Genomic DNA, 56,610 nt, shown 5'->3' with positions numbered 1-56,610 from the left:
TGAGGCCGGGGTGCTGGATGAGGTGCAGATCCATCAGATCCCGGTGCTGCTCGGTAATGGCCGTCGCCTGTTCGACGTCCTGCCGTCGCAGATCGAGTTGGAGATCATCCGGGTGATCGACACGCCGGAGGCCACTCACATCCGTTACCGCGTCCGTCGCTGAGCCGGCCGTACTCCTTGCGGTGAACAACAGGTGCGGGCCGTTCGCCGTGCCCAAATTCACCCGACCCTCGTGTGGTGTTTTCGTGAGCGGTCAGCCGTCTATCCGCCCTGATGGGTCTGGCGGAAAGCGCCCGGGGGCACAGCGAGGTGGCGGGTGAAGAACTTGCCGAAGTTCGTGGCTTCGGCGAATCCCAGACGCCGGGCGATGGTAGCCACGGGTTCGTCGGTGTGGGCGAGCAGCCGCTGTGCCTCCAGCGCGACTCGGGCGTCGATGACGTGCTTCACGGGTTGCCCGGTGGCCGCGACACAGGCACGTGTGAGGGTCTTGACGGTGTACCCGAGCCGGTGCGCGTAGTCGGCGGCGCGGCGGGTGGTGGCGTACGAGCGTTCCAGCTCGGCGCGGAAGCGGGCGTACACCTCCCCGCCCGCGTGCGGGTCTCCTGCGCTGTCGGGGTGCGGCAGCCGGTCGATCTGCAACAGGACGGTGGCCAAGAGGAGTTGGAGGATTTCCGCCGACACGCTCTCCTCCTGCCGGTCGTACTCGGCCCGCATCTGACCGAGCAGGGTCGACAGTACGGCGTACTCGGGGCGCGCCCCGAGCTGCCGGCAGGCGGGCCCGTACCACTCCTTGACCAGGCGGTCGGCGCTGCTGGTGTGCGGCGGGAAGGCCGGTGTGAACAGGAGGTGGGTGCCGTTGGCCGTGCCGGGCCGGACGAAACGCTGCACCTGCCCCGGCCGTACCCACAACAGGGTGCCGGGGCGGCAGGGGTACGTCACGAAGTCGACGGCGTGGTCCCCGCTGCCCTCCGTGATCAGCGTGAGGGTGTGGAAGTCCACGCGGTGCACCAGATCGGGCCGCCGACCTCGCTGCCGACGCCGCTCGTGCAGGGTGGCGAGATCGATGATCTCGAAGCCGGGCACCCGCTCCTCGGGCGGACGGAAGCCGAGCCGCAGGATCGCCCCGCCGCGGGAGGGATCGCCGTCACCAAGATCCGCGGAAAGCACACCGAGCTCCAGATGTCCTCGAATTACCATGCCGCGTCTTCAGCGTATCTCGTCTGCCTGCGGTGATGCGACAAGAGTGGAGGTCGTCAAGGCGGCACGAGGCCGCCCCAGCACAAGGAGCAGCACCATGAACGGCACGGTCACAGTTCTCGACAGGGGCTCGGTCCGCATCCACAGCTACATGTCGCCGGCCGACACCTTTCACACCACCACCCAGCTGATCGAGACCTCGGCACGGATCATCGCGATCGACGCCCAGCTGCTGCCCGCCTACGCCGAGGAGGCCGTCGCGTACGCCAAGGGCCTCGGCAAGCCGATCGACCGGCTGATCGTCACCCACGCCCACCCGGACCACTACACCGGACCACTACAACGGCGCCGCGCGCTTCGGCGCCCCTGTGCACGCCCTGACCCAGGTGACGGAGCAGATCATCGCCCGCGGCGACAGCCACCTGCCGACCGGTCAGGTCATCCCCCTCACCGAGTTCACACCGGACACGGCCCTCGTCCCAGGCACCGAGGTCATCGACGGCGTCACCTTCGTCTTCGAGGCCGTCTCCGGCGGCGAGGCCGCGGACGAGCTCCTCATCAAGCTGCCCGAGCAGGGTGTGCTGATCGCCCAGGACCTCGTCTACAACGACGTCCACCTCTACCTGGGCAACAACGACATCACCGGCTGGCAGCAGCTCGTGGACGCGCTGGCGTCGGAGTCCGGCTACGACACGATCCTGGCCGGCCACGGCGCCCCCACCGGGCCGGAGGTCTACCAGGACGTCCGCCGCTACCTCGACGACGCCCGCGAGCTGCTCGGCGCGGACGGCGACGCGTACAAGAAGGCGATCGTCGACAAGTACCCGTCCCACGTGGGCCCGTTCATCATCGACATCGCCAACCGGTCCCTCTTCCCGGCCGCCGGCTGATCCCCACTCCTCTTCCCACCTTCTTCGACACGCGCGCATCAAGAGAGATCCGTCATGTCCTCAGTACGTCCTCGCGGCCCCCGTGCCGCGGCCGTCGCCACGGCCGCCCTCCTCGTCCTGGGCAGCGCCGCCCCGGCCCTCGCGACCCCCGTCGGCGACATCCACCACCACCCCGTTATGACCGACAAGCCCTCTCTGCCCACCAGTTACACGATCCCCGGCGACAAGACCTACCCCGAGGGCATCGCCCGCCAGCAGGGCACGCCGTACTTCTACGTCGGCAGCACCAGCGACGGCACCCTCTACCGCGGCGACATCCACCACAGCGCGACCCAGGTGTTTCTGCCCGGCGGCAAGGACGGACGGACCTCCGTCGGCGGAATGAAGGCCGACCGCGCCGACCGGCTCATCGTCGCCGGAGGCGCCACCGGCAAGGTCTTCGTCTACGACACCCGCACCCGGGCCCTGCTGCACATCTTCGACACCGGCCGCACCGACGTCTTCCTCAACGACGTCGCCATCGCACCGAACGGCGACGTCTACATCTCCGACTCCCTGCATCCGGCCCTGTGGCACATCACGGCCACGGAACTGAACAGCCGCACCATCGACCAGCCCCTTCACGTGGGTGTCGACCTGACCGACTCGCCGATGGTCTACAACGCCGGCTTCAACGGCAACGGCCTGGTGGTCACCGGTGACGGACGGTACGTCCTGCTCGCCGACTACAACGACTACGCCTTCTACCGCGTCGACCTGCGTACCCACCAGGTCGTCCCGATCGACCTCGGCGGCGCCAGGGGCATCTCCGGCGACGGCCTGCTCCTCAAGGGGCACACGCTGACCGCGGTCACCGAACTGGACAACCCCGACGGCCAGATCGCCGTACTGAAACTGAACGGCGACTACGCCAAGGCCCACGTCGTGAGCGTGGTGCACGGGCACGGCATGCACAGCCCCTCCACGGCCGCCTTCGACGGCCACGACCTGCTGATCGTCAACTTCCAGTTCCAGATCGCCGACCCGAAGCTGCCGTTCAACGTCGTGCGGGTTCACACCGAGTCGAAGTAGCAGTGCGGCGTCCCACCGGTGAGATTCGCCGTGCAGGAGCAGCCCGGTCGAGAGAACGGACGACCCCCATGAAGATCACCATCGTCGGTGCCGGGACCATGGCCCGAGGCATCGCCACCCGCGCCCTCGTCGGCGGCCACGACGTCACCATCACCGCCACGGACCCCGGCAAGGCGGTACAACTCGCCGACGAACTAGGCGAGCAGGAGCACGGCGGCCGGGTGGGCGCCGCGGGCGAATCGGCCGTCGACCAGGCCGACATCGTGGTCCTCGCGGTGCCTTTCGCCGCGGCCGAGCAGCTCGCCGCCTCCTACGGTCCGAGGCTCGGCGGCAAGGTGCTGATAGACATCAGCAACCCCGTCGACGCCTCGCTCGACGCGCTGGTCGTCGCCCCCGGCACCTCGGCCGCCGAGCGGATCGCCGAGGCCGCGGGACCGCAGGTGCGGGTGGTCAAGGCGTTCAACACGACGTTCGCCGCGACCCTGGTCTCCGGTCAGGCGGGCGGCACCCCGCTGGACGTCTTCCTCGCCGGCGACGACGAGGCCGCTCGCAAGGAGGTCGCCGACCTCGTCGCCTCCGGCGGGCTCAACCCGGTCGACGTCGGCGAGCTCAAGCACGCACGCGAACTGGAGGGCTTCCAGCTGCTCCACATGGCGCTGCAGATCCGCGAAGGCGGCCACGGCTGGGCGAGCACGATCAAGATCGTCGCCCCCTGACCAGCCATCGCTCTTCCCCCCCAAGCCCACTGCCGGCCCCCTTCTCCCTCACAGGCCGGCAGCGACCCCAACCCCCAGGAGAACCACAACATGCACGCCCGCACCACCATCCCCACACTCGCAGCTGCCGCGGCCCTGCTGACCTCCGCGGCGACCGCCACGGCCGCCACCGAGCCGCTCTCCGAGCCCCGCATCGCGGCCCACTTCAGCCTGGCAACCGAGCAGCAGCCCGAGAACATCACCGTCGACCGCACCGGATCCGCCTACCTGACCTTCTCCTTCGCCCGCCAGATCGTCCGCATCGCCCCCGACGGACACGCGCAGGTGCTGGCCACGCTCCCCGCGCCCGCCGAGGCGAGCACCCCCAACCTGGGCAAGGCGTTCGTCGGCGGCATCGCCCGCGCCGACGACGGCACCCTCTACGTCACCTACGCCACCGGCACCGCCGACCTGACCGGAGTCTGGGCGGTCAGCCCCGGTGGCCGCCCGCACCGGATCGCCGCCCTGCCCGCCGACGGACTGCCCAACGGCCTCGCCCTCGACCGGCACACCCGCAAGCTCTACGTCACCGACTCCGTCCACGGCGTCGTCTACCGCCTGCCCGCACGCGGCGGCAAGGCCACCGTCTGGGCCAGCGGTGAGGCCCTCGAACCCAGCACCTTCGCCGGCGCCAACGGACTGAAACTGCACGCCGGGGCCGTCTGGGCCACCAACCTCGACAAGGGCACCGTGCTGCGCATCCCGGTCACCGCGCACGGCACGGCGGGCCCGATCGAGGTCCGCGCCACCGGCATGCCCTCCATCGACGACTTCGCCTTCACCGGGCACGGAGACACCCTCCTCGCCGCCCGCGACGACAACGAGGTCGACCTGGTCCGCCCCGACGGCACCCACACCGCGGTGCTGACGGCCGCCGACGGTCTCCAGACCCCGACCTCCGTCGCGGTCCACGGCCGCAAGGTGTACGTCCCCAGCGCCGCGTACCTCACCAACGAGGACCCCAACCTCCTCGTCGCCCACCTCGCCAGCTGATGCCGGGAAGTTCACCAATGGAGGACTCCTCCCCATGAGCATTCCCCAGCCACACGAGGCGGCGTCCGAGGAGACACACAGTCTCGACGCCCTCTACCAAGCAAGCTCCAGTTGCTCTCCGGCGACGCGGCTCGCCCGCTGACCCGGGCCCACCGCACCGCCGCGGACGCCTGGGCGCTCGGCTCCTGTGCTTCGACAAGGCCCAGTACTGCCGCCGCTACGCAGGGCTGTTGGACGGGCCCGAGCGCGTCACGCCATGGTCGGGGTGGGCCGGGAAAACGTATAGGGCCTGTCCGTCTGTGCGGACAGGCCCCTAGTTGGAGCGCCGGGCAGGCCTTGCACCTGCATTTCCCCACAGGAAGTGGGGCGTCTTTCCTTGGACCACCAACGCGCGAACAACCACCCTCAGTTGCGGCGGCCAGCTCGTGATCAATATTACCGCACCCGGCGAGTAGCGGTGACCGGGCGAGGGCGTGGCACCAGCCCGCTCGAAGCCGACCCTGCCACCATGGCCGCATGGAACGTGTACTTGGAATCGGCGGCTACTTCAGGCGCGCCGCCGACCCGGCCGCGCTGAGCGCGTGGTACCGCGACTGTCTGGGCCTGGACACCGACGAGCACGGGCTGTGGCATCCGGAAGCCGGCCCGACGGTGTTCGCGGCGTTCGACTCCGAGACCGACTACTTCGGGTCCCGCGCCCAGCAGTCCATGCTCAACTTCCGGGTCCGCGACCTGGATGCGATGCTCGCGCAGCTGCGCGCCAAGGGAGCGGATGTGGCTGCGGAGACTCAGGAGATGGACGGTGTCGGACGGTTCGGCTGGGTCAACGATCCCGAGGGCCATCGGATCGAACTGTGGCAGCCCGCCGCCGAGCCAGGGGAGGGGGAGGGGGAGGGGGAGGGAGCGTAGGGGAATTCGAGTCGGGATGGGTGTTGCCCATCGCGGTAGGTCGTAGGGCTGTGGGCGGCCCCGTGAGAGCGGCGCATGCAGTCCGTGTAGGGGCCGAAGTGTTCGGCGGAAAGGCGGTGCAGGGCGTAGCCGCCGCCTTTGCTGCACCATCTCGAGTTCGTGCTCAGGCGACAACCAAGGTCCTGCTGTTGGAGTCAGCCGGCGTTGGTTGATGCACAGGCTGTGTGTCCTAGGACAGCCGGGCCCATCGGCGAGCAGGGCCCTGGGGGCGAGGTCGTACTGGTCTCGCACGTCGTCGGGCCCGACCGTGTTCTGCCGGGTCTGCTTCGTAGCGGTCAACTGGTCCGTGATCCGCTGGGCCCGCTTCTGGGTGACCCACGGGAGCTGGTCCTGGACGCCATGGTCTATGGCGTTCGTAGGCACGCATGATGGCGTGCTCGCGGCGCTGTGTTGTTGCCGGGGGGCGACTCTGAGACGCACGCCGTTGCTGGCGCGTGCCAACAGCCCCTGACAAAACGCGTTATGCCTCGTCCTGGTCTGTGCCGTGCAACCTGACGGGGGTGACGCGAGTGTGGATCAGTGACCGCTTCCTGCGGTGCTGGATCCCGACAAACAACAGGAGGAGAGCGAGTGCGTAATGCCTTGCTGGGCTTGTTCATGGCGGTGGCGGTTGCCCTCGCACTAGCGCCGCTGGCTGACGCCGGTCAGACGCAGACGGTGGCCTGTTGCGGCGGCACACCGGGCTTCCCGTAAAGGGGGCTTACCAGCTGAGGGTCCGTCGGCTTGCTGGCGGACCCTCTCCCTTCGGCGATGGTGGCGTCGGCCAACGTCCACGACAACACCACCGTCATCGCCCGCCTGCACAAACTCGCCCTCACCGGGCAACGGAGAGGTAGGCAGGTACTGCTGGAGGCGGTCACGGGCCGCGCCTGCCAGGCACTCTGCCCGAGGTGTGGAACGTACGGGCCCGCAACGTCTCCTCCACGGGTTGGCGATTGCGTACGCGCGCCGGTTCGGCGGCGCCTACGACCTGGTCGGGTGGATTGCGGCCGACGACCTGGCCCTCATCCCGGACCAACTCGCCCAGATCCCGACGCTCTTGCTGCGTTTCTACCGGGCGGGCCGGATCATGTGCTGATCACTTCTCGCAGCTCCCGCTGGGATGCTTGCACGCTCCCTGTCGGCGTCGACACTCTCGTCTGGAGCTCGTACGGGGGGCGCACCGGCTCCGCGGGGCCCGGTCTCGACAGGACGAGCCCGTCAGTGCCGCCGCTGATGGAGGCCGGCAGGACGTGGTCGCCGACGTGCTCGCGGACCCAGGGGCCGCGGCGGACATGCCGCGTGAGCGTCGTGGGCTCCTGCGCGACCTCGTCGGCCCCGCGGCGGCCCGCGATACCGAGGCCGCGTGGACCGGACGGGTCCACGCCATCACCGCCCGCACGAGCCGGGCTGACATCGACGCGTTGCTCATTCGGCCCGACGGCGTCGTCGCCCGGGCCTTGCGCACCGGGCGGGACCTCGGTGCCACCGCGCCGCTGAACACATGGTTCGGCCAACCGGTCTGAGCAGCGCATTAACAGTCGTCTCAGGTTCGCTCACTAGGAATTCGGCATCCAGACAAGCGATGCAACCCGTATGTAGGAGGCTAGTGATGGCAGTCAACTCAGCGCCGTCCGGGGAAGCGCCGGCCGGTCGGTTGGCGGGCCGGTGGGTGCCCTGGTTGGTGATCGGCTTATGGCTGGTGCTGGCGGCGGGCATGGTGCCGCTGAGCGGAAAGTTGAGCTCGGTCACCACCGACAGCGCCGTGGACACCCTGCCGGCCGGTGCCGAGTCCACCAAGGTGGCGGTCCTGGACGACCGTCTCCCCGGTGGTGACAGCAACACGTTCGTCTTCGTGTACCACCGCACGGGCGGCATGACCGACGCCGACCGCGCTACGGTCGAGCGCCACTACAACACCCTTGCCAAGCGGTACCCGCCGAAGACGACGGCGGCGACCGGTGAGGACGACGAGGGCTCACCGCTGAGCCTCTCCACCGACCGCGAGGCGATGATGTTCACCCTCGAGGTGGGCACGGCCTACGGCGCACCGGAGGACATCGTCGGCCCGTTGCGTGACGCCGCGAAGAACCGCCCCTTGGGCCTGGAACTCGACGTGACAGGCCCGGGCGCGATCGACGGCGACATGGACGCCGTCTTCGACGGCATCGACGTGCAGGTCCTGCTCACCACCATCGTCGTCGTCACGCTCCTGCTCATCCTCACCTACCGCAGCCCGGTGTTGTGGATCATCCCGCTGCTGGCCGTGGGCGCGGCCGCACTGACCGCGATGGCGACCGTCTACCTGCTCGTCAAGGGCTTCGGCATCGTGGTCAACGACCAGAACTCGGCGCTGCTGACGATCCTGGTGTTCGGCGTCGGCACGGACTACGCGCTGTTGCTCATCGCTCGATATCGCGAGGCTCTGCACCACCATGAGAACGTCCGGGTCGCGATGGTCCACGCGCTACGCGGCGCGGCGCCGGCCATCGTCGCGTCCGCGGCCACCGTGGTCGCCGGCCTGCTCTGCCTGCTCGTCGCGGACCTGAACAGCACCAGCGGGCTGGGTCCGATCGGTGCGGCCGGCATCCTGTGCGCGCTGGTGGCCATGCTGACGCTGTTCCCGGCGGTGCTCGTGGTGCTCGGCAGGCGGATCTTCTGGCCGGCCATCCCGCGGTTCAGCACGGCCGTGGAGGAGAAGCCGGGGCTGTGGGGACGGCTCGGCGCCGCCATCAGCCGCCGCCGGTGGGTGGCCACGCTCGGCTCGCTCGGAGTCCTCGGCGTGCTCGCCCTCGGGCTTGCGGGCAACACCGGCGCCCTGCGAGAGCAGGACCAGTTCCTGTCCGCGCCGGAGTCGGTCACCGGCTTCACCGTGCTGCGCCAGCACTTCCCGGAGCTCGGGGGCCAGCCGATGACGGTCTTCACGCGGCCCGCGCACCAGGAGCGGGTGCTCGACATCGTCAAGGACACTCCCGGTGTGGCCCTGGCCGTCCCGGAGCAGACCAGCGGTGGCTGGGCCAACATCTCCGTGTTCCCGAAGGACGCGCCGGACACCGCCGCCGAGTACGACACGATTCTGCGGGTGCGCACCGCCGTGCACGCGGTGAGCGGGGCGGAGGCGATCGTCGGCGGGCCGAGCGCGGAGAACCTCGACACCGAGGGGACCACCGAGCGCGACGAGAAGCTGGTGATCCCACTGGTGCTCGCCGTCGTCCTGATCATCCTCGGGCTGCTGCTGCGCGCGATCCTGGCCCCGCTGGTCCTGATGGCCACCGTGATCGTCTCGTTCGCCGCGGCCTTCGGCGGCAGCGTGTTCGTCTTCGACACGATCCTCGGGTTCAAGGGCATCGACTATTCGGTGCCGCTGCTGGCATTCCTGTTCCTCGTGGCGCTCGGCGTCGACTACAACATCTTCCTGGCCAGCCGGGCCCGGGAGGAGACCGTGCGTCTGGGCACCAGAAAGGGCATGCTCAAAGCCCTCTCGGCCACCGGTGGCGTCATCACCTCGGCAGGCCTGGTCCTGGCGGCCACGTTCGCGGTGCTCGCCACACTTCCGCTGGTGATGCTGGTCGAGGTCGGGTTCCTGGTCGCCTTCGGCGTGCTGCTCGACGCCCTGCTGGTGCGGTCGGTCCTGGTGCCCGCCCTCACCTTGCTGATCGGCCGGCGGATCTGGTGGCCGAGCCGACTGTCCCGGCCAGCGGTGGAGCTGCCGGACGGCCCACAGCCGCTCGCCGACGACGAGGAGCCCGCGCTGCAACGGTGAGCGCGGCGGCACGGACGAGATCCGGGACGGGCCAGGCCCGTCCCGGATCTTTTTCATGGGTCCGACGGCGGCGGCCCGTTGGCCCTGCGCCGTGCGGCCGGAGCCGGGGCCGTCGCATCGCGGTGTCCTGCCCCGACGGGGGCCGCGTGGGGCCATGCCCGAGGGCCGCTGTCCCTCGTCATGCGCCGCGCCGCCGGGCGGGTCAGTACGCCGCGGTGTCCTCGCCGGCGGTGAGCGGGGCGGTCGGGGCGGGCGGGGCCGCGGCCGGAAGGTCGACCCGAAGCAGCGCGCCGCCGCGTGCGGAGCGGGCGACGGTGACCCGGCCGCCGTGGGCGTCGACGACCCGCTGCACGATCGAAAGTCCCAGACCGGATCCCGGCAACGCCCGGGCGCTGTCGGCACGGTAGAACCGGTCGAACACCCGCGGTACGTCGGCGGCGTCGATGCCCGGACCGGCGTCGTCGACCTCGAGCACCACCGAGGCGTCCTCGGCACGGAGGCGGACCTGGACCGGCTGGTCCGCGGGGGACCACTTGCCGGCGTTGTCGATGAGGTTGAGCACAGCCCGCTCGAGCGCGGCGGGACGCCCGCTCACCCACACAGAGGTCACGTCGAGCGCGACCTCGACATCGGGCGCGCGGGAACGTGCCCGGGTCGCGGCGGCCGCCACCACGTCGGCGAGGTCGAGCACCTCGGTGCTCTCGTCGCTGACGTCACCGCGCGCCAGGTCGGAAAGCTCGGCGACAAGGGTGCTCAACTCGGCCACCTGGGCGCCGAGATCCTTGAGCAGCCGGGTCCGGCTCTCCGCCGGCAGTGCGCTGTCCAAGGTGCCGCGCCGATCGAGCCGGATCAGCAGCTCGGCGTTGAGGCGCAGGCTGGTGAGCGGGGTCTTGAGCTCGTGGGCGGCGTCCTCGGCGAGCAGCCGCTGGGCCCGGCGGGAGTCCCGGAGCGCGGCGAGCATGTCGTTGATCGACTGGACCAGCCGTCGGATCTCCCCACCGCCCTCGTCCGGGATGTCGGCGTCGAGATCCCGGGTGTGCGCGACACGTACCGCGGCGGCGGTCAGCCGGTCGATCGGTGCCAGCCCGGTCCGTGCCACGGCCCGCCCTACAAGGGTGCCGCCGACCACGCAGAGCAGCCCGATCAGCAGCATGCCGAACCCGAACTGGTTGATCGGGCTGTCGTCGGCGACCTGGGCCACCTGGACCGCGCCGCCGCCTGCCCGCAGCGTGTAGATGAGGTAGCCGTCCTCGTCGCTGTCGTTCGACTCCATCAGGTCGGCCGACGCGCCCTGCGCCACGCGCCCGGCGTGCTCGCTGACGGCGGGCAGCGCGGGTTGGCCGGCCGGGGTCCGGGTCGAGCCGTCGGGCAGGATGACCCGCACCAGCCGACCGGATCCGGGATACGGCGGTAGCTGGACCTGCGCCAGACCGGCGCGCTGCGCACTCGTCGCCAGGACGCGGGAGTCGGCGCGCAGCTGTTTCTCGGCGGTGTCCCGCAGCTCCCAGGCCATTAGTTCGCTGGCCACCTGGAAGGCGACGAACACGCTGACCGCGATGGCCGTCGCCGCGATCACCGTCAGCCTGCTCCGCAGGGACCGCCGGCGCCACCATCGGGTCAGCCGGCGCGGTTCCCGGTCGGCGGGCCTGCTCACGGAGGAGTCTCCCGCAGCACGTAACCCAGGCCGCGCAGCGTGTAGATCAACCGCGGCTCACCCTCGGCCTCCATCTTGCGGCGCAGGTAACTCACGTATACCTGGAGGTTGTTGGCGGTGGCGCTCATGTCGAAGCCCCAGATCGCCTCGAACAGGGCGTCGCGGGTCAAGACCCGGGTCGCGTTGCTCATAAGGACCTGCAGGAGGGAGAACTCGGTCCGGGTCAGGCGCAGCGGCCGTCCGCCTCGCCACGCCTCGAACCTGTCGGGGTCGAGCCGGACGTCGGCGAACGACAGGATCTGCGACTCCTCGTCGGTCGGCGTGCGTCGGCGCAGCAGGGCCCGTACCCGGGCCAGCAACTCCTCGGTGGCGAACGGCTTGGGCAGGTAGTCGTCGGCGCCCGCGTCCAGCCCCGTGACCCGGTCGGAGACCTGGTCACGGGCGGTCAGCATCAGCACCGGCAGATCCCGGCCCGCGGCCCGCAACCGCCGACAGGTCTCCAACCCGCCGAGACGGGGCATCATCACGTCGAGGATCAGCAGATCCAGCGTGTCGCCGTCGGCCCCACCGAACCCGTCGAGCACGGCGAGACCGTTGGCGACGGTGCTGGTGTCATAACCCTCGACCTGGAGCACCCGCTCCAGCGACTCGCGGATGGCCGCTTCATCATCCGCGATCATGATCCGCACGCCGGCCCGCCCCATTCCAGTCGATGCTTTTTGCCGCTCATTGTCTCCGATCAACCTGAGGCCAGGATTAGAGCGTTGTTGGGGACCGCGCTCGCACGGATACCTAAGAGCGATCGGCAGCAAGCGTGTTGAGTGGTCCATCGGGCGCCCTGGAGACCGGGTAAGCACGAGCGCAGGCGATCATGGAGCTGTCTGCGCTCATTGATTACCAGCGTGCTCGTGCCTGTCCTGCCGTCATACGAGCTCGAAGAGCTGTGAGACCAGTTCGCGGCGCTGCTGACCAAGCACGTCGACACGCGCCCACTCGGCTGCCATAGCCCGGGCATCCCCGGCCGGGTCGTCTTGGTTCACGTCATCGCCGCCCTGGTGCACGGGTTCGGTTACGAACGCATCGCTGGCCCTGGCTGCGAGTAACGGACCGAGGTGGTTGGTTCGCCAGGACGCAGTAACCAGCAGAACCCGATCCTTCAGCGGCAGACTCCACGGTCGGCCTTTGCCGGACGGGGTCTCCACTCTCACACCTCAATGCGGTGATCACCTTGCGGAACTGTCGTGGGCTCAGCCCGTTTTAGCAGGGCTATTCAAGGCGGCAAAGACGCCGGAATCACACCAGCCATGGCAAGGAGCATCCCTCGTCAAGTCGCCGGTGGCGGACGTCAGTCGATCAGCAGCTCGTCAAGGCGCTGGCCGGAACGCGGCGTGTTCATCTCATCGGCCATAGCTATCAGGGCCGCGTGAAACTGCCGGGTGACGGGGAGAGCATCCTCGTAGATCCACGAGCACATGGTGTCGAACGCCAACTCCTCCTCACCGTGTGACAGCAGATGGCGCACATCCGTGATGACCGCCTCTGAGACGAGTGGCGAGTCCGCAAGCAGCGCCGCCACCCGGGCTCGCCACGACAGGCTCACGGGCTGTCCCCACTCCCTGGACGAAGGCATCGACGACCCCACATCCTCGTTGCTCGGCGGAAGGCTGTCGACTCGCCTGATCAGTTACGGGACTTCTCAACACTGATGCCAAGCCGCTACCTCGACGAGCTGTGAGAGCCATGCTCACCCGGGAGCGGCACGCTGAAGAAGCTCGTTGCGAAGCGGTTCACGGCGCCTTCGATGCCGTCGGAACTCCAATCGAGGGTGAGGCCGGCGGCCGTCACTGCATCGAGGTCTCGGAGACGTGGAGGGCGAAGCCGGAGGAGCCGGGCAGTTGGTTGCCGTCGACGGCGTTGATCACGATGAGGAGCATGGCGTCTTTGCGTCAGGGAGGTGGGGGCGGTGATTGGTCGCGTTGCCGTGGATGACCCGTCTGGTGACCGCGCAGCTGAGCATCGTGCGCATGCTCTTGCGACACGGCGATGTCCTGCTTGTCCGCCGCTGACCGGGTCGGACGCCCCAGTACGGCCAGCCACGTCCTGATCGGCGACCATCAGAGACCATCAGAGCCCTGAATGCCCGCCTGTGTCTCGCTCTGGCGTTCGGCAGTATCGGGCGAGGGGAGTGGCGAGGGTGGTGGCTGCGGCGCTGGCGAGCGCGATGACAGTGGTGAACGCGGTGGCAGCACGGCTGACGGCTGTTGGGTAGGTGGCTCCGTCGATGGGGCCAGGGTGCCGGCACCGGCGGCGGCCAGAAGCGCGATGACCGTGATGGCGGTCTGACCCTCATGACCAGGTGACTCGCCTGGAAAGGCGCCCCCCAGCTGGCCGAGGAAAACCGGCGACTGTGAAGGGCTGACTGCCTTCTCAGTCGACAGGCACGTACAGACCGAGGAAGACCGCATAGGCGGTCAGGCTCTCCTCAGGGCCATTCTGGAACCGCTTGACCACACGCTGGACCGGCCAGATCACTGATCCGCCGGCGAGCCGGAGCCTGACATTCAGCTCGCCTGCCGGGTCGGCGTCGTCCGCCTCCCAGACACCGCCGAGACCGAGCCGGATCGTTTCGCCGAGATAGCAGCCCAGGCCGAACAGGCGGGCTCCGAGACCGGCGGCCAAGAGGCCGCCCTCCACTGCCGCGCCCGAGCTGCTGTGCTCTGTCATGAACCGTTCGACATCGCGGAGGCTGCCCGGGGAGAAATCCGCCTGGTATCCCGAAGAGTCGAGAGCGGAAGCGATCCAATCCGCACTCATGCGCACGTCATCCAGCAGTGAAGTCACTAACGGATCATCCCTCCTGCCACTGACAGCACGCTCGATCGTCCACTCACGCCAGACCTCATGCTCTCGGGCATCCACCGTCGTGGGTACGGCAAAAGGTCGGCAGCACACGCACTCAGACGGACAACTGACAACCCGCAAACACTGTCAGAGCCACCCGTGTGAAAACCATTGGTGCCCGACCTGCTCCGTTGATGGACTGACGTCCTGCCGTGAGTCTGCCGCGTGACGGAGGTAGTGGTTGTGACGGGTTATGGCGAGCTTGCCGAGGTGTACGAATGGCTCATCTCGGATGCAAAGTTGGATCCAGCCGAGTTCGCTGCGTCGTTCGACGACGTCCTCAATCTCCTGCCGTCGAACGCTCACGTCCTCGACTGTTCTTGCGGAACCGGACAGTTGGCGGTTGGCCTCGCCGGTCGTGGCCTGCGGGTTGTCGCAACTGACGCCAGCGAGGCGATGGTTCGCCGGACAGCAGCGTTGTCTGAGGAGTTCGGCGCATCCGTGCGGGCCGTACGGGCGAACTGGGAAGAGTTGCCCAACCATTTCCAGGACAACACGTTCGACATGGTGTTCTGCGTCGGCAACTCGCTGCACCATGCCACGGGCGCGAAAGGCAGGGGTGCTGCCCTGGAGTCGATGGCACGGCTTCTGCGCCCCGGCGGGCGTCTGGTACTCACATCCCGCACCTGGGAACGCGTGAGGGCCAGAGGTTCCCGGCTGGAGATCAGTGACCGACTCGTCCGCCGGAACGGTCGCGATGCCGTCGTGGTCTACCGCTGGGAGATCGCGCCGCATTGGGAGGAGGAGCACCACATCGAGATTGCGATCGCGCAAGTTGATGCGACCGGGTTGGTTCTTGTCCGCTCGGAACTGCTGTCCTGCTGGCCCTACCGGTACGAGGAACTCGAAGTCGAACTGCGGCGGGTCGGACTCCAGACGGAACTGAGCACGTTCGATCGTGAGGCCGAGAACTACATGGTGGTCGCGAGCAAGGCATAAACGCCGGACACTCAGTCCCTGGCCGGGGCGCGCGGTTGCTCGCAGGACGCTTGCGCCCTCTCATCGGGGAGGGTTCAAGTGGTCAACGCAACGCAACGCAACGCAACGCCTCGGACGAGGAGTGCTCGTCGATCAGTGAGAGTCGGTCAGGCTTTCCAGCCGACGTCCAGGCACGACTGCGAGAACGTATAGGCTGCCAGTTCCCAGGCATTTTCGCCGCCATCGGAACCGCGAGCGAGGATGGTGGCACCCTCGGCGATGCCGTTGGTTTTGCTGGACTGGGCCCACTCGTTGACCTTGTCGGCGAGGTCGACGCGGGCGTCGGTGGTCTGGGCGGCCTTGTAGCTGTTCGCGAAAACGTCGCAGGCGCGCAATGCCGCGTCGTCGAGTTTGTTCGAGTTGGCTCGCACGCCGTCGCTTCTGCTGCCGCAGGCGGTGAGGGCGAGCGCGGCGAAGGCTAGGGCCGCAAGGTGTTTGGAGCGCATGTTCCCCCTGGAACTGGTGTTGAGAGGGCATCATGCCTGACCCGGGTGATTGTTTCCGGGCACACCGGAACTGGCGTCAGGATTCGGCCTGATTGCGGCGATGGCTGGGTCAGGGTCCCACCCCCGCAAGGTGTTCATTTCGTCGAAGGCCTGCGAGCCTGCGGTGGGATGGGCTCCATATTCCCGCCCCGGGTTCCAACCTCACCACGAGGAGGCGATGTTGACGACGCTGGTTCATCGGTCATGCGGGTGCTGATCGTGCGTGGGCGGAGTGGATTGCCGGGCAGCTTCTCGACTCCGGCGTGAGGTGGAGCTGGACGCCTGGGACTGGGGTGCGGGTGAAGAAGATCCTCGGCCCGGCATCCGGCTCACGTTGCGGGGAGGATACGGCGCGTCTCGTAGGCCCACATCGCGATCTCGACCCGGTTACGGGCACCGAGTTTGGCCATCAGGCTGGCCAGATGCGTCTTGACCGTGCTGAGGCTGATGTGCAGTGCGTCGGCGATCTCGGTGTTGGTCAGCCCGCGAGCGACGGCGAGGAGCACCTGCTCCTCGCGGGCGGTGACGGGGGCGACCGGCTGGGCCGCCGGCCGGCCGGCGGGGAGGTCCGCGAATGCCTGGAGCAGACGGACGGTGACGCTGGGCGCGATGAGCGCCTCCCCGTCGGACGCCGATCGCACGGCCTGGGCCAGAAGGTCGGGTCCCGTGTCCTTGAGGAGGAATCCGCGGGCGCCGGCACGTAGTGAGCCGTAGACGTACTCGTCGAGGTCGAACGTGGTGATGACGACCACGACCAGTGGGTCGGTGACGCCCGGGCCGGCGACCAGCCGGGTGGCCTCGAGCCCGTCGATGACGGGCATGCGGATGTCGAACAGGCAGACGTCGGGGCGCAGTTCGCGGGCCAGGCGTACCGCTTCGCGCCCGTCGGCGGCCTCGCCGACCACCTCGATGCCGGGCTGGGCGTTGAGCATGATCCGCAATCCGGTGCGGATGATGGTCTGGTCGTCAGCGACGAGGACGCGAATGGACACCGCTCTCGCTCCTCGCTCTCGGCAGTTGGGCTTCGACACACCAGCCCTGGTCGGCGCCGGGGCCGGCTTGCAGTGTGCCGCCGAGCAGGGTGGCGCGCTCGCGCAGTCCGGTAAGTCCGTATCCGTCGCGACCCCGGCCGGTGCGGCGGCCGTTGTCGTGCACGCTCACTCGTACCGTGTGCCGTTCGGCGGCGACCCGGACGACGAGGTCGGTCGCGTCGACCGCATGACGCAGGGCGTTGGTCACCGACTCCTGCACGATCCGGTAGACGGCCGCGTCAACGGCCGGGGGCAGCGCGTCCAGTTCGCCGTCGAGCCCCAGGTCGACCCTGAGGCGACCACCCGGGGTGCGCACCAGGCGCTCCAGATCCGCGACTCCGGCAGGGGGCGCCAGCTCGGCGCCGACCCCGCGGTCGCGCAGCGCGGCGACCATGGCGCGCATTTCCTCCAGCGTGCGCGCTCCTTCCTCCTCGACCCCCTCCAGCGCCTTGACGGCGGCAGAGGGGTCTGTGTCCGCGAGTACCCCGCCCGCTTGGGCGATGATCACCATGGCCGACACGTGGTGGGCCACCGTGTCGTGCAGTTCCCGGGCGAGTTGCTCGCGCTCGCGGGCGCGCACCTGGTCCAACTGCCGCTCCCGAGCGGTCACCCAGAACCGCGCGGCAGCCCCGAACACGCCGGGCATCAGCAGGAAGACGAAGCCCACGACGTTCTCGACGACCGGCGTCTCGTCCGTGACGGAACACAGCGCGCCGGTCGTGAGGATCACCGCGCCGCCCAGCACGATCTCGCGTCCCGATCCCCACCGGGGCAGCGCGTACACCAGCACGAGCACAACCATGCCGGTGTACAGGCCGACGGGCTCGCGCGAGGCGGCGACCAGTGAGGCCACCTGAAGCAGGGCCATCGAGCCGAACGCCAGCGTGACCATCGCCAGGGGGCGGGTGCGGCGCCACAGGGGCAGCAGGCACAGCCATACGGCGAACACCACCGCCACCGGCCGCCACACGACGTTCTCGCGCAGGGTGGCCTCCAGCACCACACCGGCAAGCCCCGCGGCGAGCAGCGCCCAGTCCCGCCACACCCGGAAGGGCGCGTCGGGCGGCCGGGGTTCGGTCCACAGGGATCGCAGGTCTTCTCGCAGCACGGTTCTCAGCCTAGGGACCGTGGCATGCCGCGCATCGGCCGAAAGGACGGTTCGTCACTCCGCCCGGGGGCCGACGGATCCGCGGCCCGCGGGCCGATGCCGCGGAACGCCGTAGCGGCGAGCCTCGGCATCGGCGGCCGTACAAGGACGGCCGACGAGGTGGTTGGAGGACCCCGATGCTCTCAACTGGCCTGTTGCGCCTGGGCACTAGTGCCGCCCGCCATCCCTGGCGGGTGATCGCGGCATGGCTGATCGCCGCCACGCTCGCCGTGGTCGCCGCGATCGCCATCGGCGGGCGGACCGCGGACTCGATGACCGCTCCGGGACTGGACTCCGGGCGGGCCGCGGAGCTGATCGAGCGAGCCGGCACCGGCCAGGAGGGGATGACCGCCCAAGTGGTCGTCACCCCCCTCGACGACGGGGCGACGTTCTTCGACCACGGCAGCGCGCGGACCGCTCTGGCGCGGCTGCAGTCCGAGGTGAAGCGGCTGCCGCACGTGCTCGGCACGAGCGACCCGGTGGGGGCACTCGACGCGCGCGGGGACACCGCCGTGCGCGGCGGCCTTGTCTCGGCCGACGGGCGGATCGCGGTCGTCCGGGTGCAGTATCCCGACCAGAGCCGACTCTCGGCCGAAGACCTCGACGCCCTCGTCGGTCTCGGCGACCGGCTGCGTGCCGAGCTGCCCCTGCGCATCGAGATGGGCGGGAACCTCTTCTACGCCTTCTCCGACGCTGACGGCGGCGTGAGCGAGCTGATCGGCCTCCTCGCCGCGGCCGCGGTCCTGTTCCTGGCGTTCGGTTCGCTCGTCGCCGCCGCGCTGCCGATCGGTATGGCGGTCTTCGGGCTGACCATCGGAGTTGCCACGATGACGGTGCTGGCGGGGGTCACGGACGTTCCCACCTTCGCGCCGGTCCTGGGCAGCATGGTCGGGCTCGGAGTGGGCATCGACTATGCGCTGTTCGTGCTCGCCAGGCACCGGGAGTACCTCGTGCGCGGGCTCGATCCCCACGAGGCGGCGGGGCGAGCGGTGGCCACGGCGGGGCGGCCGGTGGTCTTCGCCGGCGGCACCGTCGTCGTGTCGATCCTCGGCCTGGCGGTCGCGAACGTGCCGTTCATGACGGTGGGCGGGCTCGCCGTCTCGATCGTCGTTCTGATCATGGTGCTCGCGTCGGTGACGCTGCTGCCGGCCTTCCTCGGTGCCGCCGGCCCACGCCTGGCCCGGGCCGGACGGATCGGCCGGGCTCTGCAGACCGGGAAGCTGGGGCGACTCGTACGGCCAAGGGACAGGGTGGCGGGCGCCGCTCCCGCCGCTGGTTGGCGGCGCTGGATCGGGCACGTCAGCCGGCACCCGGTGCCGTACGCGGTCGGCGCGGCGGGGCTGCTGCTGACCGCGACGCTGCCCGTGCTCGGCCTGCGCGTCGGCCTGCCCGACGACGGCTCACTGCCCCACAGCCGTACCGAACGCCGCGCCTACGACCTGGTCGCCGAGGGGTTCGGCCCGGGCACCAACGGTCCCCTCGTCATTGCTGCGGACCCCACGGGTGATCCGGGAGTGCTGGACCGACTCGTCGGGGCCCTCGCGGCGGATCCGGGCATCGCGTTCGTCGCACCGACGCACGTCGATCGGGCCACGGGCATCGCGACCCTCGTGGTGTTCCCGACCACCAGCCCTCAGGACAAGGCCACGGCCGACACCATCGCCCGGCTGCGCACCGACGTGCTGCCCACGGCGATCGGGCACGGCCCGGCGAGGGCCCACGTCGGCGGCGCCGCCGCGAGCCTGTCCGATGTGGGCCAACGCACCAGCGAGCGCCTGCCGTTGTTCGTCGCCGCAGTGCTGGCGATGTCGTTCCTGCTGCTGATGCTGGTCTTCCGCTCGGTACTCGTACCGCTCAAGGCGGTACTGCTGAATCTGCTGAGCATCGGCGCGGCCTACGGCGTCATGGTCGCGGTCTTCCAGTGGGGCTGGGGAGGCGCACTCATCGGGCTGGAAGCGACCGTTCCGATCGTGTCGTTCATCCCGATGTTCCTCTTCGCCATCCTGTTCGGCCTGTCGATGGACTACGAGGTCTTCCTCCTCTCCCGTGTACGCGAGGAGTACCTGCGCACCGGCGACAATGGCACGGCGATCGTCGAGGGCGTCTCGCGCACCGCCCGGATCATCACCTCGGCCGCCCTCATCATGGTGGCGGTCTTCCTGTCCTTCGCCGTCGCCGAGGACCCCTCCACCAAGATGTTCGGGCTCGGCCTGGCCACCGCGATCTTCATCGACGCCACGGTCGTACGCATGGTGCTGGTACCGGCGACCATGACACTCCTCGGCCGGACCAACTGGTGGCTGCCGAAGTGGCTGGACCGGACGCTTCCCCGCGGCCCGGTCGGCACCGACGCGGAATCCACGGGTGCGGCCCCGCCAGTGGGAACCAAGGTGCCGTCAGCGATCAACACAGCATCTTGCGAATCCGCCGACGCTGACGCAGAGATAGGGCGGGCCCGACACGGTCGATGACGCGGTCGGCAGCCGACTTCGAGATCCCGACGAGCGGGGCGAGCTGTCGCAGAGTCAGGTTGGCTGGCCGGTACGCGATGACGGGTACCGAACGGGGACATCCACCGGGTTCATTTGCCGTGATCACGGCGCGATCATCTCCCGACCTTGAAAAGCCGTACAGGTAGTCAGGGCGACGAGCCACCGGTTCCTCGCCGCGGTCCCGCAGCTGGGCGACAGCCGCCCGCTCCAGATTCTGATCACCGCTCCGAAGAGCCAGAAGGATGGCCTTCGCAAGTCGTCCTGGCTCATTGCTGGCCGGCACGAACGACCAGACCCCGTCCCGGTGAACGTGGGTGTCCGCCAGGAGCTCTCGTTCGGATCACTTGGCGGGGGTTCGATCTACGGGCCCGCCGGCGCAGGCGGGACCACTGCCCGCGACGATGCGCTTGTGAGTGATGACCTTGCGGTGTGGTACGGCGACCGTCCACTCGACGACCGCCAAGCGGGCTTGACCTACGACGAGCTCTACGAGCGCTACCTGGAGTCGGACGATGTCGTCGTGCCTCCGGCGCCGCGCACCGTGACGTATGTGGAAGCGCTCGTCGCGCGATATCCGGACGACGTGGATCGCAGTGTCGTATGGGCGTCCCCGCCGGTCATCGAGGAGGCATCGGGCCCGATCGTGTACCTGCTCATGTCCTATGGCAAGGCAGAGGAAGTGTCCGAGTACGCCGCTTCGCTGGCTCGCGAGCACGGACTCATCTGCTTCGATCCGCAGGAAGAATGCCTCCGGCCCTGATCGGCTTGCTGGTTCAGCGGGCAGACCAGAGGAACGTCGGCGTCACCTTCGTCTCCGTTGCAGGATTGCTGAGTCTGATCGTCCAGTAGGCGGGCCAGGGTTAGGAACTAGCACTCAGGCCCTGGTTGGGCCTGTGATGGGGCCTGCTGCTATTGGCTGGCGCACTGTTGGCTGGATGCTCGGTTTCCTCTGGTCGTAGCTGTGTGGCGGTGTGGACCAGGCTGGCGAGGGTGGGGGAGTGGCTGTGTGCGGGCCAGACGATGTGGGTGACGACGGTGGGTGCGTCGGTCAGGGGGATGGCCGTGTGTTCGGTCCATAGCCAGGAGCGGGCGGAGTCGGGGACGACCGCCACGGTGCGTCCGAGCGCGATGAGTTGGGCCAGTTGCGTGGTGTTGTGGATCTCGGGTCCGGGGCCGGGCGCGTAGACGCCGCGGGTGGGCCAGCGGGCGAGCGGCAGATCGGGGATGTCCCTGACGTCGGCCAGAGTGAGGGTTTCGCGGGTGGCGAGGGGGTGCCCGGCGGGGAGAACGGCGACCTGCCCCTCGGCCGTGAGTGCCTCGCTGTCGAAGCCGGCGAGGGAGTTCCATGGCGTGTGCATGAGGGCGACGTCGGCGCGTCCGTCGCGCAGCAGTTCCTCCTGCTCGCACAGGCCGCACGGCAGGACTTCGATCTCGGCGCTGTCGGGCTGGGCCGCATAGGCGTCGAGGAGTTGGCGCAGCAGTTCGTGGGAGGCGGCGGCCTTGACCGCGAGGACCAGTTGGTTGCGGGGACCACCGGGGCTGTCTGCGCCGCCGGCGCGGCGGGTTCGGCGGGCGGCGGCGAGGGTGGCGTCGAGGGCGGCCCGGCCCTCGACGAGCAGTACCTCTCCGGCACCGGTCAGGCGCACTCCACGGCGGTTGCGCTGCAACAGGCAGGTCCCCAGACGCCGTTCGAGCTGCTGGATCGCCCGCGACAGTGGCGGCTGGGCCATGCCCAGGCGCTCGGCAGCGCGTCCGAAGTGCAGTTCCTCGGCGACAGCGACGAAGTACCTCAACTCGCGGGTTTCGAGGGTGTCCACGGCCGCAGCATACGCGGTGATACCCGACGGGTATGACAGGGCACCGGATCGGTGTTGGCCGCGCAACTCGCCCCAGGGCCACCATCATCGGCATGAGCGAAACGAAGATCGCGCTGGTGACCGGCGCGAACAAGGGCATCGGATACGAGATCGCGGCCGGGCTGGGCAGCCTTGGCTACCGCGTGGCCGTTGGAGCCCGCGACGAGACCCGACGCGAAACGGCCGTCGGGAAACTGCGCGCCCTCGGCGTGGACACGTTCGGGGTACCGCTGGACGTGACCGATGACCGGAGCGCCACAGATGCGGCGGAACTGGTCGAACGGCTGGCCGGCCGCCTGGATGCCCTGGTCAACAACGCCGGCATCTCGGGCGAGATGGGCCCGGGGTGGGAGCAGGACCCGACCGCGCTCGACCTGGACGTACTGCGCGCGGTCGTGGACACCAACGTCCTGGGAGTCGTCCGGGTCACCAACGCCATGCTGCCGCTGCTGCGCCGCTCGGCCTCGCCACGCATCGTCAACGTCTCCAGCAGCGTCGGCTCCCTGGGCCGGCAGGCGGACCCCGACACCGACATCGGCCCCATCATGGCGGCCTACGCGCCGTCGAAGACGTTCCTCAACGCCCTCACCGTCCAGTACGCCCGGCAGTTCACCGGTACGAACATCTTGATCAATGCCGCCTGCCCGGGCCTGGTCGCCACCGATTTCACCGGCTTCCACGGACCCCGCACACCCGAACAGGGCGCGGCCACAGCGATCCGGCTCGCCACACTGCCCGACGGCGGCCCGAGCGGTTCCTTCTTCGAGGACGACGGCGTCGTCCCCTGGTGATCACGACCTGTCCCGGGCCGACGAAGCCCCGGCGCGTCCACGTTCTCCGGTGCACCCCTGCTGAGCCCTCTGGCCAACGGAACCCTTCTGCCGTTCCATGGAGTTGTCGTGGGACGGGGGCCTGCCATGAGACTGCACCTGCGGCGGCGGAAGCTCACCGGATTGTCGCCGGTCCCGGGGCGAGACGTGTTCATCTCGTACGCACGTGAAGACAGCCCCTTCGTCGAGGACACCCTGTCGCCATGGCTGCGAGAGCAAGGAAGCTCGTACTGGGTCGATCTGCACGAGCTGCCGGGCGGAGTCGACTTCCCCACCCGCATCACCACCGGCATCGTGGGCAGTAAGACCTTCCTCTTCGTACTCAGCCCGGACTCGCTCGCCTCGGAGCACTGCCAAGAGGAGCTCACTGTCGCGGTGCGGGACCACAAACGCCTGGTCCCCGTGGTCCGCCGAGAGCCGGGCGACGACGACATCCCGTTGAGTCTGCGCACCATCCAATGGGTGTGGTGGCGCGGCCCGTCGGACGACGCACGCGCAAAGCGTCAGCTGGCCGCCGCGCTCGCCGGGGACGTCGAATGGCGCGAGCGCCAGGCCGGAATCGCCCTGAGGACCAGGGAGTGGATCAGCCACGGGCGCAACCGGACCTATCTGTTGCGCGGGGCCACGCTTGCAGCCGCGGAGGCATGGCTGGCGGACGGCACGGACCGGCTGGAACGGCCCACCCCGCAGGAGATCGAGTTCATCACCCGTAGCCGTACCACGCGGACGACGAGACTGCGCGTGGCCGTCGCCGTGATGCTTGTGCTGACGGTCCTGATGAGCCTGCTCGCGGTGGTGTCCTGGACCGAACGGGGCCGCGCCGTGCGCCAGGAGCGGGAGGCCAGGCGCCAGACCGCCACGGCGTATGCACGCGAGCTCGCGCAGCGGGCGGACTCCACGCGCACGACCGATCCGCAGCTGGCGCTCCATCTGGCGCTGCGCGGCGTGCTGAAGTCCCGGACACCGGAGGGCGAGACGATGTTGCGCAAAGTGCTCACCGCGGCCCGGACCCGCGAAGGAACACCCGTGCCAGGCCCCCCGACAGGCAAGCTCACCGCCCTCGGCCTCGGCGCGAACTACGGTGTGGCAACTTCCCCCGACGGCCGGCTCACGGTCTGGCGCCTGCGAGACCGGAGCCAGATACTGCGCGACGCACCGCTCGAGGGATCCGCCGTCTTCAGCCTCGACGAACGGCTGCTCGCGGTCCGGACGAGCCAGGGGGCGCTGTCCGTGTGGGACCTCGTAACGGGGCAGCGCGTCGCCTCGCAGACGGGCGTGCGAACCGTCGACCCTGCAGGCCCTGACGGGATCTCCTACGTCCACGAACTCGGCGGCGGCCTCGGGACCGTGGATAGCGTCAGCACGAGCGAAACGGACTACGCACCGAGCCTGCCGGACCCGTTGCCTACTGCGGGGCTCCTTGCGGCACTACCGGAGGACCCCACGAACACTTTTCTCGGCATGAGCTCATACGTCACCACAGTCGATCGAAACCACGTGGACACTTGGCAGCTCGTAGTGACCGGCGCACCCCAACGAGGGCGCCCCACACACCGGTACACCCAGCCCGGGGGCATCGACCACGCCTGGGTGGACCCCGTCGGGCAGCGCGTCGTGACGACGAACGAGCGGGGCTCGACCGTCGTGTCCGCAAACGGGACACTGGTGAGCCGAGTGCCTCTCGCCTCCCTCGCGTCCGTGGCCTTCAGCAGCGACGGCGAACTCATGATCGCCATGCCGCAGACGGGAGCTCCCGCCGTGGCCCAGACCGACACAGGCGAGATCCTGGCCACCTTGCCCGGCGGCACGGGACGCACCGCGGCCTTCACGCAGGACGGTCGAGCCGTCGTCGTCGCCAGGACCGACGGCACGCTACGGCGTCATGAGTGCGTGCCCTGTCTCCCGTACAAGGATCTCCTCGACCTGGCGAAGAAGTCACTGACCCGTCCGATGACTTGGGAAGAGCGGCGCGTCCACCTGCATGAGGAGCCGTCGCAGGGATGCCCGTTGCTGACCGGCGACCTGCGTCGGACGTGCATCGACATCGATCCGGACTCCGGCCCGCCGGGCACCGTGGTCGAAGTCGGCTTCGTCAACTTCCCAGCCGGCACACAGCGGCTGCGCTTTACCGATGCGCGCGATCGGGAGTGGGATCTGGGACAGGTCGAGCTGCCCGGACCGCACGCCACGGTGAGGGTGACCGTCCCCGGCGGCGCGCCGCCGGGAGTCGGCCGTTTCTCCACGGAGTTCCTGCCGTCGGTCTGGCACGAGGAGTACGTGGACTTCGAGGTGACCTGCCTGTGGTGCTGCCCGGCGTCGGCTCAGCCCGTTGCACCTCCCTCAGTTCGGGGTGCACGCAGCTCCGGGGATCGCAGGTGGGGGAGCCAGGGGCTTTGCGACGAGGGCACCAACACGAACTCGGAGCGCCGATGCACGCCTTTCGGGCTTCTCCTCTTGCCTACGCGGCAGCGAGCAGCAGGAGCTCGGGTACGCCCTGGGCCTGCTGAGGAATTTTCACCCCCCCTGGGCGCGACGTCATCAACGACGGCGCCGAGGCCCTATTAGAATGTAAGGCTCGACATGGCGGACGCACTTCCCAACCCGGCAAGCGACGACACGAACCGATTCGAATCTGCGCCCGACCCTGACGGCACTTTGATCCCCATACCTTCAGAGGCGCCGCAAGGGAAAATCATTCGAGATGATGCCCGGATCACGGTCACTGCACGTCAGGCGAACGGCTATTACGTGGAGATCTACAACGGTCCCCCCGATCCGCCGAGTGAAGTCAGCGAATTCGTCAATGACGTCCTTACCGAAGCCGGCCAGAAAGCGATCGAAGACGCGCTCCTCGATGGAGCGCCTGCGGTCCTGGGTTTCCTCGCTTCGGCTGCCGGCGTCCTGGCATCGGTACTCACAACCTCACCCTTGCTGAATGAACAGTATTTCAGAGGGGCTATGGATGATGGGACACAAGTCACGTATGTGGTGCTTACTCCGCACGACTAAGGGCCGTCCGTAAGTGATCTTCGAACCGGTTGGGATCAGAGCCCCCCGCACGCGGGCGGCCCAAGTCTGATGGCAGGATGGTCGCCCCGACGATCCTGAGGGGCCATGTCCGTGCACACGCCCGCCGACTACCTCGAACTGGCGCGTGCCGAGAACGACAGCGCCGCCCTGCATCGACTCGCGCGTTGTCCGTACCCCTTCGTCTGGCAGGCGGTGGCCGCCAATCCCTCCACGGCGCCCGGCACTCTGCTGGAACTGAGCACGGCCCAAGACAGCGCCTGGAACGACAACAGGCTCCTTCGCCTGCTGTCGGAACATCCGAGCGCTGACCATGCAGTGCTGCGAGCCGTCCGTGACGCCGTGGCGGCCAAACTCGCCGCCGGCGAACGACCCTATGGCGCTGTGCTCGCACTGGCAGGACGGACGGAACTAACGGCGGCAGAAGTGCGACAACTCGGGACTCTCCGTGGGGCTTCTGCGCGTCTGCGCAGTCAGCTGGACCAACGCCTCGGGCTCCGTACTTGACCCGTGCCCATCTCTGGTCGGCCCCAGGTGCAACGATCTTGAAGTGGCTGCAGTGATCACGGCGTCAGTGCCGTCCTGGACAGGCCCCTTCAGCGGGCTGAGCCCGCGCTGCTTCGGCAAGCTGGTGACCGCCGTGCGGCGCGAGACCGCTACCGAACTCCAGCGTGGGCGTCCCTGGGGGCTCCCACCCGGGGATCGCATTCTGCTTGTCACGGCGTACTGGAGGCGACCGTTGGGTTCACGGCCGTCGCCCCCCGACACGGAGCCGCCTGAGCGCTCCCGGCCGTCGGCGCGCGGAGGCGCGGCGCGACCATGCGGAGCGGGCGCACACGTGCTCACGACGCAGAGGTGCAGGCCCGTCGCCGACAGTACGCCGTCGGCGAGGCCGGCCGGACGAGCGCACCAGGCCGCCGTTGCCCGCGCCGGGAAGGCTGAGGCGCACCTGGCCGAACTGGAGGAACAGCTGAGCCGAGCCCGAGCGGAACTGCGCGAGGGCCACCGAGGAGGTCGGCCGGGTGGACACCGCGGTGAAGGACGCCGTCCCGACCGCCCTCACCGACGACGCCGCGGGCGAGGCTCAGCCGGTCCCTGTGGGACGCCGTCGGACCCGTCGATGCCGGGGATGCGGCCGGATCCGCCGGGCCGACCGATGGACAGAGAGCGAGCGGTGGGTTCGGCCAGTTGGCGTGATCAGGCTGTTTCGGGGCATTCGGGAGCTACAGCAGGTCACATCAGGAGGTAGATCATGATCGCGCTCGGCATCATTCTGCTTATCGTCGGTTTCCTCACCGGCATATCGATCCTGTGGACCCTCGGCATCATTCTTGCCGTGGTCGGCGCCGTCTTCTGGGTCATGGGTTCCATGGGGCACGCGGTCGCCGGTCGACGCCACTATTGGTGACCGTGATGTCACCGTTCGGCGCCCTCGTGCTGAGCGGGCGTCGCCTGCAAAGCCCGGGCCTTGCGGGGCAGGGGTCCGTGAGACAGCGAAGGATCCTTGTCCCCGCGGGGCGAGAGCGGCCGTAGGTCTCAGAACGCGTAACGCACCCGCAGCCACGGCACATGGGTATTGAGGAGTCCGCGCAGGGTGTGCACGGCTTCAGCTTTGACGGGGTTGCGGTAGCGGACGTTGGCGGCGCCGTTCTGGGAGCGCTTGCCCTGTTGCAGCTCGGGCTGCCACAGCAGGTCCTCGGCGCGGGGATGCCAGCCGAGGTTGACCTGGTGCAGGTCCGCGTTGTGGGTCAGCATGATGACCTCCGCCGCGGCCTGTTGCTTGACTCGTTGCGGTACGACGTCGTCGACCTGCCGCAGGAGGTCGGTCCAATCGTCTTGCCATCCGGGTCGCAGGACGACGGGGGACAGGTTGAAGTGGACTTCGTACCCGGCGTCCGCGAAGTCTGCCGCGGCGGCGATACGGTCGGCCACCGCCGAGGTCCGCAGGTCCAGCAGCCGGGCGTCGGCCGGGGGCATGATCGAGAAGCGGATCCGGGTGCGGCCGCGGGGGTCCAGTGCCAGCAGATCCGGGTTGACGAACTTTGTGGCGAAGGACGCCTTGGCGTGCGGCCAGCGGCCGAAGGCGGTGACAAGATCCGCGGTGTTGTCACAGATCAGCGCGTCCACCGAGCAGTCGCCGTTCTCGCCGATGTCGTACACCCAGGCCGTCTCGTCGCACTGGTTGGGCTCCCGTTTACGGCCTTGGCGGGCGATGTGCCGTGCCAGGTGCGCGATGATCTGGTCGATGTTGGTGAAGACGGTGATCGGATTGGCGTACCCCTTGCGACGGGGCACGTAGCAGTAGGCGCAGGCCATTGCGCAGCCGTTGGAGGGGCCGGGAGCGATGAAGTCGGCGGAGCGTCCGTTGGGCCGGGTGGTGAGGGTCTTGCGCTCGCCCAGGACCAGCGTCTCGCCCTTGACGCGGACCCATCGCTCGACGTTGTCCTCGTTGCCGTGCAGTCCCGGGATGCGCCAGTGGGAGTCCACCTCGACGACCTCTGCGGCGGGGAAGCGCGCGAGGATCTCGCGGCCGCGAGGTGACATGGCGGCCGACGGCTCGGCGTAGATGGTGCGGACAGGGAGCAGATGCCGGGCGGTGGAGGACTCGTGGAAGTGCGGGCCTGCGGCGGGCGTCTTGCGGGCGGTGGCACCGGGTGCCGCCGTGCTCGTCAGCGCTTCGAGGTCGAAGAGGGTGTCGGCACTGTCGTCGGGCTCGGCGGAGGGGTGTGTCATACGTGCATCTCTCGACGTTGGTGCACCATTAGGCCTCTATCGTACTTATTGTCATGCCCTGCTTGACGCGGTGAACGGTCGTCGCCTGGCTCTCTCTGGGGCGTGCGCGGTTGTCGGTCGACCGGCATGCCTCGGCGGGCCGGCTCATCACCGTGATGTCGGAGTGGCAGAGGCCTGGTAGCTGCGGGCGATCATTTGGGCATCAGTCGAGGTGAGACATACGTCCCAAGGGGACGGAAGGCAGGCAATAGCGGGTGCTCTCGCGCTCTGCCGGCCCAGGGGGTGATCGGGGGCTCGGCGAGCCGCTGTCGGGCCGCCACTAGGGTGGGCGCATGTCTGTGAACATCCATCTCTATCTCGACATCGAGAACCTTGCCTCCGCCGAAGAAGCCGACACGGTGGGGGTGACATTGGAAGAGCTCTTCAAGGAGCACGGGATCGAGTCGTGGATGTGGGTGGGTGTCTTCCACGACCCGCCCAAGGTTCTGACGAGCAGTGAGCACGGGCCGATCATCATCACCGGGTTCGGGAGATGGTCCGAGCAGTTCGAGTCCGACGTCACCAACGCGATCGGCGCCGTCGCGCCGAAGGCCCGCATCGACCTGAAGTGGGACTACCCGGACGAGGCGTGACAGGGCGTGGGCGTCCACCGGTGCGCGGAGTGCTGTACCAGCCGGGGGCGGCGGGATAGGGGAGACGCCCCGCCTCGGCGGCGCGGCGGCGAGGAGCGGTTGGCCGGAAGTGAGCCCAGGGATGCGTGCCGATCGGTCTGGACCATTGACCCGGACCCGTCATGACGGCACCCTGAAGCCCGCCGCCGGACGTGTGACTGAACGACCGTCACATACCTGAACCGACTGGGTAGGTGACCCTCCCGCGTCCCCGAGCACCGCCACCCTCCCCGGCTCACGACGAGGTGAACGCTCATGAGCACCACGCGAAGGAAGCTCCTCGGATACGCACTCGGCGGCGCGGCCGCCACGACGGTCGGCCTCCCCGCCGCCCCCGCACACGCCGCCTCCTGGCAGCTGAAGTGGTCCCCCTCGGCGAGCGGCGACGGACTCGGCGCCTTCGAGACCGTCGAGGACGACCGCGCCGGCTCCCACCCCTCCGGTGCCCCGCACATCTACACCACGGGCAACAACTGGCGCTTCACCATGCACACCGTCGACCGCGACACCTCCACCGACCGGCAGCGCCACGAGGTCACCGGCCTGCGCCTCGGCAGCGGCAGCAACTACCTCCGGTGGACCGAAGGCCAGTCGTGGCGCCTCACGTACTCGATGTACATCCCCAGTTCCCTGAAAGCGACTACGAGCTTCACCCACATCATGCAGATGAAACAGCCCGGCACCGGCTCCTCGCCCATCGTCGTGCAGTCGCTGCGCCGCGTGAACGGCGTGCAGACCATCGAACTCAAGCAGTTCACCGACGACATCCTCGTCGGCCGCACCGAACTGGAACCTCTCCAGGACCGCTGGATCGACGTGGACTTCCAGATCAAGATCGGCAACGGCTCGGCGGGCTCCCTGCGCTGGATCCTCAAGAGCGGCTCGACCACCGTCATCGACAAGTCCCGCAACGGCATCGACACCTTCCTCGCCGACCGTGTGCGCCCCAAGTGGGGCATCTACCGCTCCTTGGGCGACACTTCGGGCTCCCTGCAGAACTGCTATCTGCAGCTCAGCAACCTGCGCGGCTATCAACTCGTATGACGGTCGGCGCAATTGGGTGGCGAACAGATGGGGAAAGGGATGGCGGACCGTCCCGATCCTGCTGTCCGCGATGCTCGCGCCAACTTCGTCCGTGACTGGGTCGACCGCGAAGTGCCGATCAGCGTCGACCTCCTGGAGGAGGCCTACGCCCCCACCTCACGTCGGCGCTGGTGGCACAGAACCCCGCGCCCCGGCGGGCCAGACCGTCTCCATCACCTCGCGGCCGGCGGCGTACCTCCCGTCGGCCGCGAGGACGAGCCGCGCGAAGCGCACGGCGGCTTCTGGCCGCCCACCGCGCCGGGTCAGCCTCTACACGCGACGAGTCACCACGAAGTCAGAGTGCACGCGGCGGGGCCCCAACTGGCCTATGAACGTTGGGAGTCGTCGAGTGCAGCGGCGTACCCCGCACGGCTGTGGCTCAATGGGATCCGGCGGTTCCGCCGTGAGGCGGGCCGAGGTGGACACGCTCGCCGCGGACGGCACATGCTGCCCGCGAACGTGAGGAGCCGTTCGACGGCTGCTTGTTCGGGGTCGGTGCGCTCCAGCGGAATTGAGGAGGCCGCGCTCGCTGAGGTGGCGGGCGGCACCCTCTATTGCTGACCGGTCGGGCGCGAGACCGATCAGGTGGCCATCTGTTCGAGGTGGTGGTGGGGGCGGGCGCGCCGCCCCCACCGTTGATCGAGGCCGGTTCAGCGGGTCAGGAGGGCGCCGCTCATGAAGGAGTCACCGTCGTCGCCGGACAGGTAGTGCCAGCCGCCGACGGTCAGGTGCGCGCCGGAGGACACCACGGAGCTGACGCCGAGGCGGAGTTGCGGATCGTTCTCGGGCAGGTCGAGCGACCGCCAGCCCCCGGTGGGCGTCCAGGCCAGACCGACCGCCGCGTCGTCGTTGCCGCCCACGACGGCGATCCCACCGTGCGGGCGCAGGGTGATGGCCTGGAGGGAGAAGGTGCCTGCGGGCAGCGGCACCTCGCTCCACGAGGTCCCGTCCCAGTGCAGGGCCAGCCCCGCAGGGCGCTGCCGGTCGGTGTCCCGGGACCATCCCACCGCCCAGACGTCCGTCGGTGTGCGGGCGGCGATGTCGAAGAGGACGGACGATTCGGGGAACACGGGCGTGGCCGTCCGCGTCCACCGCAGACCGTCCCAGTGCACAGCGAGGGACTGACCCGTGTCGTAGTCCATGCCGACGACCCAGACGTCGTCCGGTGCCACCTGCTCGACCTGGTTCAGGCCCCAGTTCCCGGCCCCCGGGATCCGCACGGAGGTCCACCGGTGGCCGTCCCAGTGCTGTACGACCGGGACGTGGTCGAAGGTGTCCTGTGTGTAGCCCTGGCCCACCGCCCAGGCGTCCCGACCGGAGGACGAACTCACCGACAGCAGACTCGCTTCGACCGTCCCCTGCGGCAGACCCGTGTCGGAGGTCAGTTGCCAGGCGCCCGCCGCATAGCGCCCGACGAGGACTCCACCGTCCTCGCCCTGCCCCTGGTCACCGACGAAGAACGCCGAACCGTCGGGCGCGGTGGAGATGTCGTTGACTCTGCTGTTCCACTCCTCGGCGCCCGGCAGCGGTGTTCGCTGCCACGTCCCGCCCCGCGCGCGGTCCCGCTCGTACAGGGCGGGCGTGAACCGGATCGTGCCGTTCTCAGGGTTCTCGACGACCTCCGCACCGCCGGCCCACGTCTTCGACGGGCTCGGCTGGGCCACACTCATGACCGAGACGTTCCCCGTCGACATCTCCGTCCATGTCCCGCCACCCGCCGGTGCGGCTACGGCGGTCCCGCCGACTATCAGGGTGATGGCCCCCACCCCCGCCAGTTGCGCGGCGATCCTGCGCTTGACCGTCACGTCGTTTCCTCCGTCCCGGAGGGAACCGCTTCCCCCTATGTATCAATGCGCTGAGGGGTGTGTCTTGTTGCACTTCTGTCCCGCGGAGAGTGTCGCGGCGGATCAGCTCTGCGAGCGCCATTCACCGTCCCCCGCCGCACTGGCCTCGTCCGAGCCGCCTTTCCCGCGGCCGACCGGAGCGGCTGAGTGGCCAGCCCCCCAAGCGCGGAACTGTCCTGCCCTCAAGGACAGTTGTGGTCCTAACGTCGCCGTTGACCTGCTGGACGACGACGGGAGCCGGCCTTGAAGGAAGCCGCCGTGACCACGGGCTGGTTGTGGGCCCGGTGTCGTCAGGGGAGGAAAACTCGTACGGGTACGGGTACGGGGCGAAGGACGGCGAAGACCGGGCCCGGTGGCCGGGCCCGCTGGCCGACCCGCCGCCGGTGACGGCGGGTCGTCGACCTCTCCATCGGGGCGGTCAACTCGTCCGCCGCACACCTTCCGGTACGACGCGTCCGGTACGTCCGTCCGCCACTGCGCCCGCGCCCGGCCGTCGCCTCCCACCCATGCGCACACCGACGCGGCCGCCCGAGATGGATCGACCGTGTAGTGCTGGAGCGGCACGTGCGCGCTGCCCGCGTGCAGCGTGCCTCCGTCGGCGCTGAAGGCCAGGGTGTGTCGGTCTTCTCGTCGGACGTCGTCAGCTCGGAGCCCAGCGGCTGCTGCGTGGCGATGGCCCACAGCTGCAGACCTCGCCTCTCCACCCACGGCGAGCGTCCAGCCGTCGGGACTGACGGCGAGGGTGGTGACAGCCTCCGAGGTGTCGCCGAAGGTGGCCTCACCGATGTCGTCTGGGAGGGTCGGGAAGACGTTGCGCAGGAGGCCGGTGCGCTGCCGTAGCCGCCCGTCCCACAGCCGCGACGCGGCCCGTCTGGTCCCCCGCCACCAGTAGTGAGCCGTCGAGGAGTTCTCAGCCAGCTTGGCCGATGGTCACGATGCGGGATCCGGGAGCGAACTCGGCGAAGGACTGTTCCCAGGACTCGCCAGGCCAGTAGTAGGTCACACGGCCCTCAGAGGGCCTGTAATGGGCGGTGTAGATGGTTCCCAGCCCCTCGTCGTACGCGGATTGGTACAGCGGCGGCTTCAGCATCGCCGCCACGTCCGTACCGGCCGCACGAACAGCGCTCAGCCGCTGTTGGGTCCGGGAGAACTGCTCCTGGTCGTCAGGCACGGGCATGTGCTGATGGTTGGCAGCGCAGGCGTCCGGGGCCTCGGTCAGCGAGATGTCCGGCCCCACGAACACCGTCAGTGCCTGTTCGGGGTCGACAAGGGTGACGTTCTGCGGGATCGCGATCGGTATGGACTTCAGCTTGCTGACTGCCTCATCAACGGTGTCGCACGTTTCCAGCAAGTAGCGCAGGACGATGAGGATGGCGAAGCCCGGGCCGTGGACGAATCGCCCACCGAAGGTGAGTGAGACCGCGAGCCCGGCATCGTTCATTCCGTCCAACAAGCCCCAGGCGGCATCCTGCATTCCGATCACCGGCCGCAGGAAGTGGGAGGAGACAACGGTGCCCTCACACTCGTCAGGGCTGAAGTCGTAGTTGCGCAGCAGGGTGCCCCTGCCGCCGATCTGGGTGCAGCCCGAGAAGAAAGGTCGCAAGGTCGCAAGGGTGAGGAAGGTCTTCGCTTCCGGCCGGTCAAGCTGACCGGCGAGGCGGACCAGCACGGGGACCAGCTCAGGCATGTGTGCCTCGAACAGCCTCTGAGCACGATCCGCGCCCTCTAAAGTCCGGCTCTCCTCGGTCATCCACCCCTCCGCGAGCGGCCATAGAGCCTGTGTATGTGTGGTCCATTGCCCGTCGCTTCCGTCGCCGATCTCGATAGCGCGGAAGGTCTTCTGGTGTCGGCTCACGGCTGCCGCTCCCTTGCGGATGTCCGGTGACGTGACGGCAACCTAGCTAATTTCGCAGGTAGTTTACCAGATCAAGGCATGGTCGATGGAGGCATACGAAGCACTCACGGATCATGTAGAACGGTAGAGCAGGGTGTTCGCTGCGGGCCCTCGCCATCCGGGACCACGGCCAGCGGCCGACCCGCACCACCAGCCCACGGAACTTGTCATGTAGCGCTCAGACATGAACCGTTGTGACTTCTCTGCCGCTCCGTTGTGAGCCGGCAGAGGGGATGGGTCACGTGCCCAAGAAGTCTGACGAAGCCCTTCGTGGCCACGCCGTGCTGCTGGCGACACAGCGTTCGTCAGCACGGACGAACGCGAGGAACCGCGCAGGCTGCGGGCGGAGAACAAGCGGCTGCGTGAGGTCAACGCGGTACTGAAGTCCGCGACGATATTCCGCGCGGGGGGCGACGCCCGAAACCGGCGATGGTGGCGTTCGTCGATCAGATGCGAACTCCTGCGGGCGCGCATCCTCACCCAGCCGTCGATGCTCCCGCAGCGGGCCGCCGGCGGTGAGGGAGGTTTAGCTGTTCATGCAGGAGAGCCGCGGCCTGGAGGTCATTGGTGACCATCATCTGAGCCAGTCTGCCAGCGACTGCGATCACGTCAGTCCAGGCTGGAGCATCCAGATAGACCTCGTCCGGGGCACCGCGACCTACTTCTTCCTGCACGGTCGAGTAGACCTCGCCCAGCTCCTTGATGAGGGCCACTTCCTCCTCGGTCCGCAGGCTCTTGCCCAGCCACGGCGCGGGATCATCTGCGTTGCAAAAGTCGTCGAACAGCACGGTGACCACGTAGTCCAGATCCTCGAACTCCTCTGGCCGCAGCCAGACATCGCGCTGCCACGAGGGGCTCGCAAGGGCGAGAACCGCTGGCACAACATGGAGTCGGAAGACCGGGAACTCAATGCCGTGATCCGTCACGTTCCGAGCCTACTGGCAGGGCGAGGGCAGCGCCCCTGCCCAGTGCGCCTGTTCACGAAAGCGCGGCCAGAGCCACTGTCAAGGATCCCCATCAACGCAGACGCCTCCATGGAATCCGTAGAAGTCGGATCCGACACCGTCGTACGGGGGAAGCACAATCAGCGCATGCCTGAGACCTTCGTTGACCTGGGATCCGTCAATGCGCCGTCCGGTGTGCTGGTGCCCGGCATGGCCGGGTGGATCGACCACTGTCGGCACGCGCCGACCACGGCTGGCCGCTGGGGCAGCTCCGCCTTTCCTTGAAACGGACCGATGCCCGGGTGAGCCGTTCGAGGCGAGTCGCGAGTGCGAGCTGCTGAACTTCACTGGTGGCACGATGAGTTGGCAGTATGGGATGGGGGAGTTCATCGCTCCTGGCAGCCGGCCATTGTTTGGGCACGTGGACGAAGCCACATCAGCCATCAGCCCGCCGCCGCATTGGGGCGCATGCTGCGAGCGCTGCGTGCCAAGTGAGCCCTGAGGGGCGGATACGAGCAACCCTGAAGCTCACCGTGGGGTCTTCCAGCACAGGCGCTGCGACAGGGGCGACGAGTGAACGAAAACGCTGGAGGGTGCTCACATGAGAAGTGAACCCAATCTGTACCTGATGGTTCCTCACGGCTTCGATGATTCCGACGCGGATTCGCAAGTCCATCCCATGGCCCGGAAGTTGTTCCTCGGTTCAGCCGTGGCGGAGCCCTTCGAGGAAGCCGCCAAGTGGGTCGCCGCGCATGACGTCCGCGTGATTGATACCTCTTGGGAAAACGCTCCCGCCGGTGAAGAGTATTCGTACGTGTTGAGCCTGTACTTCTCCTTCGAGGACGACGGAATAGACGAAGCTGAAGACTGATTGATTGAGACGTGCGGAATCGCCAGCACGTTGAAGATGGGAATCCCTGTGCGATTCATGAGCAGGGGCGCTGTCATCCGATCAGCTGGCCTTCTCGGCTCTCAAAGGTGGTCGCCAGTAGCTGAAGCTACGATCCGCGGACCATTACCTTTGGGGGGAAATCATCACTGACACACCGCCACCACCGTTCTATCCACCCGCACCACCCGCGCCCCCGAGTCCACCGGAGAAGTCCCGCAACGGGGTCGTGATCGCTGCGGCCGCAGTAGTGATCGTTACCGTCATCGCCACCGGAATTCTGGTGGCACGGTCCGACGGCAGTGGCCCGGACACGTCGACAGCGGCCTCATCGAGTGCCCCGAGTTCCCCTGTCACGGAGGAGAGTGCCGAGGAGGTGGACTCGGAGCCGACGTATGCCGAACTCGGCTCGGACGACTTCTCGATCGAGTTGCAAACCACGTCTCGGCAGTGCTTTGGATCGGCAGGCTGTCTGCTCACCGTCGAGCCGGACCTGACGCTGGTCGGGGACAGCGCCGACATCGACCCGGATGTGGTGTACGAAATCACCTACGAGATCGAGGGAGACGAATCTGGACCGGTGGTCGCGACGGCCGAGCTGACGAACCAGGACGACCTGACATTCACCCCGTCGCGGATCAGTACCGATTCGTCCTCGACGGATGTGACGGTGGAGATCACCCAGGTCGACAGTCACCGCTAGTGCTGTGACCGCATAGGTTCGCCGGGTTGGTGGTCGTGGCGGTTGGATGTGCGGTGACGTCCGATCCGACCGCTGGAGGCGCGGTGGCCGAGCCTGTCCGTGTGCGCAGACTGACCGACCAGGAGGGGCAGAAGCTGCAGCAGATCGTGCGCCGCGGCAGTACGAGCTCGGTGCGCTACCGGCGCGCGATGATACTGCTGGCCTCGGCCGGCGGGAACCGGGTGCCGGTGATCGCCCAGCTCGTGCAGGCCGATGAGGACACCGTCCGGGACGTGATCCACCGGTTCAACGAGATCGGCCTGGCCTGCCTGGACCCTCAGTGGGCGGGAGGCCGCCCCCGCCCGCTCAGTCGTGACGACGAGGACTTCGTCGTTCAGACGGCCACCACCCGTCCCACCAAGCTCGGCCAGCCCTTCACCCGCTGGTCGCTGCGCAAGTTGGTCGCATACCTGCGGAAAGTCCACGGCCGGGTCATTCGCATCGGCCGCGAAGCGTTACGCGGTCTGCTCGCTCGCCGCGGCGTCACCTTCCCGCGCACCAAGACGTGGAAGGAGTCCCCGGACCCGGAACGCGAGGCGAAGCTGGACCGGATCGAGGAGGTGCTGGACCGCTTTCCGGACCGGGTCTTCGCGTTCGACGAGTTCGGCCCACTCGGAATTCGGCCCACCGCAGGCTCGGGCTGGGCCAGGCAGGGGCACCCCGACCGGCTGCCGGCCACCTACCACCGCACCCATGGTGTCCGGTACTTCCACGGCTGTTACTCGGTCGGCGACGACACGTTGTGGGGCGTCAACCGGCGCAGGAAGGGTGCTGGGAACACGCTGGCCGCGCTGAAGTCGATCCGCGCCGCCCGCCCCGATGGCGCACAGATCTACAAGATCATGGACAACCTGTCCGCCCACAGAGGCTCCGACATCCGCCGCTGGGCCAAGAAGCACAAGGTCGAACTGTGTTTCACCCCGATCTACGCGTCCTGCGCCAACCCGATCGAGGCCCACTTCGGGCCGCTGCGGCAGTTCACCATCGCCAACTCCCGCCACCGCAACCACATCGTGCAGACCCGGGCCCTGCACGCATACCTTCGGTGGCGCAACGCCAACGCCCGCCACCGGTACGTCCTGGCTGCCGAACGCCGTGAGCGCGCCCGGGTCCGCAGTGAGAAGGGCATCCGCTGGGGCGGGCGCACCTGCAAGGCCGTAGCCTGACGAAACCATCGCCGAGCCAGCGCACGGCTCTCCATGAGAGGCTGGACGGCATGGGGGCAGCGTCGGGCGATCAGGATTCTCGGGAGTTCCTGGCCGGAATCCGCATCGGTGACCTCTGTAGCGGGACTGTCGCAGAGGTCACGCGGTCTCGGGGGGTGACGGTGACCCTGGACGGATTCTCCGCACGCCCGCTGGGGATCATCTGGCCTTTGGACGTCTCCTGGAGTTGGAATCAGTCTGCGGCCGTGAAGGTCGGCCAGCGGATCACCGCCGAGGTGATCGCCATTGATCCGGATGAGGGCCGAGCCCGGCTGGCGATGACCGCCACCGAGAACCCGGAACTGTGGGCGTTCCTGAAATCACGTCACCGCGGCGAGATCCTTTCCGGCACGATCACAGCCATCGAACGGTTCGGGGTGTTCGTGGCGCTGGACGACGGCCCCGACCATCCGGTCTTCCCCGGCGTCGGGTTCATCACGATCCCCGAACTGTCGTGGCGACACATCGAAGCAGTTTCGGACGTCGTTCAGGTCGGGCAGCGTGTCTCATGTGAGTTCCTCCAGTTCGACACATGGAACGGAGAGGCCAGGCTGTCCCTGAAAGCGACACAGCCGGACCCCTTCCAGGCATTCGCGGTTGGCCAAACGCTGAAGGGACAGGTCACCAAATTGGTCCCGTTCGGCTTCTTCGTCCAGGTCGCCGACGGCATTGAGGGACTGGTACATCTTCACGAGCTCACCTCGACGCCCGTGCCAACTCCACAGGACGTCGTTGAGGCCGGCGACGAGGTGACGGTCGTCGTCACGGACGTCGACCGAGAGCGGCGCAGGCTGATCCTCTCCCGACAGCAGGTGTCACCTGACTCCCGGTGACACCTGCACGTCACCGTCACAAGGGTTCCCCTGCACGAGTGCTCCGTGTCTTCGGGGCAGGGCCTTGCCTTAACCCGGCGAACCTACGCGGTCACAGCACTCGGGGAATGCCACACCGACGGCTATGTCCGGGGTCGACGAACTCCTGGCTGATGTCCTGCCGCCCTTGTGTGAGGCGGAGATCGGGCCGAACCGGGGCGGTGCCCGCCCTCGCAAGTCCCTGTGGTTGCGCGCGGATCCGTTCATCTTGTTCGGCGCCGAGGCGAGCCGTACCGCTGGCCTGTGGTGGGCCCTACGTTCGACTGGGTGACCGGCCGCTTCACCGGATGCACATCGTTGGAGTACGAGGTGGTCGCCGCTGGGTCCAGCGGTGGTCTCGCCTATCTGATCGCCATTGAGCGGATCACTGCCACGGCCAACGGTGTCCCGACGTCCTGCGCCTTGCGAGCGACCACGCTCTTCCGTAAGGAAGATGGCACTTGTAAGGCAGCCCACCGCCATGGCGATCCGTGCCGTCAGGGCGAGTGAATCCTGCATCAGCCCGTACCTGTTGATCCTGCGCGTGGTCAGCTCACGGAACCTTGCGATTGCGCAGCCAGGTCACGGAGCCTCTTCTGCCCGTCCGGCGCAGAGCCGCCGGAATCTGATAGCCGGTCAACAGCACGAGAGGGCCGGCGATGGTGAGATCCAGTGCCCACTCACGGGGGAGAAGCCAGTTGAGCTGAACGAGGAGCCGGCTGAGGGTGTGGGTGCGGTTGGCGACCAGGTCTGTGCGACGGCCGGTGAATACGGCCCAGCCAGAGATGTCGTGATCGAGGAGGATCGCGACGCCCAGGGCGTGCCGCTCAGTTCGCTGGGTGGCCCGGAGCGATGTCATGGGTGTCGCTCAACGTCAGCACGGGGGTGAGGCTGCCCATGAGACTTTCCGTCGCCTCAGGGGCGAGCAGAAAACCGACGTGGTCGCCGCCGTCGATGCGATTCTCCACGCGCCCGACAAACCAGGCGGGAGCCTCGTCCAGAACCGGTAGGCCGCCCGGTCCCGCGTGCCAACTGACCTGAGTGAACTTGTCGGTGTGGTCGCCGGTTTCACCGCCGAAGAGCCGGGCCAACCGGTCCTGGTCGTGGCGAAGCAGATGGACCGCGAGTCGGTCGGCGCGCTCGGCTACGCGGTACGTCCGGTTGGCTTTGGACAGCCAGACCATGAACCGGGCGGGTCGAATCGAGCACTGCGAGGCGAATCCGACCAGACATCCGGCCATTTCCCCGTCGGCCTGCGTGGTCACGACGTACATCGGGTAGTCGAGCAGGTCGGTGAATGGGTCGAGATCGGTCACGGTCTTCGTCTTCCCGCTCAGAGATCGGATATGGGTCAAGCATTCACCAGCTCCGTGCCCCGCGCCCGCGGTGTGCGTACGACTATCAGGACGCCGGCTGGGGCTAGGCCGACGCCGACGGCCTGACCAAGACCTCCGGCAACACCGAGGGCCCGCGCTCGAAGAAGTCCGCCCTCTACACGCCGCGCCTGAACGGCGAGAAGGAACTCGACGGCACCGCCCGGGTGGAGAAGGTCACCGACTCCACCGGCACCACCAACGCCCGCTGGTCGTCCAAGACCAGCAGTCACACCTACAGCTGGGGCACCATTGACTCCTGGCACCCGCACCGCCAAGCAGAAGACCAGCCACGCCCGCAACACCTCCGCCTGGCTGGTCAACGCGGTCTCACGAACCAAGACGTACAGCACCACGTGTGCGGCAATTCCCGTCACCCCCGACGACGCCGTCTCCCACATCACCACCGCCTACGTCGGCCAGACAGCCGAAGTGGCGCCCACCAAGGGCGAACTCACCGCCACCTACCGGGTGGCGAGCCACAGCCCGGTCGACAAGAGCCCCGTCTACGAACAGGTCTCCAGCTGCACGCACCTACGACAAGCCGGGTCGCCCGCTCACCCGTGTATCGAGAGCGGAGATCGAGAAAGGACGCCTCGTCACAGCACGAGCGGGTCGTTGGCTGCGTAGACGGCGGCGGTCAGTCCCGAAGCGTGCGCCTGTGGGCGCAGGAGGTCGGCGACGACGTTGGTGACGGTGCGGTGCCAGAGGCTGGAACGCCGCAGCATGGCGTGATCCCCCTTGCGGATGAGGATGATGCCGGCGCAGGCCCCGGCCGTTCGGGCGGTGTTGACGTAGTGCGCGGAGGCTCGGGGGCTGGTCACGCGGTCGTGCTCGCCATGTACGACGACGGTCCGCTTTCCGCTCAACTGCCCGGTGGGTTCGCCGGGCGGCAGCCATGGCGCGAGCGCGAGGACACCGTGTACCTGGGGGTGCGAGGCTGCCCGAAGGGCTGCTCTGCCTCCCATGGAATGGCCGATGAGGACGGTCGGCACCGGTCCGGTGATCTGCTGCAGTTCGTTGAGCGCGCGGTAGGTGTCGTAGAGAGGATCGTTCTGGTTCCAGCCGCGGTGGCGGTAGCGCACGTGTGCCAGAACTAGGTCGTTGAGGGGTGTCGAGGATGCTGCCGCGCGGAGCACGGGGCGCATTCTCAGTGCCGCCAGGTGCCAGGGCCGGGATGTCTCGTAGCTCTCCGCCCTTCCTCCGTGCAGGGTGACGATCGCAGCACGCGGCTGCTGCGGGCAGTGCCGCAGCCACAGTGCCGATGCGGCTGACCTACCGTCGTGATCCCACACGGGTGACACTCTGCCTTCCTTTCCGGAGTCACGGTGCAGTGACCTCTCGTGCGAAGAATCCGCAGCCGCCGCCGGAAAGGCTTGGTGCTCCGGTGCAGGCACCCGCGATTAGAACGACGACGTACGCCCCAAGAGCGGAGCAGAGCGAAGCGGTTTCGGCGAGTTCTGTAGGCGCTCAACCTTGGAATCCGTAGCGGAATGCAGGACGGATTGGTATGCGATCTTCTTTCACCTGATCAGGTCTACGACCAATCCGCCCAGCGGTCAGAACCGGATTCCCCCCGTGAGGGACGAAGCGAAGGATCAGCGAGTACGGCCGGGTTGGTCTCGTCTGGCGCTGGGTGCGCTGAGCGGGGTGCTGGCCGGCTTCACCGCGCTGGCGGCGGCCGAGTTGGTCGCTGCTGCGGTGCGTCCGCAGTCCAGTCCGGTCATCGCGGTGGGCGGGGCGTCCATCGACGCAACCCCCGCTGCGGTCAAGGACTGGGCGATCCGCCACTTCGGCACCAACGACAAGCTCGTCCTGCAGCTCGGCATCCTTGGCGCGCTGACGGTGCTGGCTGTGGCGTTGGGTGTGCTGGCGGTGCGGTTTCGGCGGGTCGGAGCCGCCGGAGTCCTTCTCTTCGGAGCCGTCGGGGTGGCAGCCGCCGTCAGCCGCCCCGACTCCAGCAGCTTCACCGACGCACTCCCATCCGCCGCCGGGGGCCTGGCCGGTGCGCTGCTCCTGTACGTGCTGGTGGGCCGCCTCACCGTGGTGCGGCGGGCGGCATCGTCGGCATCCGGCTCCGCGACGGACGAAGCGGGAGACGCTCCGCGTGAGTCCGCAGACTGGGACCGGCGGGGGTTCGTCGTCGCGGCCGTATCCGCGGCAGCGGCCTCGGCCGCGGTCGGCGCGATCGGGCGGTCACTGCAGTCCGCCCGCGGCCAGGACGCGATCGCTTCCCGTGCGGAGGTCGTGCTGCCGTCCCCCGGGTCGCCGGCGCAACCGGTCCCCAGGAGGGCTGGACTCCGCGCGCCAGGGATCAGCTCCTTCATCACCCCCAACGCGGACTTCTACCGGGTGGACACCGCCCTGGTGGTGCCGAAGGTGGACGCGAACTCCTGGCGGCTACGGATCCACGGCAAAGGCGTGCGGCGTCCCCGGACCTACTCCTTCGACGACCTGCTGCGCAGGGAGCTGATCGAACGGGACATCACCCTGACCTGTGTATCCAACGAGGTTGGTGGCCCCTATGTGGGCAACGCCCGCTGGATCGGCGTACGGCTGGTCGACCTGCTCGCCGAGTGCGGCATCAAGCCTCCGTCCCGTGGCGGGCCGGCGGATCAGTTGGTGTCCCGGTCGGTGGACGGCATGACGATCGGCAGCCCGGTCGAGGACGTCATGGACGGCCGCGACGCGATGCTGGCTCTCGGCATGAACGGCGAGCCGTTGCCCTTCGACCACGGCTTCCCGGTCCGGATGGTCGTCCCTGGCCTGTACGGCTTCGTGTCGGCCTGCAAGTGGATCGAGGACATCGAGCTCACCACGTTCGATTCCTACGACCCGTACTGGGTCAAGCGCGGCTGGGCCCGCAGGGCCCCGATCAAGACCGCGTCGCGGATCGACACGCCCAAGCCGTTCGCCCGTCCCAAGGCCGGCACGGTGATGGTTGCCGGAGTCGCCTGGGCTCAGCACCGGGGCATCGACAAGGTCGAGGTCCGTGTCGACGACGGCCCGTGGCAGGAGGCCGAGCTGGCCGCCGAGGACACGCGCGACACCTGGCGGCAGTGGTCGCTTGCCTGGCGGGCTACCAAGGGCGGCCACACCCTCACCGTCCGCGCCACCGACCGGACCGGCGCCGTGCAGACCGACCAACGCACCCGCACGATCCCCGACGGCGCCAGCGGATGGCATTCCGTCGTCGTGACCGTCGGGTGAATCCCCACCCCCTCAAGGGCTCCGTGCCCTTGCCCTGAACCACCTTTCCGCAACACCCCCAACACAGCTGCAGCACGCTGCACTGTCCGACAGGAGAATGTGATGAACACCCGAATCCGCCGTACCGCCGGTCTCGTCGTCGCGGCCGCCGTTCTTCCCCTGGCCCTGACCGCCTGCTCCAACGACAGCAGTGACTCGGCCAAGGCTGATTCCTCGAACGAGGCGTCGGCTTCTGCCGCCGAGAGCGGCGACGACATGGGCGGCTCGACGGCCTCCGCGAGCAGCATGGACGAGCCGTTCGGCCCCGCCTGTGCCTCCGTGCCGAAGGACGGTGCCGGTTCCTTCGACGGTATGGCCAAGGACCCGGTGGCCACGGCCGCGTCCAACAACCCCGCGCTGTCCACGCTCGTGTCGGCGGTGGAGAAGGCCGGGCTGGTCGACACCCTCAACAACGCGCAGAACATCACCGTGTTCGCCCCGACCAACGACGCCTTCGCGAAGATCCCGAAGGCCACCCTGGACAAGGTCCTGAACGACAAGGCCCAGCTGACGAAGATCCTCACCTACCACGTCGTCGGCCAGAAGCTCACCCCCAAGGACCTGGAGAACGGCTCCTTCGACACCCTGGAGAAGTCGAAGGTCATGACCTCCGGCTCGGGCGAGTCCTACACGGTCAACGACTCCGCGAAGGTCGTCTGCGGCAACGTCAAGACCGCGAACGCCAACGTCTACATCATCGACACCGTGCTGATGCCCAAGAGCTGACACCACCGAGAGCCGAGGACGCACGCCGGCCCGGTCGCCTTGACGGGAGCGACTCGGGTGGCGTGCGTCCTCCCACCGGGCGTCCTCCAGCCACCCCACCTGCGGGGCCGGCGGATGCCTTCATCAAAGGGCTGGTCCGCAGACCTCAAGGCCTGCGGACCAGCCCTGCGAGTGCGTCGTTCACCCGTCCGGGGAGGGAGACAACACCATGAAACGACCGTCCGGGGCGACCCCGAACGGGCAGGCCACCCGTGCGGAGAGACTGCGCCACACCGCCGTCATCGGCAGCGGAGTAGCGGGGCTCACCGCCGCGCACATCCTGAGCAGAGCCCATCACGTGACCCTGTACGAGGCCGACGACCGCCTCGGCGGGCACGCCCACACCCACGAACTGACCGCGCCCGACGGGCGCACGCACCGTGTCGACTCCGGTTTCATCGTGCACAACCGCCGCACCTACCCGAACCTGCGTCGCCTCTTGCGCGAACTCGACGTGGCCACGCAGGAGTCGGAGATGAGCATGTCGGTGCGGTGCGAGGGCTGCGGACTGGAATACGCCGGTGCCCGCGGCCTTCGCGGACTGCTCGCCCAGCCGCACAACATCCTGCGCCTGCCGTATCTGCGCATGCTGGGCGAGGTGCCGCGCTTTCACCGGGCGGCACGCCGCCTGCTAGAGACGGGTGCCGACGACACGCTCACGCTGGGCACCTTCTTGGACCGGGCCGGGTTCTCGTCCTACTTCCGGGCGCACTTCATGACGCCGGTGGTGTCCGCGGTGTGGTCGTGCGATGCGGAGACGGCCCTTGGATATCCGGCGGCCTATCTGTTCCGCTTCCTCGCCCACCACGGCATGCTCTCGGTGACCGGGTCACCGGTGTGGCGAACCGTCACGGGCGGCTCGAGAACGTACGTCGACCGGATCGCGGCCGACCTGCACGAGGTACGCGTCGGCACCCCGGTACGGGCTGTGCTCCGGCACGCGGACGGCGTGGACGTGACCGCAGACGACGGAACCACCGCCTCCTACGACCACGTCGTCCTCGCCACCCACCCCGACCAGACGCTGCGGATGCTGGCCGACGCGACCCCCGACGAGAAGGAGGTCCTCGGCGCCTTCCGCTACTCCCGCAACACCACCCTGCTGCACACCGACACCAGCCTCCTGCCGCAGGCGAGCGCAGCCCGAGCCTCCTGGAACTACCTGATGCCCGACTGCGGTGCCGGTGCCGACCGGGTGCGGGTCAGCTACGACATGAACCGGCTGCAACGCCTCGACGCCCCGCACACCTATGTCGTCACTCTCGGCGGTCACGACCGCGTCGATCCCGCCCGGGTGCTGGCCCGCATGACCTACGAACATCCCGTCTACACGCCGGAGTCGGTCACCGCGCAGCGCCGGCTGCCCGCACTGAGCAGCACGGTCACCGCGTTCGCGGGCGCCTACCACGGCTGGGGCTTCCATGAGGACGGCTGCCGTTCAGGTGTCCAGGCCGCCGCAGCTCTGGGAGTGAGCTGGTGACCGCTTCATCCGCCCCGCCGCCGGCACAGCCCAGACCACCGGCCCTCTACCCCTGCACGATCACCCATGTGCGCCGGGCACCCCGGTACTACGCGCTGCGCCACCGCACCTACCTGTGGCTGGTCGACGTCGACTACCCGCCCGTGCTGCCGCGTCCGCTTCGGCCGCTCGCCCGATTCAGCGCCCGCGACCACTTCACGGGTCGCGCCCCGTCGATCAGAGCCGCCCTCGACGGCTTCCTGGACGAGCACGGCATCGACCTGCGCGGCGGCCGGGTGCTGATGCTCGCCCACGCCCGGATCCTCGGGCACGTCTTCAACCCGCTGACCCTGTACTGGTGTTACGACGCCGACGGCGGCCCGCGCTGCGTGGTGGCGGAGGTCCACAACACCTACGGCGAGCGCCACGCCTATCTGCTGCACACTGACGGCGCCGGCACCGCCACGGTGGCCAAGGAGTTCTACGTGTCGCCGTTCAACCCGGTGGACGGCCACTACGAGATGCGGCTCAGCCCGCCCGGTGAGCGCCTGCGTCTGTCGATACGGCTGCAGCGGCCCGGCAGTCCGCCCTTCACCGCCACCGTGCACGGCACGCGCCGCCCGGCAACAGCCCCCGCCCTGCTGCACCTGGCCCTACGCCGCCCCTGGTCCACCTTGATGGTGTCGGCCGCCATCCGCTTCCACGGTATCCGCCTGTTCCTGCGGGGCCTGCCGGTGCAGCCGCGCCCGGGCCGCCGCACCCCGGAGAAAGCATCATGACCCAAGTCGAAACCGTTCCCGCGACCCGCCACCGTACCCACGACCACCGGGCCTTGCCCGCCGACGCCGAGCGCTGGCCCGATGTGGCTGCCGCACCGCGGGCGTCCTGGCCGACGCGGGCCGTCACCGCGTCCGTACTGAAACGCGCCCTGCGGCGACTGCCCCTGCGGGTCCGGTTCAGCGACAGCACCACCCTCGGCCTGGGCGGCCCACTCATAGAAGTGCACGATCCCAAAGCGTTCCACGCCCGCATCGGCACCCGCGGGCTCATCGGTTTCGGTGAGTCCTACATGGCGGGCGAGTGGGACACCCCAGACCTGGTCGGCGCGCTCACCGTGCTCGCCGCGCACGCGGCCGACCTGATTCCGCCCCCGCTACAGCGACTGCGAGGCCTGTGGGCACAGCGACAACCCGACGCGCAGCGCAACACACCGGACGGGTCGCGCAGCAACATCAGCCGCCACTACGACCTGTCCAACGAACTGTTCGCACTGTTCCTCGACGAGACCCTCACCTACTCCTCCGCCGTCTTCCGCGGCTTCCCCGCGGACTGGTCCCTGCTCGCCGCAGCCCAGCACCGCAAGATCGACCGCCTGCTCGACCTGGCCGACGTCCATGAAGGCACCCGCCTGCTGGAGATCGGCACGGGCTGGGGCCGACTCGCCCTGCGCGCCGCGGCCCGTGGCGCGCACGTCACCTCGCTCACCCTGTCCCAGGAGCAGCGCGAACTGGCCCTGCACCGCGTACGTGAGGCCGGGTACGCGGACCGCGTGACGATCGAGCTGTGTGACTACCGCGAGGCCCGCGGCACGTACGACGCGGTGGTCAGCGTGGAGATGATCGAAGCGGTCGGCGCGGAGTTCTGGCCCGTCTACTTCCGCACTCTGGACGAGCGCCTCGCGCCGGGCGGCCGGGTGGCCCTGCAGGCCATCACGATGCCGCACGAGCGGATGCTGGCCGCCCGGGACACCTACACCTGGATCCAGAAGTACGTCTTCCCCGGCGGGCTGATCCCTTCCACCCAGGCGATCGAACAGGCCGTCCGCGACCACACGACGCTGACGGTCGCCGAACGGGACGGCTTCGGCGCGCACTACGCGGAGACGCTGCGCCTGTGGCGGGAGCGGTTCACCGATCGCGCCGAGCAGGTGGACGCGCTGGGCTTCGACACCACCTTCCGCCGTCTGTGGACCTTCTACCTGGCCTACTCCGAGGCAGGCTTCCGAGCCCGCTACCTCGACGTTCAGCAGTACCTGCTCACCAAGGAGGGGCAGAGCCGATGACGAGCGCCCGCACCCCAGCCCGTACCGGTGCCGCGCAGCGGCTCGCCGCCCTCGCCGAGCAAGCGCTCGGCGGTCCACTGCCGGTGCGGCTGCGTACCTGGGACGGCAGCGAGACCGGCCCCGCCGACGCTCCCGTGGTTGTCGTCCGCTCCCGGCGTGCGCTGCGCCGCCTGTTGTGGCAGCCCGGTGAACTCGGCCTGGCCCAGGCATACGTCACCGGCGAACTCGACGTGGAGGGCGACCTGGCCCAGGGGCTGCGCGCCATGTGGGCCGCGGTGCGGGAGCGGGGCCTGCACGCTCCTCGCCTGTCCCTGGCCGACTGGACCCGCACGGTGGCCAGGTCGGTGCGGCTCGGCGCAGTGGGCCCGCGCCCGCCGGCCCCCGTGAACCAGGCACGGCTGAGGGGCAGCCTGCACAGCAAGGGCCGCGACCAGGCAGCCATCAGCCACCACTACGACCTGTCCAACGACTTCTACCGTCTGCTGCTGGACGAGACGATGGCGTACTCCTGTGGCTACTGGACGGGCGAGGAACCAGCGGTCAGCCCGCTTGCCGCTCAGCGAGCCAAGCTGGAGCTGATCTGCCGCAAGCTCGGGGTCGTACCCGGCACCCGCCTGCTCGACATCGGCTGCGGCTGGGGCTCGCTGACCCTGTACGCGGCGCAAGAACACAAGGCACAGGTCACCGCCGTCACCCTGTCCCGGGAGCAGGCCGCGTACGTCCGCGAGCAGGTGCGCGAGCGCGGCTTGGGGGGCCGGGTGGAGGTGGTGTGCCAGGACTACCGGGACATCACCGGCTCGGCCTACGACGCCGTCGCCACCGTGGAGATGGGCGAGCACGTCGGGGACGAGGAGTACCCCGCCTTCGCTGCCGCCCTGCACCGGATGATCCGCCCGCAGGGGCGGGTGCTGGTCCAGCAGATGTCCCGGGGCACGCGCGCGCCGGGCGGAGGTGCGTTCATCGAGGCGTACATCGCCCCGGACATGCATATGAGGCCGATGGGCGAGACCGTCGGGCTGCTGGAGGCAGCCGGTCTGGAGGTCCGTTCCGTGGAGTCGCTGCGCGAGCACTACGTGCGCACCGTCAACGCCTGGCACCACACGCTGGAGGACCGCTGGGAGGACGTCGTGCGCCTGGTGGGTGAGCAGACAGCCCGGGCGTGGCGCCTGTACCTGGTCGGCGGCGCCTTGGCCTTCGAGCAGCGGCGCATGGGAGTGGACCAGTTCCTCGCCGTACGCCCCGGGGCCGCGGGGAACAGCGGCCTGACCGGTGCAGAGGCTGCCGACTGGTACCAGCGTCCGGAGGAGCGGTGAGTGCGCCATTTGCCTGGAGTGAGTTCGCCGCCAATCTTGGATGGGCGGCAGCGACCGTCCTGCTGGTCATGCTGGGCACCTTCGCCATCGCCCTCAACCTGGACATGCATCGTGTCGTCGACACTGCCTGGGGGCTGGCCTTCGCCGCAGTGGCCGCGGTGACCTTCGGCCTCTCAGCGGCCCACGGCGATCCGGGCAGACGGCTGCTGGTCACCGTCCTGACCGTCCTGTGGGGGCTGCGACTGGCGGTACACATCGCCCGGCGGGGCCGCGGCCACGGCGAGGACCCGCGTTACGAGGCGATGCTGGCCCGCGCACCGGGCAACCGGAACCTGCACGCCCTGCGGGTGGTCTACCTGCTGCAGGCGTCCCTGGTGTGGCTGGTGTCCCTGCCGGTGCAGGCCGCCCAGTACACACCCCGGCCCCTGTCCGCCCTGGCCTTCGCCGGCACGGCCGTGTGGGCCGTAGGTCTGTTCTTCGAGGCCGTGGGCGATGCCCAGCTGGCCCGCTACAAGGCGGACCCGGCCAACCGGGGCCGCGTCATGGACCAGGGGCTGTGGCGGTGGACCCGGCACCCCAACTACTTCGGCGACTTCCTGATCTGGTGGGGGCTGTTCCTCGTAGCCTGCGACGGCGGATGGCAGGCCGCCGCGGTGTCCGTCGCCGCACCGCTGGTGATGAGCGTGCTGCTGATTGGCGGAAGTGGAAAACGGCTGCTGGAGAGGCACATGGCCGACCGTCCTGGTTGGGCGGCGTACGTGGCCCGGACCAGCGGCTTCTTCCCCCGGCCGCCGCGCCGAGGCTGAACAGCCGCGTGGGGAGCCGCCCGGGCGGCTCCCCACGCGCATCCTCACGCCGGCACGCCGAGCAGGGCCACCGGCGTCGAGGTCGGATGCTTCGATCCACCGGCCGGCTCCACCGTGATCCCGACGCCGGACGCGCCGTCGACCGCACCCTGCATCAGCACGGCCTGGCTGCTGCGGTCGGGGTCCATCAGCCCGGCCGAGCGCATCTCGCCGCCGTCGGCGAACCACAGCTGGTACACCTTGCCCCGCGGAGGCGCGGGCATTCCGGAGGCCACGAACACGGCCTGGTCCCGCTCGGCGGAGACCACCAGCGTGCCCGCACCGCCCGCCACCTTCGCCGAACGCGACTTGGCATCGGGCGCCGCCAGCACCCCGGCCAGATCCTCGACCCGTTGCTGCGCCTGGGCCGCTCGGTGCGAAGCGTCCTGGGCGCGTTCGTACTGCCACACGGCCGTGCCGCCGAACGCGGCCGCGGCCGCCACGCTGGCGGCCAGCGCCCACCGGGCCGGGCCCCGGCCCCGCTGCACGCCACGACGGACTCGCTCCAGCGGCGCGGCACTGGGCGGCACCTGCCGCACGGTGGGGATGCGCTGCAGGACCTGCTCCCGCATGACGGGGCGCGGGCGCACCGTGGCGGCCAGGGCCAGGCGGCCAGTGGTGGCGGTGAACTCGGCCACCTCCTGCCGACAGGTGTCACATTCGGCCAGGTGGCGCTCGAAGGCGTCATGTTCCTCACCGTCCAGCGCGTGCACCGCGTAGGCGCCGGTCAGTGCGTGAAGGTCGGCCGTGGTCATGCGGTCACCCCCAGGCAGTCGCGGAGCCGGATGAGCCCGTCACGCAGCCGGGTCTTCACCGTGCCCAGCGGCAGCGCCAGTGCTTCGGCGACCTCCCGGTAGGTCAGGCCCCGGTAGTAGGCGAGCGTGACCGACTGGCGCTGCAACTCGGTCAGGGTGCGCAGGCAGCGTCTCACCTGCTCCTGCTCCAATCGGGCCTCGACCTGCTCGGTCACCTCGTCGTACGCCGGGTGATGCTCCAGCAGCGCGGCCTTGGTGTCGCGGGCCGCCGCGGCCTCCACGGAGCGCACCCGGTCCACCGCCCGCCGATGGGCGAGGGTGAGAATCCAGTTGATGGCCGTGCCCCGCTCGGGCCGATAGCGCGGGGCCGTGCGCCACACCTCCACCAGTACCTCCTGGGCCACCTCCTCCGACTGCGCCTGATCACGCAAGACGGCCCGGGCGACCCCGAGGACGGAGCCGGCCACGGCGTCGTAGACCGCCGCGAAAGCCTCCTGATCACCCAGCGCCACCTCGTGGACCAGCTGCTCGAGATCAGGTTTGGCAGCCGGATTACTGCCGATATGTACAGGTTCCTTCACGATGGTTCTCCCAAAAGCGCAGTAGGGCGGAACAGCCCCGTGTAATCCGGGGCCACGCAAGCTGAGGATTGGTCGACTTCCTGCGACGGAGACGGGTTTCGCCGGCGTCGGTCCCCGGTCAAGGACCACTGTCGCCCCCGGCTGCCGGAAAGGTCTGGATACCCGCCATGCGCAAACACCCCACCGGCGCGCTGCCCCTGGTGATCCAAGCGGACGGCGCGACGAATGCTGCCCGCGCCCAGCCCGGACAGGATTTGACACCCGGCCCACGAGACTCACCGAGGCCCGCACTGCGCGGCACCGAGACCTGCCGGCCCTGACCGGTCGTCGGCCAGGTCAGCCCGACCACGCCTCCCGCATCCGAATGATGAACGAGGCCTGGTCCAGCGGGCGTTCCACGATCGCGCGGGAGAACACGTCCACGACGAACCCGACGTAGATGATCCCGGGCCAGGTGTCCACGTAGGACGCCGGCGACCCACCGCGCGTTGGGACGGGACGCGACGAAATCGCGTGCGGTTCTTCTTCCCGCGTCGGGCGCCCTCCAAGCCGAGATCGCGCATAGGCAGTACGACATCTGCCTGAGCGTGCGATTGCACAGGTAGCGCTGGGCGGCAGCGCTCCAGTCGTCGTGCGCGTCGCGGTGGCGATGGTTGTGGGCAACGGACGTTGTGCCAGTGGTGATGGTGCGTCAGGTCGGCCGGGAAACGGTGGCCGGTCGATCACTGCTCGCCGCGGACCCGCTGGGCCACGTCGCGCAGTTTGATGTTGTGCTGCTGGGAGATGCGGCGCAGCACGTTGAACGCGTCGTCCTCGCTCAGTTTGTGGCGCTCCATGAGGATGCCCATGGCCTCGCCGATGGCGTGCCGGGTCTTCATGGCGTCCTCAAGTTGGTCGATCGTGCGAGCGTCGGCCAGGGCCACGGCGGCGTGCGAAGCGAGCAGCCAGCCGGCGGTCTCGATGTCCTTGCCGAAGGCGCCGGGGCGGCGGGAGTACAGATTCAACGCACCGAAGTCGTCGTCATGGGTGTAGAGCAGGACTCCGGTCATGCTGCCGACGCCGAGATGACGGGCCTCTGCGGCGAACCGCGCCCAGGTCGGCTGCGGTTCGGTGAGGTCCGCGATGCGAAATGCCCGCTCCCCGTCGCCGCCCTTCTTGCGGCGGGCCAGATCGAAGCACGGCCCTTCGGCCAGCTCGCCCTGGAGTCGGTCGGAGGCTTCGACCATCTCGCCGTAGGAGGACAGCGTGACCGCCCGGCCCTTGCGGATCGCCAGGATGCCGGCTGCGTCGCAGCCCTCCACCAGCCGCACCGCCGACGCTGCGATCTCGTCCAGTGTCCCCTGTAGCGACTCCTGCGCGAGCAGGTTCCGTGCCAGCTGGGCCATTGCCTCGGCGAATTCCCGCCACTCCACCGCCATCACCCACCTCGATCACCTGTGCAGCCACCCTACCGCCCGGTCCATTCGCCGACCGCGGCAACGATCAGGCCTGACGCGCGGCCATACGTCCCTGCGCGCCCCAGTCACCCCGTGCGCTTCGGCCGAACTCCGCGTGTCCGGCATCCTGAGCGCCACTCGTGCGAGCGGCGACCGCGGCCGTGACGGAGGGCACAGCCTCGGCCACGCGCAGGCCCGCAGCGTCCGCGGCGGGAGGGTTCAGCTCCCGCCCATCCGTCGGCCCATCGTGGCGAGCAGCTCTCCAGCGGCCCAGCCCGGCCCACGCCCCCGTACCGAGGCGGACAGCCCGGGCAGACGCGGGCCCGCCGTTGCCCACAAGGTCTGCAGAGCGGTGGGCACATCCTCGGGCGACAGCGTGTTCGGGTCGCGCACCACGCCCGCGCCCGAGCGCTGGGCGTCGTAGGCAACCGAAAACTGGTCGCTGGAGAACGGCAGCAGCAGCGCGGGCACACCCGCCCGCAGGCACTCGGTGAAGGAGTTGCCGCCACCGTGATGCACCATGGCGTCCACGTGCTCCAGCAGCGCCTGCTGCGGCACCGAGGGGACCACCACGGCCCGGTCACCGGCCAGATCGGCCAGTGCCCTGGTGCGCTCGCCCGCCGCGACCACGACGGCCGTGTCCGGCAGGCCCGCCAGCACCCCCTCGACCACGGTGCGCAGGACGTCGTCGCGGGCGGACAGGAACGTGCCGAGCGCGACCAGGACGACCCGCGCGGCCACATCGCGCAGCCCCTTCAGCCGCGCCTGCCACTGCGGGTCCAGCTCCGGCGCGGGAGCGGCCATGTGGCCCGTGAACAGCCGCACGGTTCCTTCTGGCGGCGTGGGCAGCCAGGGCAGCTCCGGGTAGGCGTGCACGACGGCGTGCGGGGAGCTGAGCGCGAAGGCCCTGCCCGGAGCGGGCCGGGAGGGCGCGTGCTCGCGCGCGAAGGCCGCGAACAGCGCCGTGAAGGCCTCGTCGTTGGCCCGGACCGCCCCGGACAGTTCCTCCAGGGCATCCCCATCGGGTCGTAGGGCGTCCGGCCAGGCGTACGGGAGGCCGAACCAGGTGTCGGGTCCCGACAACACGTAGCTGGGATGCCCCGGGCAGAACGTCGCGTACGGCAGGTCCAGGCAGTGCAGGGCCAGGGTGACCGGGTAACTGAGCTGGTCGACGACGTACCAGTCCGGCCGCAGCCGCCGGTCCGTCGTGCGCAGCGCGTCCAGCACACCCTCGGGGTCCGCGAGCATGTCCGCGCGCCGGTGTCGGGCCTGGGCGAGCAGCGCGGCGACGGCTCCCTCCCGGGTCGCGTCGAGGAACTCCCGCAGCCGCTCCGCCTCCCGCGCGTCCTGACGGGTCGCCTCGGCCACCCCGGTGTTGGCGTTGCGGGTCACGGACAGCGGTACGAAACCCGTCCCTTCCCGTCGTGCCAGGTGCTCGAACGCGGGCGCGCACGCGAAGTGGACCTCCGCGCCCCGCTCGCGCAGCGCACCGGCCAGGACCGACAAGGGCTGGGCGTGGGACAGGAACGGGGGACTGACGACAACGACACGCGGCATGCGAACCCTTCGGCCAGACGTCCTGCGCCCGCGGTCCACCCGGACCGGGCCCGCGCATCCTAGCCGCGTCCAGGCCTTGTTCACGGCATGACGATCACCACGGCAGCGGGGTGCATCCGTGAGCCCCTCGCTTGGGGAACCACCAAGGTCAGAGCCGTTCCTGAGACAGGAGAGCGCGTGACCGCCGCCGCCTTCGCACCTACCTGGGCGACCGAGAGCAGGGGACGACGGGCCGCCGTCGGCACTCAGGACCGTGACCCCCTGGTGGCCGCCCGGACCGCATTCTTCAGCGGTGCCCGCTGGAGTGGGCACACCGACGAGCGGAATGCCGCCGGACGTCCGCTGGACGACCTGGTACGGCTGCTGGAGGCCGAGTACGGGGTACGGCCACGCACGGTGCCACCCGGTGACGGGCTCGGCGTCGGACGCGAGGACGCGGCCGTGTCGGCCCTGCGCCGCGCCGCCCGTCTCGGCGTGCCCCTGACCCCGGAGGCTCTGCTCGCCCACCGCGACGGCGGCCCGCGGCTGTGGGCGGTGCTGACCGAACTGTGGCCGGAGACCGTGCGCTGGTACGGCCACCGCCACGCGGAGGAAGCCCTGAGGACGACGCTCACCGAAGCGCCCGACACCCCCACGACCGGTCATCTGCTGGACCTCGCCGTGGCCACCGGCCTCGCCCCCCTGACACCGGCCGAGGCCGCGCCAGCGGGACGCCACGTCGACCGGGCCGTACGCCACGCCGCCTGGCGCTACCTGCACCAACTCCCCGGCGGTACGGCCCGCCTGCCGGCCCTCTCCGCGTCCTCGGACGCCTACGAGCGGCTGCTGCTGCACCCGCCGACACCTGTGCTGGGTCCGCGAGAAGGCGAGCGGGAGGGCCGGGTGGTCGCGCAGACCATGCTGCTGGGCGGCCTGGACACACCGGGGCAGGGTATGAGCGGAGGAATGGCGGTCCTGCTCGGCGGTCTTGGCGACACCCTTGCCGAGACCGAGGGGATCGCCGGTGTGATCACGGTCGTGACGGCCGGACACGAGGACCTGGCGGCTGACGACCGGCTGGCCTTCGAACGACGCCCCGGGCACTGGGTGCTGAAGTTGCCCGTAGACACGCCCCGCTCACCGGGCCCGACACAGACGCCTCGACATCGAACTGCGCTGACCTGGTGGGCGGTGCGGCTGCTGGGCCGCATGCCGCGGCCCCTGGACGTCATGCACATCCGATACGCCGACGACGCGAGCCTGGCGCTCGCCGACGCCGCCGAACGGCTCGGGGCCGCCTCGATGTTCACAGCCACCCCGGACCCGCATCGCGGACTCGCCGAACGCCACACCGCAAGCGATCACGGCGACCTACGGGCCGCTGAGGCGTTGCGGCACGACCTGCACCGGGTGTTCGTGGCCGACCGCCTCGTGGAGCGCGCGGACACGGTCGTAGGCATCCCCGGCCGCGGCGGGACCCGGGAACTGGTCCGCCACTACCCCCACCTGGCACGCCTCGCCGGGGGCAAAGGGCCCAGCGCCCCGCCCGAGGGCATCGCCCCCTATCGGGCCGCCCCCGACGAGTACGACCGGCAGCGCGCGGCACTTGCGGCCCTGTATCAGGACGGCGCACGCCCCGACGCTCTCGACGCCGAGGACCGCGATCTGCCGCTCCTGCTGTCCGTGGGCCGGCTCCACCCGGTCAAGCAGCAGGACCTCCTGGTGCGTGCCTGGCTCGAGAGCGGCGGCTACAGCACCAGCACGCTGATGCTCATCGGAGGCAGCCCGCACACGCCTACCGAGGCCGAGACCGAGATGCGGCGCCGCATCGACACCTTGCTCGCCCGTTTCCCGCAGGCGTCCCCGCGGCTCGCCCTGCTGCCCGCACTACCCAACGCCGACATCCGCCGTCTCCAGCGTGCCCTGGCGGCACGCCCGCAGGGGGCGCCGTGCTGGTACGTGTGCCCGAGTGTCAAGGAGGAGTTCGGGATCGCGATCCTCGAGGCGATGGAGGCGGGCCTCCCCGCCGCGGGACCGCGGAGCGGGGGTGTCGCCCACTACCTGCGCGACGGGGTGAACGGAATTCTGCTGGACACCTCCGGCCCCACCGGCCTCATGCGCGGCCTACGACGTCTCGCGCACATCGGCGACGACGAGCGCCGCAGATACGCCACCGCAGGTCGGAACCTGGTCACGCAGCGCTTCTCGGTGACCCGCATGGCGAACGAACTCACCGCTGAGTACGCCGCGCTGCGGCGGGCGTAGCCGTCCGGGGGAGGGCGGGCGGGGCTGAGCGCCTCGCCCGAGGAGCCATCTTGAGACCTCGTGCCGATCTCACCACAGGTACGTGCCGGGTGCGCCT

Annotated in this window: 54 protein-coding genes and 6 pseudogenes (2 of these 60 running past the window's edge); 36 read left to right on the top strand and 24 right to left on the bottom strand. The window is 69.2% G+C overall.

Annotation, left to right across the window (positions count from 1 at the left end; genetic code table 11):
• Positions 1–163, top strand: the final stretch of a protein-coding gene (locus ACIHIX_RS25000; protein ID WP_399959713.1) for a dihydrofolate reductase family protein. The gene continues 410 nt to the left of window position 1, outside the view; 163 of the gene's 573 nt are visible here — the last part of the coding sequence; the start codon falls outside the window, past its left edge; the stop codon is at positions 161–163.
• A gap of 98 nt (positions 164–261) precedes the next feature.
• Here the strand turns inward: ACIHIX_RS25000 and ACIHIX_RS24995 are convergent, their stop codons facing one another.
• Positions 262–1,197 carry an AraC family transcriptional regulator gene (locus ACIHIX_RS24995; RefSeq protein ID WP_399959712.1) on the bottom strand — a complete coding sequence of 312 codons (936 nt, stop codon included), beginning with the start codon at positions 1,195–1,197 and terminating at the stop codon, positions 262–264.
• Between the two features lie 97 nt (positions 1,198–1,294).
• Here ACIHIX_RS24995 and ACIHIX_RS24990 point away from each other — a divergent pair.
• From ACIHIX_RS24990 to ACIHIX_RS24955, 8 genes and pseudogenes are all read left to right on the top strand, one after another.
• Positions 1,295–2,087: pseudogene (locus ACIHIX_RS24990) on the top strand (MBL fold metallo-hydrolase).
• A gap of 54 nt (positions 2,088–2,141) precedes the next feature.
• Positions 2,142–3,158, top strand: coding sequence for an SMP-30/gluconolactonase/LRE family protein (locus tag ACIHIX_RS24985; RefSeq protein WP_399959710.1), 1,017 nt, complete (start codon positions 2,142–2,144; stop codon positions 3,156–3,158).
• Positions 3,159–3,160: 2 nt separating this feature from the next.
• Entirely contained in the window at positions 3,161–3,874 is a 714-nt protein-coding gene (locus tag ACIHIX_RS24980; protein WP_399959708.1) for an NADPH-dependent F420 reductase, read from the top strand.
• Positions 3,875–3,964: 90 nt separating this feature from the next.
• The gene (locus tag ACIHIX_RS24975; RefSeq protein WP_399959706.1) at positions 3,965–4,906 is read left to right on the top strand and encodes an SMP-30/gluconolactonase/LRE family protein; all 942 of its coding nucleotides are present in this window, start codon (positions 3,965–3,967) and stop codon (positions 4,904–4,906) included.
• A gap of 516 nt (positions 4,907–5,422) precedes the next feature.
• On the top strand, positions 5,423–5,815 hold the full coding sequence (locus ACIHIX_RS24970; RefSeq protein WP_399959704.1) for a VOC family protein: 393 nt from the start codon (positions 5,423–5,425) through the stop codon (positions 5,813–5,815).
• 988 nt (positions 5,816–6,803) lie between these two features.
• Positions 6,804–6,953: a hypothetical protein gene (locus tag ACIHIX_RS24965; protein ID WP_399959702.1), complete on the top strand. Its 150-nt coding sequence runs from the start codon at positions 6,804–6,806 to the stop codon at positions 6,951–6,953.
• Between the two features lie 154 nt (positions 6,954–7,107).
• On the top strand, positions 7,108–7,380 hold the full coding sequence (locus ACIHIX_RS24960) for a hypothetical protein (protein ID WP_399959700.1): 273 nt from the start codon (positions 7,108–7,110) through the stop codon (positions 7,378–7,380).
• 86 nt (positions 7,381–7,466) lie between these two features.
• Positions 7,467–9,617, top strand: a complete 2,151-nt coding sequence (locus tag ACIHIX_RS24955) for an MMPL family transporter (protein WP_399959698.1) — start codon at positions 7,467–7,469, stop codon at positions 9,615–9,617.
• A 202-nt stretch (positions 9,618–9,819) separates the two neighbouring features.
• Here the strand turns inward: ACIHIX_RS24955 and ACIHIX_RS24950 are convergent, their stop codons facing one another.
• Positions 9,820–11,271 (bottom strand): ATP-binding protein, encoded by a 1,452-nt coding sequence (locus ACIHIX_RS24950; protein ID WP_399959696.1) that lies wholly within the window; start codon positions 11,269–11,271, stop codon positions 9,820–9,822.
• Positions 11,268–11,960, bottom strand: a complete 693-nt coding sequence (locus ACIHIX_RS24945; RefSeq protein ID WP_399959694.1) for a response regulator transcription factor — start codon at positions 11,958–11,960, stop codon at positions 11,268–11,270. Before ACIHIX_RS24945 ends, ACIHIX_RS24950 begins: the two co-directional genes overlap by 4 nt.
• 273 nt (positions 11,961–12,233) lie before the next feature.
• Between ACIHIX_RS24945 and ACIHIX_RS24940 the strand changes: the two are divergent.
• Positions 12,234–12,368: pseudogene (locus ACIHIX_RS24940) on the top strand (IS5/IS1182 family transposase); the annotation flags it as partial.
• Here ACIHIX_RS24940 and ACIHIX_RS24935 read toward each other — a convergent pair.
• The 3 genes and pseudogenes from ACIHIX_RS24935 to ACIHIX_RS24925 all read right to left on the bottom strand — a co-directional run.
• A pseudogene (locus ACIHIX_RS24935) lies at positions 12,330–12,522 on the bottom strand (IS5/IS1182 family transposase); the annotation flags it as partial. The pseudogenes ACIHIX_RS24940 and ACIHIX_RS24935 sit on opposite strands and share 39 nt — an antisense overlap.
• 94 nt (positions 12,523–12,616) lie before the next feature.
• Positions 12,617–12,871, bottom strand: coding sequence for a MafI family immunity protein (locus ACIHIX_RS24930; RefSeq protein ID WP_399959692.1), 255 nt, complete (start codon positions 12,869–12,871; stop codon positions 12,617–12,619).
• Between the two features lie 827 nt (positions 12,872–13,698).
• Positions 13,699–14,112, bottom strand: coding sequence for a hypothetical protein (locus tag ACIHIX_RS24925; protein WP_399959690.1), 414 nt, complete (start codon positions 14,110–14,112; stop codon positions 13,699–13,701).
• 243 nt (positions 14,113–14,355) lie between these two features.
• On the opposite strand from ACIHIX_RS24925, the gene ACIHIX_RS24920 reads away from it, so the two are divergent.
• Complete coding sequence (locus ACIHIX_RS24920; RefSeq protein WP_399960201.1) at positions 14,356–15,111, top strand: class I SAM-dependent methyltransferase; 756 nt, start codon at positions 14,356–14,358, stop codon at positions 15,109–15,111.
• A gap of 146 nt (positions 15,112–15,257) precedes the next feature.
• On the opposite strand, the gene ACIHIX_RS24915 is transcribed toward ACIHIX_RS24920, so the two are convergent.
• The 3 genes from ACIHIX_RS24915 to ACIHIX_RS24905 form a co-directional block, all read right to left on the bottom strand.
• Positions 15,258–15,596: a hypothetical protein gene (locus ACIHIX_RS24915; protein WP_399959688.1), complete on the bottom strand. Its 339-nt coding sequence runs from the start codon at positions 15,594–15,596 to the stop codon at positions 15,258–15,260.
• 368 nt (positions 15,597–15,964) lie between these two features.
• Positions 15,965–16,627 carry a response regulator gene (locus ACIHIX_RS24910; RefSeq protein WP_399959686.1) on the bottom strand — a complete coding sequence of 221 codons (663 nt, stop codon included), beginning with the start codon at positions 16,625–16,627 and terminating at the stop codon, positions 15,965–15,967.
• Positions 16,602–17,774: a sensor histidine kinase gene (locus ACIHIX_RS24905; RefSeq protein ID WP_399959684.1), complete on the bottom strand. Its 1,173-nt coding sequence runs from the start codon at positions 17,772–17,774 to the stop codon at positions 16,602–16,604. Before ACIHIX_RS24905 ends, ACIHIX_RS24910 begins: the two co-directional genes overlap by 26 nt.
• 176 nt (positions 17,775–17,950) lie before the next feature.
• Between ACIHIX_RS24905 and ACIHIX_RS24900 the strand changes: the two are divergent.
• Positions 17,951–20,059, top strand: a pseudogene (locus ACIHIX_RS24900) (MMPL family transporter); the annotation flags it as partial.
• A gap of 131 nt (positions 20,060–20,190) precedes the next feature.
• Here the strand turns inward: ACIHIX_RS24900 and ACIHIX_RS24895 are convergent.
• A pseudogene (locus tag ACIHIX_RS24895) lies at positions 20,191–20,468 on the bottom strand (hypothetical protein); the annotation flags it as partial.
• 246 nt (positions 20,469–20,714) lie between these two features.
• Between ACIHIX_RS24895 and ACIHIX_RS24890 the strand changes: the two are divergent.
• Complete coding sequence (locus ACIHIX_RS24890) at positions 20,715–21,065, top strand: hypothetical protein (RefSeq protein WP_399959682.1); 351 nt, start codon at positions 20,715–20,717, stop codon at positions 21,063–21,065.
• A 100-nt stretch (positions 21,066–21,165) separates the two neighbouring features.
• Here ACIHIX_RS24890 and ACIHIX_RS24885 read toward each other — a convergent pair whose 3' ends face one another.
• A complete protein-coding gene (locus tag ACIHIX_RS24885; RefSeq protein WP_399959680.1) occupies positions 21,166–22,122 on the bottom strand; it encodes a LysR family transcriptional regulator in 957 nt (318 codons plus the stop codon).
• 92 nt (positions 22,123–22,214) lie between these two features.
• Between ACIHIX_RS24885 and ACIHIX_RS24880 the strand changes: the two genes are divergently transcribed.
• The 6 genes and pseudogenes from ACIHIX_RS24880 (at position 22,215) to ACIHIX_RS24855 (ending at position 27,426) form a co-directional block, all read left to right on the top strand.
• Positions 22,215–22,952, top strand: a complete 738-nt coding sequence (locus tag ACIHIX_RS24880) for an SDR family oxidoreductase (RefSeq protein WP_399959678.1) — start codon at positions 22,215–22,217, stop codon at positions 22,950–22,952.
• A 126-nt stretch (positions 22,953–23,078) separates the two neighbouring features.
• The gene (locus ACIHIX_RS24875) at positions 23,079–25,556 is read left to right on the top strand and encodes a toll/interleukin-1 receptor domain-containing protein (protein ID WP_399959676.1); all 2,478 of its coding nucleotides are present in this window, start codon (positions 23,079–23,081) and stop codon (positions 25,554–25,556) included.
• 15 nt (positions 25,557–25,571) lie between these two features.
• Positions 25,572–26,000, top strand: a complete 429-nt coding sequence (locus tag ACIHIX_RS24870) for a hypothetical protein (protein WP_399959674.1) — start codon at positions 25,572–25,574, stop codon at positions 25,998–26,000.
• A gap of 105 nt (positions 26,001–26,105) precedes the next feature.
• Positions 26,106–26,525, top strand: coding sequence for a hypothetical protein (locus tag ACIHIX_RS24865; RefSeq protein WP_399959672.1), 420 nt, complete (start codon positions 26,106–26,108; stop codon positions 26,523–26,525).
• A gap of 43 nt (positions 26,526–26,568) precedes the next feature.
• Positions 26,569–26,781, top strand: a pseudogene (locus ACIHIX_RS24860) (IS5/IS1182 family transposase); the annotation flags it as partial.
• A gap of 489 nt (positions 26,782–27,270) precedes the next feature.
• A complete protein-coding gene (locus ACIHIX_RS24855; protein ID WP_146238291.1) occupies positions 27,271–27,426 on the top strand; it encodes a DUF6131 family protein in 156 nt (51 codons plus the stop codon).
• A 128-nt stretch (positions 27,427–27,554) separates the two neighbouring features.
• Here the strand turns inward: ACIHIX_RS24855 and ACIHIX_RS24850 are convergent, their stop codons facing one another.
• Complete coding sequence (locus ACIHIX_RS24850; RefSeq protein ID WP_399959670.1) at positions 27,555–28,751, bottom strand: spore photoproduct lyase family protein; 1,197 nt, start codon at positions 28,749–28,751, stop codon at positions 27,555–27,557.
• A gap of 332 nt (positions 28,752–29,083) precedes the next feature.
• Here ACIHIX_RS24850 and ACIHIX_RS24845 point away from each other — a divergent pair, with 332 nt between their 5' ends.
• Positions 29,084–29,383, top strand: coding sequence for a hypothetical protein (locus ACIHIX_RS24845; protein ID WP_399959668.1), 300 nt, complete (start codon positions 29,084–29,086; stop codon positions 29,381–29,383).
• Positions 29,384–29,677: 294 nt separating this feature from the next.
• On the top strand, positions 29,678–30,466 hold the full coding sequence (locus ACIHIX_RS24840) for a Tat pathway signal sequence domain protein (protein WP_399959666.1): 789 nt from the start codon (positions 29,678–29,680) through the stop codon (positions 30,464–30,466).
• Positions 30,467–31,155: 689 nt separating this feature from the next.
• Here the strand turns inward: ACIHIX_RS24840 and ACIHIX_RS24835 are convergent.
• The 3 genes from ACIHIX_RS24835 to ACIHIX_RS24825 form a co-directional block, all read right to left on the bottom strand.
• Entirely contained in the window at positions 31,156–32,310 is a 1,155-nt protein-coding gene (locus tag ACIHIX_RS24835; protein ID WP_399959664.1) for a hypothetical protein, read from the bottom strand.
• Positions 32,311–33,259: 949 nt separating this feature from the next.
• Positions 33,260–34,204, bottom strand: coding sequence for a C45 family autoproteolytic acyltransferase/hydolase (locus ACIHIX_RS24830; RefSeq protein WP_399959662.1), 945 nt, complete (start codon positions 34,202–34,204; stop codon positions 33,260–33,262).
• Between the two features lie 515 nt (positions 34,205–34,719).
• Positions 34,720–35,169, bottom strand: coding sequence for a hypothetical protein (locus tag ACIHIX_RS24825; RefSeq protein WP_399959660.1), 450 nt, complete (start codon positions 35,167–35,169; stop codon positions 34,720–34,722).
• A gap of 165 nt (positions 35,170–35,334) precedes the next feature.
• On the opposite strand from ACIHIX_RS24825, the gene ACIHIX_RS24820 reads away from it, so the two are divergent.
• The 6 genes from ACIHIX_RS24820 to ACIHIX_RS24795 all read left to right on the top strand — a co-directional run bounded on the left by ACIHIX_RS24820 (position 35,335) and on the right by ACIHIX_RS24795 (position 39,384).
• On the top strand, positions 35,335–35,472 hold the full coding sequence (locus tag ACIHIX_RS24820) for a hypothetical protein (protein WP_399959658.1): 138 nt from the start codon (positions 35,335–35,337) through the stop codon (positions 35,470–35,472).
• Between the two features lie 316 nt (positions 35,473–35,788).
• Entirely contained in the window at positions 35,789–36,058 is a 270-nt protein-coding gene (locus tag ACIHIX_RS24815; RefSeq protein ID WP_399959657.1) for a hypothetical protein, read from the top strand.
• A gap of 247 nt (positions 36,059–36,305) precedes the next feature.
• Positions 36,306–36,779, top strand: a complete 474-nt coding sequence (locus ACIHIX_RS24810) for a hypothetical protein (protein ID WP_399959655.1) — start codon at positions 36,306–36,308, stop codon at positions 36,777–36,779.
• A gap of 83 nt (positions 36,780–36,862) precedes the next feature.
• Positions 36,863–37,984: an IS630 family transposase gene (locus ACIHIX_RS24805; protein ID WP_399959653.1), complete on the top strand. Its 1,122-nt coding sequence runs from the start codon at positions 36,863–36,865 to the stop codon at positions 37,982–37,984.
• Positions 37,985–38,034: 50 nt separating this feature from the next.
• The gene (locus tag ACIHIX_RS24800) at positions 38,035–38,856 is read left to right on the top strand and encodes a S1 RNA-binding domain-containing protein (RefSeq protein WP_399959652.1); all 822 of its coding nucleotides are present in this window, start codon (positions 38,035–38,037) and stop codon (positions 38,854–38,856) included.
• Between the two features lie 306 nt (positions 38,857–39,162).
• Positions 39,163–39,384 carry a hypothetical protein gene (locus tag ACIHIX_RS24795; RefSeq protein WP_399959650.1) on the top strand — a complete coding sequence of 74 codons (222 nt, stop codon included), beginning with the start codon at positions 39,163–39,165 and terminating at the stop codon, positions 39,382–39,384.
• Between the two features lie 43 nt (positions 39,385–39,427).
• Here ACIHIX_RS24795 and ACIHIX_RS24790 read toward each other — a convergent pair whose 3' ends face one another.
• The gene (locus ACIHIX_RS24790) at positions 39,428–39,733 is read right to left on the bottom strand and encodes a hypothetical protein (RefSeq protein ID WP_399959648.1); all 306 of its coding nucleotides are present in this window, start codon (positions 39,731–39,733) and stop codon (positions 39,428–39,430) included.
• Positions 39,702–40,190 carry a flavin reductase family protein gene (locus ACIHIX_RS24785; protein ID WP_399959646.1) on the bottom strand — a complete coding sequence of 163 codons (489 nt, stop codon included), beginning with the start codon at positions 40,188–40,190 and terminating at the stop codon, positions 39,702–39,704. The genes ACIHIX_RS24790 and ACIHIX_RS24785 overlap by 32 nt, the downstream gene beginning before the upstream one ends.
• A gap of 309 nt (positions 40,191–40,499) precedes the next feature.
• Between ACIHIX_RS24785 and ACIHIX_RS24780 the strand changes: the two genes are divergently transcribed.
• Positions 40,500–40,877 carry a hypothetical protein gene (locus ACIHIX_RS24780; protein WP_399959645.1) on the top strand — a complete coding sequence of 126 codons (378 nt, stop codon included), beginning with the start codon at positions 40,500–40,502 and terminating at the stop codon, positions 40,875–40,877.
• Here the strand turns inward: ACIHIX_RS24780 and ACIHIX_RS24775 are convergent.
• Positions 40,847–41,542 (bottom strand): alpha/beta fold hydrolase, encoded by a 696-nt coding sequence (locus ACIHIX_RS24775; protein ID WP_399959643.1) that lies wholly within the window; start codon positions 41,540–41,542, stop codon positions 40,847–40,849. The two genes, ACIHIX_RS24780 and ACIHIX_RS24775, sit on opposite strands and share 31 nt — an antisense overlap.
• A gap of 283 nt (positions 41,543–41,825) precedes the next feature.
• Here ACIHIX_RS24775 and ACIHIX_RS24770 point away from each other — a divergent pair, with 283 nt between their 5' ends.
• From ACIHIX_RS24770 to ACIHIX_RS24740, 7 genes are all read left to right on the top strand, one after another.
• Positions 41,826–43,457 carry a sulfite oxidase gene (locus ACIHIX_RS24770; RefSeq protein ID WP_399959641.1) on the top strand — a complete coding sequence of 544 codons (1,632 nt, stop codon included), beginning with the start codon at positions 41,826–41,828 and terminating at the stop codon, positions 43,455–43,457.
• Positions 43,458–43,559: 102 nt separating this feature from the next.
• Positions 43,560–44,222: a fasciclin domain-containing protein gene (locus ACIHIX_RS24765; RefSeq protein ID WP_399959639.1), complete on the top strand. Its 663-nt coding sequence runs from the start codon at positions 43,560–43,562 to the stop codon at positions 44,220–44,222.
• A 208-nt stretch (positions 44,223–44,430) separates the two neighbouring features.
• Positions 44,431–45,741 carry an NAD(P)/FAD-dependent oxidoreductase gene (locus ACIHIX_RS24760; RefSeq protein ID WP_399959637.1) on the top strand — a complete coding sequence of 437 codons (1,311 nt, stop codon included), beginning with the start codon at positions 44,431–44,433 and terminating at the stop codon, positions 45,739–45,741.
• Positions 45,735–46,499, top strand: coding sequence for a DUF1365 domain-containing protein (locus tag ACIHIX_RS24755; protein ID WP_399960199.1), 765 nt, complete (start codon positions 45,735–45,737; stop codon positions 46,497–46,499). The genes ACIHIX_RS24760 and ACIHIX_RS24755 overlap by 7 nt, the downstream gene beginning before the upstream one ends.
• Positions 46,496–47,782 carry a class I SAM-dependent methyltransferase gene (locus ACIHIX_RS24750; protein WP_399959635.1) on the top strand — a complete coding sequence of 429 codons (1,287 nt, stop codon included), beginning with the start codon at positions 46,496–46,498 and terminating at the stop codon, positions 47,780–47,782. The genes ACIHIX_RS24755 and ACIHIX_RS24750 overlap by 4 nt, the downstream gene beginning before the upstream one ends.
• Positions 47,779–49,095: a class I SAM-dependent methyltransferase gene (locus ACIHIX_RS24745; protein WP_399959633.1), complete on the top strand. Its 1,317-nt coding sequence runs from the start codon at positions 47,779–47,781 to the stop codon at positions 49,093–49,095. The genes ACIHIX_RS24750 and ACIHIX_RS24745 overlap by 4 nt, the downstream gene beginning before the upstream one ends.
• Entirely contained in the window at positions 49,092–49,901 is an 810-nt protein-coding gene (locus tag ACIHIX_RS24740; RefSeq protein WP_399959631.1) for a DUF1295 domain-containing protein, read from the top strand. Before ACIHIX_RS24745 ends, ACIHIX_RS24740 begins: the two co-directional genes overlap by 4 nt.
• Positions 49,902–49,945: 44 nt before the next feature.
• On the opposite strand, the gene ACIHIX_RS24735 is transcribed toward ACIHIX_RS24740, so the two are convergent.
• From ACIHIX_RS24735 to ACIHIX_RS24715, 5 genes are all read right to left on the bottom strand, one after another.
• Positions 49,946–50,695 (bottom strand): anti-sigma factor domain-containing protein, encoded by a 750-nt coding sequence (locus tag ACIHIX_RS24735; protein ID WP_399959629.1) that lies wholly within the window; start codon positions 50,693–50,695, stop codon positions 49,946–49,948.
• On the bottom strand, positions 50,692–51,276 hold the full coding sequence (locus ACIHIX_RS24730; protein WP_399959627.1) for a sigma-70 family RNA polymerase sigma factor: 585 nt from the start codon (positions 51,274–51,276) through the stop codon (positions 50,692–50,694). Before ACIHIX_RS24730 ends, ACIHIX_RS24735 begins: the two co-directional genes overlap by 4 nt.
• 336 nt (positions 51,277–51,612) lie before the next feature.
• Entirely contained in the window at positions 51,613–51,738 is a 126-nt protein-coding gene (locus tag ACIHIX_RS24725) for a hypothetical protein (RefSeq protein WP_399959625.1), read from the bottom strand.
• Between the two features lie 260 nt (positions 51,739–51,998).
• Positions 51,999–52,694 (bottom strand): GAF and ANTAR domain-containing protein, encoded by a 696-nt coding sequence (locus ACIHIX_RS24720; protein ID WP_399959624.1) that lies wholly within the window; start codon positions 52,692–52,694, stop codon positions 51,999–52,001.
• Between the two features lie 237 nt (positions 52,695–52,931).
• Positions 52,932–54,269 carry a glycosyltransferase gene (locus ACIHIX_RS24715; RefSeq protein WP_399959622.1) on the bottom strand — a complete coding sequence of 446 codons (1,338 nt, stop codon included), beginning with the start codon at positions 54,267–54,269 and terminating at the stop codon, positions 52,932–52,934.
• Between the two features lie 177 nt (positions 54,270–54,446).
• Between ACIHIX_RS24715 and ACIHIX_RS24710 the strand changes: the two genes are divergently transcribed.
• The gene (locus ACIHIX_RS24710; protein ID WP_399959620.1) at positions 54,447–56,513 is read left to right on the top strand and encodes a glycosyltransferase family 4 protein; all 2,067 of its coding nucleotides are present in this window, start codon (positions 54,447–54,449) and stop codon (positions 56,511–56,513) included.
• 69 nt (positions 56,514–56,582) lie between these two features.
• Here the strand turns inward: ACIHIX_RS24710 and ACIHIX_RS24705 are convergent, their stop codons facing one another.
• On the bottom strand, positions 56,583–56,610 hold the 3' end of the coding sequence (locus ACIHIX_RS24705) for a DUF427 domain-containing protein (protein WP_399959618.1). It continues 770 nt past the right edge of the window; 28 of the gene's 798 nt are visible here — the last part of the coding sequence; the start codon falls outside the window, past its right edge — the gene reads right to left on this strand; the stop codon is at positions 56,583–56,585.

This window comes from Streptomyces sp. NPDC051913 (assembly GCF_044593635.1).
Taxonomy (GTDB): Bacteria; Actinomycetota; Actinomycetes; order Streptomycetales; family Streptomycetaceae; genus Streptomyces.
The sequence above is the reverse complement of the archived record's forward strand: the minus strand, read 5'-3'. Positions and strand labels throughout refer to the sequence as shown.

What these genes read in the sequence shown, in the direction of transcription:
- ACIHIX_RS24995 (WP_399959712.1), bottom strand. Translation starts at nt 1,197, where the DNA reads ATGGTAATTCGAGGACATCTGGAGCTCGGTGTGCTTTCCGCGGATCTT.
- ACIHIX_RS24985 (WP_399959710.1), top strand. Translation starts at nt 2,142, where the DNA reads ATGTCCTCAGTACGTCCTCGCGGCCCCCGTGCCGCGGCCGTCGCCACG.
- ACIHIX_RS24975 (WP_399959706.1), top strand. Translation starts at nt 3,965, where the DNA reads ATGCACGCCCGCACCACCATCCCCACACTCGCAGCTGCCGCGGCCCTG.
- ACIHIX_RS24970 (WP_399959704.1), top strand. Translation starts at nt 5,423, where the DNA reads ATGGAACGTGTACTTGGAATCGGCGGCTACTTCAGGCGCGCCGCCGAC.
- ACIHIX_RS24955 (WP_399959698.1), top strand. Translation starts at nt 7,467, where the DNA reads ATGGCAGTCAACTCAGCGCCGTCCGGGGAAGCGCCGGCCGGTCGGTTG.
- ACIHIX_RS24915 (WP_399959688.1), bottom strand. Translation starts at nt 15,596, where the DNA reads ATGCGCTCCAAACACCTTGCGGCCCTAGCCTTCGCCGCGCTCGCCCTC.
- ACIHIX_RS24880 (WP_399959678.1), top strand. Translation starts at nt 22,215, where the DNA reads ATGAGCGAAACGAAGATCGCGCTGGTGACCGGCGCGAACAAGGGCATC.
- ACIHIX_RS24875 (WP_399959676.1), top strand. Translation starts at nt 23,079, where the DNA reads ATGAGACTGCACCTGCGGCGGCGGAAGCTCACCGGATTGTCGCCGGTC.
- ACIHIX_RS24870 (WP_399959674.1), top strand. Translation starts at nt 25,572, where the DNA reads ATGGCGGACGCACTTCCCAACCCGGCAAGCGACGACACGAACCGATTC.
- ACIHIX_RS24865 (WP_399959672.1), top strand. Translation starts at nt 26,106, where the DNA reads ATGTCCGTGCACACGCCCGCCGACTACCTCGAACTGGCGCGTGCCGAG.
- ACIHIX_RS24855 (WP_146238291.1), top strand. Translation starts at nt 27,271, where the DNA reads ATGATCGCGCTCGGCATCATTCTGCTTATCGTCGGTTTCCTCACCGGC.
- ACIHIX_RS24850 (WP_399959670.1), bottom strand. Translation starts at nt 28,751, where the DNA reads ATGACACACCCCTCCGCCGAGCCCGACGACAGTGCCGACACCCTCTTC.
- ACIHIX_RS24845 (WP_399959668.1), top strand. Translation starts at nt 29,084, where the DNA reads ATGTCTGTGAACATCCATCTCTATCTCGACATCGAGAACCTTGCCTCC.
- ACIHIX_RS24840 (WP_399959666.1), top strand. Translation starts at nt 29,678, where the DNA reads ATGAGCACCACGCGAAGGAAGCTCCTCGGATACGCACTCGGCGGCGCG.
- ACIHIX_RS24820 (WP_399959658.1), top strand. Translation starts at nt 35,335, where the DNA reads ATGCCTGAGACCTTCGTTGACCTGGGATCCGTCAATGCGCCGTCCGGT.
- ACIHIX_RS24815 (WP_399959657.1), top strand. Translation starts at nt 35,789, where the DNA reads ATGAGAAGTGAACCCAATCTGTACCTGATGGTTCCTCACGGCTTCGAT.
- ACIHIX_RS24800 (WP_399959652.1), top strand. Translation starts at nt 38,035, where the DNA reads ATGGGGGCAGCGTCGGGCGATCAGGATTCTCGGGAGTTCCTGGCCGGA.
- ACIHIX_RS24790 (WP_399959648.1), bottom strand. Translation starts at nt 39,733, where the DNA reads ATGACATCGCTCCGGGCCACCCAGCGAACTGAGCGGCACGCCCTGGGC.
- ACIHIX_RS24765 (WP_399959639.1), top strand. Translation starts at nt 43,560, where the DNA reads ATGAACACCCGAATCCGCCGTACCGCCGGTCTCGTCGTCGCGGCCGCC.
- ACIHIX_RS24760 (WP_399959637.1), top strand. Translation starts at nt 44,431, where the DNA reads ATGAAACGACCGTCCGGGGCGACCCCGAACGGGCAGGCCACCCGTGCG.
- ACIHIX_RS24750 (WP_399959635.1), top strand. Translation starts at nt 46,496, where the DNA reads ATGACCCAAGTCGAAACCGTTCCCGCGACCCGCCACCGTACCCACGAC.
- ACIHIX_RS24745 (WP_399959633.1), top strand. Translation starts at nt 47,779, where the DNA reads ATGACGAGCGCCCGCACCCCAGCCCGTACCGGTGCCGCGCAGCGGCTC.
- ACIHIX_RS24735 (WP_399959629.1), bottom strand. Translation starts at nt 50,695, where the DNA reads ATGACCACGGCCGACCTTCACGCACTGACCGGCGCCTACGCGGTGCAC.
- ACIHIX_RS24720 (WP_399959624.1), bottom strand. Translation starts at nt 52,694, where the DNA reads ATGGCGGTGGAGTGGCGGGAATTCGCCGAGGCAATGGCCCAGCTGGCA.
- ACIHIX_RS24715 (WP_399959622.1), bottom strand. Translation starts at nt 54,269, where the DNA reads ATGCCGCGTGTCGTTGTCGTCAGTCCCCCGTTCCTGTCCCACGCCCAG.